The 55,565-nt window shown below is 69.2% G+C and carries 58 protein-coding genes (2 of these 58 only partly in view); 39 read left to right on the top strand and 19 right to left on the bottom strand.

The features are described from left to right. Window positions 1-378, top strand: partial view of a DUF1266 domain-containing protein gene (locus ACFRAQ_RS31745; protein ID WP_357087511.1) — the 3' end only. 447 nt of this gene lie to the left of the window's left edge; the window shows 378 of its 825 coding nt (coding positions 448-825); its start codon lies beyond the left edge, outside the window; the stop codon is at window positions 376-378. Between the two features lie 58 nt (window positions 379-436). Here the strand turns inward: ACFRAQ_RS31745 and ACFRAQ_RS31740 are convergent, their stop codons facing one another. Beyond that, the gene (locus tag ACFRAQ_RS31740; protein ID WP_379106185.1) at window positions 437-1,366 is read right to left on the bottom strand and encodes a hypothetical protein; all 930 of its coding nucleotides are present in this window, start codon (window positions 1,364-1,366) and stop codon (window positions 437-439) included. 304 nt (window positions 1,367-1,670) lie between these two features. On the opposite strand from ACFRAQ_RS31740, the gene ftsH reads away from it, so the two are divergent. From ftsH to ACFRAQ_RS31635, 21 genes are all read left to right on the top strand, one after another. Then, window positions 1,671-4,028, top strand: a complete 2,358-nt coding sequence (gene ftsH, locus ACFRAQ_RS31735; RefSeq protein ID WP_379106183.1) for an ATP-dependent zinc metalloprotease FtsH — start codon at window positions 1,671-1,673, stop codon at window positions 4,026-4,028. Between the two features lie 153 nt (window positions 4,029-4,181). Next, the gene (gene folE / locus ACFRAQ_RS31730; RefSeq protein WP_379106181.1) at window positions 4,182-4,805 is read left to right on the top strand and encodes a GTP cyclohydrolase I FolE; all 624 of its coding nucleotides are present in this window, start codon (window positions 4,182-4,184) and stop codon (window positions 4,803-4,805) included. A 77-nt stretch (window positions 4,806-4,882) separates the two neighbouring features. Continuing rightward, window positions 4,883-5,740 carry a dihydropteroate synthase gene (folP, locus tag ACFRAQ_RS31725; RefSeq protein ID WP_379106269.1) on the top strand — a complete coding sequence of 286 codons (858 nt, stop codon included), beginning with the start codon at window positions 4,883-4,885 and terminating at the stop codon, window positions 5,738-5,740. Further along, on the top strand, window positions 5,737-6,126 hold the full coding sequence (gene folB, locus ACFRAQ_RS31720; protein ID WP_357087499.1) for a dihydroneopterin aldolase: 390 nt from the start codon (window positions 5,737-5,739) through the stop codon (window positions 6,124-6,126). The genes folP and folB overlap by 4 nt, the downstream gene beginning before the upstream one ends. A gap of 2 nt (window positions 6,127-6,128) precedes the next feature. Beyond that, window positions 6,129-6,665 (top strand): 2-amino-4-hydroxy-6-hydroxymethyldihydropteridine diphosphokinase, encoded by a 537-nt coding sequence (gene folK / locus ACFRAQ_RS31715; protein ID WP_379106178.1) that lies wholly within the window; start codon window positions 6,129-6,131, stop codon window positions 6,663-6,665. Next, the gene (locus ACFRAQ_RS31710; RefSeq protein ID WP_379106176.1) at window positions 6,662-7,129 is read left to right on the top strand and encodes a DUF3180 domain-containing protein; all 468 of its coding nucleotides are present in this window, start codon (window positions 6,662-6,664) and stop codon (window positions 7,127-7,129) included. Before folK ends, ACFRAQ_RS31710 begins: the two co-directional genes overlap by 4 nt. Before the next feature lie 69 nt (window positions 7,130-7,198). Continuing rightward, the gene (locus ACFRAQ_RS31705) at window positions 7,199-8,200 is read left to right on the top strand and encodes a DUF6779 domain-containing protein (protein ID WP_379106173.1); all 1,002 of its coding nucleotides are present in this window, start codon (window positions 7,199-7,201) and stop codon (window positions 8,198-8,200) included. A gap of 211 nt (window positions 8,201-8,411) precedes the next feature. Next, complete coding sequence (locus ACFRAQ_RS31700; RefSeq protein WP_379106171.1) at window positions 8,412-9,413, top strand: Rossmann-like and DUF2520 domain-containing protein; 1,002 nt, start codon at window positions 8,412-8,414, stop codon at window positions 9,411-9,413. Then, window positions 9,413-10,339, top strand: a complete 927-nt coding sequence (panC, locus tag ACFRAQ_RS31695; protein ID WP_379106169.1) for a pantoate--beta-alanine ligase — start codon at window positions 9,413-9,415, stop codon at window positions 10,337-10,339. The genes ACFRAQ_RS31700 and panC overlap by 1 nt, the downstream gene beginning before the upstream one ends. A 13-nt stretch (window positions 10,340-10,352) precedes the next feature. Further along, window positions 10,353-10,772 (top strand): aspartate 1-decarboxylase, encoded by a 420-nt coding sequence (panD, locus tag ACFRAQ_RS31690; RefSeq protein ID WP_357087483.1) that lies wholly within the window; start codon window positions 10,353-10,355, stop codon window positions 10,770-10,772. A gap of 14 nt (window positions 10,773-10,786) precedes the next feature. After that, complete coding sequence (locus ACFRAQ_RS31685) at window positions 10,787-11,581, top strand: type III pantothenate kinase (protein WP_379106166.1); 795 nt, start codon at window positions 10,787-10,789, stop codon at window positions 11,579-11,581. Between the two features lie 192 nt (window positions 11,582-11,773). After that, window positions 11,774-12,388 (top strand): cysteine dioxygenase, encoded by a 615-nt coding sequence (locus ACFRAQ_RS31680; protein ID WP_379106164.1) that lies wholly within the window; start codon window positions 11,774-11,776, stop codon window positions 12,386-12,388. A 5-nt stretch (window positions 12,389-12,393) separates the two neighbouring features. Beyond that, entirely contained in the window at window positions 12,394-12,816 is a 423-nt protein-coding gene (locus ACFRAQ_RS31675) for a rhodanese-like domain-containing protein (protein WP_357088712.1), read from the top strand. Between the two features lie 157 nt (window positions 12,817-12,973). Beyond that, the gene (lysS, locus tag ACFRAQ_RS31670) at window positions 12,974-14,440 is read left to right on the top strand and encodes a lysine--tRNA ligase (protein WP_379106267.1); all 1,467 of its coding nucleotides are present in this window, start codon (window positions 12,974-12,976) and stop codon (window positions 14,438-14,440) included. Window positions 14,441-14,556: 116 nt separating this feature from the next. Beyond that, complete coding sequence (locus ACFRAQ_RS31665; protein ID WP_357087475.1) at window positions 14,557-14,919, top strand: Lsr2 family protein; 363 nt, start codon at window positions 14,557-14,559, stop codon at window positions 14,917-14,919. A gap of 187 nt (window positions 14,920-15,106) precedes the next feature. After that, complete coding sequence (locus ACFRAQ_RS31660; protein WP_379106162.1) at window positions 15,107-15,730, top strand: FHA domain-containing protein; 624 nt, start codon at window positions 15,107-15,109, stop codon at window positions 15,728-15,730. Window positions 15,731-15,880: 150 nt separating this feature from the next. Next, window positions 15,881-16,477: a DUF1772 domain-containing protein gene (locus ACFRAQ_RS31655; RefSeq protein ID WP_379106160.1), complete on the top strand. Its 597-nt coding sequence runs from the start codon at window positions 15,881-15,883 to the stop codon at window positions 16,475-16,477. 197 nt (window positions 16,478-16,674) lie between these two features. Beyond that, complete coding sequence (locus ACFRAQ_RS31650) at window positions 16,675-17,622, top strand: esterase/lipase family protein (RefSeq protein ID WP_379106158.1); 948 nt, start codon at window positions 16,675-16,677, stop codon at window positions 17,620-17,622. Between the two features lie 38 nt (window positions 17,623-17,660). Next, on the top strand, window positions 17,661-18,632 hold the full coding sequence (locus ACFRAQ_RS31645; RefSeq protein ID WP_379106155.1) for an esterase/lipase family protein: 972 nt from the start codon (window positions 17,661-17,663) through the stop codon (window positions 18,630-18,632). A 273-nt stretch (window positions 18,633-18,905) separates the two neighbouring features. Next, the gene (locus ACFRAQ_RS31640; protein WP_379106153.1) at window positions 18,906-21,464 is read left to right on the top strand and encodes an ATP-dependent Clp protease ATP-binding subunit; all 2,559 of its coding nucleotides are present in this window, start codon (window positions 18,906-18,908) and stop codon (window positions 21,462-21,464) included. Between the two features lie 115 nt (window positions 21,465-21,579). Next, window positions 21,580-22,365, top strand: a complete 786-nt coding sequence (locus ACFRAQ_RS31635; protein WP_379106150.1) for a phytanoyl-CoA dioxygenase family protein — start codon at window positions 21,580-21,582, stop codon at window positions 22,363-22,365. A gap of 3 nt (window positions 22,366-22,368) precedes the next feature. On the opposite strand, the gene ACFRAQ_RS31630 is transcribed toward ACFRAQ_RS31635, so the two are convergent. Beyond that, on the bottom strand, window positions 22,369-23,163 hold the full coding sequence (locus ACFRAQ_RS31630) for an LLM class flavin-dependent oxidoreductase (RefSeq protein ID WP_379106148.1): 795 nt from the start codon (window positions 23,161-23,163) through the stop codon (window positions 22,369-22,371). Window positions 23,164-23,300: 137 nt separating this feature from the next. Here ACFRAQ_RS31630 and ACFRAQ_RS31625 point away from each other — a divergent pair, with 137 nt between their 5' ends. Next, complete coding sequence (locus ACFRAQ_RS31625) at window positions 23,301-23,813, top strand: hypothetical protein (RefSeq protein WP_379106145.1); 513 nt, start codon at window positions 23,301-23,303, stop codon at window positions 23,811-23,813. On the opposite strand, the gene ACFRAQ_RS31620 is transcribed toward ACFRAQ_RS31625, so the two are convergent. Together ACFRAQ_RS31620 and ACFRAQ_RS31615 are read right to left on the bottom strand one after the other, a co-directional pair. Then, window positions 23,814-24,476: a response regulator gene (locus ACFRAQ_RS31620; protein WP_379106143.1), complete on the bottom strand. Its 663-nt coding sequence runs from the start codon at window positions 24,474-24,476 to the stop codon at window positions 23,814-23,816. A gap of 22 nt (window positions 24,477-24,498) precedes the next feature. Further along, a complete protein-coding gene (locus tag ACFRAQ_RS31615) occupies window positions 24,499-25,725 on the bottom strand; it encodes a sensor histidine kinase (protein WP_379106141.1) in 1,227 nt (408 codons plus the stop codon). 148 nt (window positions 25,726-25,873) lie between these two features. Here ACFRAQ_RS31615 and ACFRAQ_RS31610 point away from each other — a divergent pair, with 148 nt between their 5' ends. Beyond that, the gene (locus ACFRAQ_RS31610; RefSeq protein ID WP_379106139.1) at window positions 25,874-26,770 is read left to right on the top strand and encodes an ABC transporter ATP-binding protein; all 897 of its coding nucleotides are present in this window, start codon (window positions 25,874-25,876) and stop codon (window positions 26,768-26,770) included. Next, on the top strand, window positions 26,767-27,654 hold the full coding sequence (locus tag ACFRAQ_RS31605; RefSeq protein ID WP_379106137.1) for an ABC transporter permease: 888 nt from the start codon (window positions 26,767-26,769) through the stop codon (window positions 27,652-27,654). The genes ACFRAQ_RS31610 and ACFRAQ_RS31605 overlap by 4 nt, the downstream gene beginning before the upstream one ends. Window positions 27,655-27,717: 63 nt before the next feature. On the opposite strand, the gene ACFRAQ_RS31600 is transcribed toward ACFRAQ_RS31605, so the two are convergent. Continuing rightward, a complete protein-coding gene (locus ACFRAQ_RS31600) occupies window positions 27,718-28,323 on the bottom strand; it encodes a TetR/AcrR family transcriptional regulator (RefSeq protein WP_379106135.1) in 606 nt (201 codons plus the stop codon). Window positions 28,324-28,428: 105 nt separating this feature from the next. Here ACFRAQ_RS31600 and ACFRAQ_RS31595 point away from each other — a divergent pair, with 105 nt between their 5' ends. The 5 genes from ACFRAQ_RS31595 (at window position 28,429) to ACFRAQ_RS31575 (ending at window position 31,524) form a co-directional block, all read left to right on the top strand. Further along, complete coding sequence (locus ACFRAQ_RS31595) at window positions 28,429-29,076, top strand: FMN-dependent NADH-azoreductase (protein WP_379106133.1); 648 nt, start codon at window positions 28,429-28,431, stop codon at window positions 29,074-29,076. A gap of 1 nt (window position 29,077) precedes the next feature. Further along, entirely contained in the window at window positions 29,078-29,398 is a 321-nt protein-coding gene (locus tag ACFRAQ_RS31590; protein WP_379106131.1) for a DMT family transporter, read from the top strand. Window positions 29,399-29,428: 30 nt separating this feature from the next. Beyond that, window positions 29,429-29,869, top strand: coding sequence for an SRPBCC domain-containing protein (locus ACFRAQ_RS31585; RefSeq protein ID WP_379106129.1), 441 nt, complete (start codon window positions 29,429-29,431; stop codon window positions 29,867-29,869). 43 nt (window positions 29,870-29,912) lie between these two features. After that, a complete protein-coding gene (locus ACFRAQ_RS31580) occupies window positions 29,913-30,356 on the top strand; it encodes an OsmC family peroxiredoxin (protein ID WP_379106127.1) in 444 nt (147 codons plus the stop codon). A gap of 157 nt (window positions 30,357-30,513) precedes the next feature. Beyond that, complete coding sequence (locus ACFRAQ_RS31575) at window positions 30,514-31,524, top strand: glycerophosphodiester phosphodiesterase family protein (protein ID WP_379106125.1); 1,011 nt, start codon at window positions 30,514-30,516, stop codon at window positions 31,522-31,524. Window positions 31,525-31,538: 14 nt separating this feature from the next. Here the strand turns inward: ACFRAQ_RS31575 and mhuD are convergent, their stop codons facing one another. Further along, window positions 31,539-31,850, bottom strand: coding sequence for a mycobilin-forming heme oxygenase MhuD (gene mhuD, locus ACFRAQ_RS31570; protein ID WP_357087432.1), 312 nt, complete (start codon window positions 31,848-31,850; stop codon window positions 31,539-31,541). Window positions 31,851-31,894: 44 nt separating this feature from the next. On the opposite strand from mhuD, the gene ACFRAQ_RS31565 reads away from it, so the two are divergent. From ACFRAQ_RS31565 to ACFRAQ_RS31555, 3 genes are all read left to right on the top strand, one after another. Further along, window positions 31,895-32,638, top strand: a complete 744-nt coding sequence (locus ACFRAQ_RS31565) for an alpha/beta fold hydrolase (RefSeq protein ID WP_379106121.1) — start codon at window positions 31,895-31,897, stop codon at window positions 32,636-32,638. 77 nt (window positions 32,639-32,715) lie between these two features. Then, a complete protein-coding gene (locus tag ACFRAQ_RS31560; protein WP_379106119.1) occupies window positions 32,716-33,888 on the top strand; it encodes an acyl-CoA dehydrogenase family protein in 1,173 nt (390 codons plus the stop codon). 48 nt (window positions 33,889-33,936) lie between these two features. Continuing rightward, a complete protein-coding gene (locus ACFRAQ_RS31555) occupies window positions 33,937-34,749 on the top strand; it encodes an enoyl-CoA hydratase/isomerase family protein (RefSeq protein ID WP_379106117.1) in 813 nt (270 codons plus the stop codon). 51 nt (window positions 34,750-34,800) lie between these two features. Here ACFRAQ_RS31555 and ACFRAQ_RS31550 read toward each other — a convergent pair whose 3' ends face one another. The 6 genes from ACFRAQ_RS31550 to carD form a co-directional block, all read right to left on the bottom strand. Next, on the bottom strand, window positions 34,801-35,079 hold the full coding sequence (locus ACFRAQ_RS31550; protein WP_357275752.1) for a DUF4190 domain-containing protein: 279 nt from the start codon (window positions 35,077-35,079) through the stop codon (window positions 34,801-34,803). Window positions 35,080-35,236: 157 nt separating this feature from the next. Continuing rightward, window positions 35,237-36,220 carry a 23S rRNA (guanosine(2251)-2'-O)-methyltransferase RlmB gene (rlmB, locus tag ACFRAQ_RS31545; RefSeq protein ID WP_357275754.1) on the bottom strand — a complete coding sequence of 328 codons (984 nt, stop codon included), beginning with the start codon at window positions 36,218-36,220 and terminating at the stop codon, window positions 35,237-35,239. Between the two features lie 373 nt (window positions 36,221-36,593). Beyond that, on the bottom strand, window positions 36,594-37,994 hold the full coding sequence (gene cysS, locus ACFRAQ_RS31540) for a cysteine--tRNA ligase (protein WP_379106114.1): 1,401 nt from the start codon (window positions 37,992-37,994) through the stop codon (window positions 36,594-36,596). 45 nt (window positions 37,995-38,039) lie between these two features. Then, window positions 38,040-38,507, bottom strand: coding sequence for a 2-C-methyl-D-erythritol 2,4-cyclodiphosphate synthase (ispF, locus tag ACFRAQ_RS31535; RefSeq protein WP_379106264.1), 468 nt, complete (start codon window positions 38,505-38,507; stop codon window positions 38,040-38,042). Window positions 38,508-38,521: 14 nt separating this feature from the next. Further along, window positions 38,522-39,268 carry a 2-C-methyl-D-erythritol 4-phosphate cytidylyltransferase gene (ispD, locus tag ACFRAQ_RS31530; RefSeq protein WP_379106112.1) on the bottom strand — a complete coding sequence of 249 codons (747 nt, stop codon included), beginning with the start codon at window positions 39,266-39,268 and terminating at the stop codon, window positions 38,522-38,524. A gap of 2 nt (window positions 39,269-39,270) precedes the next feature. Further along, window positions 39,271-39,759: an RNA polymerase-binding transcription factor CarD gene (gene carD / locus ACFRAQ_RS31525; RefSeq protein WP_019931623.1), complete on the bottom strand. Its 489-nt coding sequence runs from the start codon at window positions 39,757-39,759 to the stop codon at window positions 39,271-39,273. A 476-nt stretch (window positions 39,760-40,235) separates the two neighbouring features. Between carD and ACFRAQ_RS31520 the strand changes: the two genes are divergently transcribed. Then, the gene (locus ACFRAQ_RS31520) at window positions 40,236-40,886 is read left to right on the top strand and encodes a hypothetical protein (RefSeq protein ID WP_379106109.1); all 651 of its coding nucleotides are present in this window, start codon (window positions 40,236-40,238) and stop codon (window positions 40,884-40,886) included. Between the two features lie 127 nt (window positions 40,887-41,013). Then, complete coding sequence (gene radA, locus ACFRAQ_RS31515) at window positions 41,014-42,414, top strand: DNA repair protein RadA (RefSeq protein WP_379106107.1); 1,401 nt, start codon at window positions 41,014-41,016, stop codon at window positions 42,412-42,414. A 134-nt stretch (window positions 42,415-42,548) separates the two neighbouring features. On the opposite strand, the gene ACFRAQ_RS31510 is transcribed toward radA, so the two are convergent. Continuing rightward, window positions 42,549-43,214, bottom strand: coding sequence for a DUF4232 domain-containing protein (locus tag ACFRAQ_RS31510; RefSeq protein ID WP_379106105.1), 666 nt, complete (start codon window positions 43,212-43,214; stop codon window positions 42,549-42,551). A gap of 104 nt (window positions 43,215-43,318) precedes the next feature. After that, window positions 43,319-43,942 (bottom strand): carbonic anhydrase, encoded by a 624-nt coding sequence (locus ACFRAQ_RS31505; RefSeq protein ID WP_379106103.1) that lies wholly within the window; start codon window positions 43,940-43,942, stop codon window positions 43,319-43,321. A gap of 358 nt (window positions 43,943-44,300) precedes the next feature. On the opposite strand from ACFRAQ_RS31505, the gene ACFRAQ_RS31500 reads away from it, so the two are divergent. Continuing rightward, entirely contained in the window at window positions 44,301-45,173 is an 873-nt protein-coding gene (locus ACFRAQ_RS31500; RefSeq protein ID WP_379106101.1) for an A/G-specific adenine glycosylase, read from the top strand. A gap of 123 nt (window positions 45,174-45,296) precedes the next feature. On the opposite strand, the gene ACFRAQ_RS31495 is transcribed toward ACFRAQ_RS31500, so the two are convergent. The 5 genes from ACFRAQ_RS31495 to kstR all read right to left on the bottom strand — a co-directional run bounded on the left by ACFRAQ_RS31495 (window position 45,297) and on the right by kstR (window position 51,961). Then, window positions 45,297-46,172 carry a metal ABC transporter permease gene (locus tag ACFRAQ_RS31495; RefSeq protein ID WP_379106099.1) on the bottom strand — a complete coding sequence of 292 codons (876 nt, stop codon included), beginning with the start codon at window positions 46,170-46,172 and terminating at the stop codon, window positions 45,297-45,299. Beyond that, a complete protein-coding gene (locus ACFRAQ_RS31490; RefSeq protein WP_379106262.1) occupies window positions 46,172-46,993 on the bottom strand; it encodes a metal ABC transporter ATP-binding protein in 822 nt (273 codons plus the stop codon). The genes ACFRAQ_RS31495 and ACFRAQ_RS31490 overlap by 1 nt, the downstream gene beginning before the upstream one ends. 352 nt (window positions 46,994-47,345) lie before the next feature. Then, window positions 47,346-48,293, bottom strand: a complete 948-nt coding sequence (locus tag ACFRAQ_RS31485; RefSeq protein ID WP_379106097.1) for a metal ABC transporter solute-binding protein, Zn/Mn family — start codon at window positions 48,291-48,293, stop codon at window positions 47,346-47,348. 170 nt (window positions 48,294-48,463) lie between these two features. Next, complete coding sequence (gene otsB, locus ACFRAQ_RS31480; RefSeq protein WP_379106095.1) at window positions 48,464-51,040, bottom strand: trehalose-phosphatase; 2,577 nt, start codon at window positions 51,038-51,040, stop codon at window positions 48,464-48,466. Window positions 51,041-51,310: 270 nt separating this feature from the next. Beyond that, the gene (gene kstR / locus ACFRAQ_RS31475) at window positions 51,311-51,961 is read right to left on the bottom strand and encodes a cholesterol catabolism transcriptional regulator KstR (RefSeq protein ID WP_357087396.1); all 651 of its coding nucleotides are present in this window, start codon (window positions 51,959-51,961) and stop codon (window positions 51,311-51,313) included. Between the two features lie 166 nt (window positions 51,962-52,127). Between kstR and ACFRAQ_RS31470 the strand changes: the two genes are divergently transcribed. The 3 genes in view from ACFRAQ_RS31470 to ACFRAQ_RS31460 are tightly spaced (at most 25 nt apart) and all read left to right on the top strand, a layout consistent with a single transcriptional unit that may run on beyond the window. After that, entirely contained in the window at window positions 52,128-54,278 is a 2,151-nt protein-coding gene (locus tag ACFRAQ_RS31470) for an acyl-CoA dehydrogenase (protein WP_379106093.1), read from the top strand. 25 nt (window positions 54,279-54,303) lie between these two features. Next, the gene (locus ACFRAQ_RS31465) at window positions 54,304-55,371 is read left to right on the top strand and encodes an acyl-CoA dehydrogenase family protein (RefSeq protein WP_379106091.1); all 1,068 of its coding nucleotides are present in this window, start codon (window positions 54,304-54,306) and stop codon (window positions 55,369-55,371) included. Then, on the top strand, window positions 55,356-55,565 hold the 5' end (the start) of the coding sequence (locus tag ACFRAQ_RS31460; RefSeq protein ID WP_379106088.1) for an acyl-CoA dehydrogenase family protein. It continues 960 nt past the right edge of the window; the window shows 210 of its 1,170 coding nt (coding positions 1-210); the start codon lies at window positions 55,356-55,358; its stop codon lies off the right edge, out of view. The genes ACFRAQ_RS31465 and ACFRAQ_RS31460 overlap by 16 nt, the downstream gene beginning before the upstream one ends.

Raw genomic sequence — 55,565 nt, 5'->3', positions numbered from 1 at the left:
GTCCGCGATTACGACATCTGGTCGCAGGCCATCAAACTCGGTCTCACCGATCACCTGGTCCGCCCGCTGCCCACCGATATCCAGGCCTGGGATCTGGCCCGCGTGGTGGCCGTCGCCCGCATGGCCTACACCGCCGGCTACCTCGACGCCGACGTCGCCTGGGACTACCTGATGCGGGCCCTGCCCCCGGCTCAGCGCAAATACCGGAACTGGCGGCAATTCGGCGACGCCTACCTGGCGGGGTGGACCTACTGGCAGGCCTGCGAGGACCTCGCAGAACTGAAATCCGGCGGCGTGGACCGGCGGATGGAATTGCTACGCCTGTGGATGCGGCCGACCAGCCCGTGGCGGCGGATCACGCTGCAGCCGGACGAATGACATCCCCGGTTTGGGGGCCATTCGCCCCCAAACCCGTGCCGCGGTCCGGCGGTGCCGATCAGTCCGGCAGGGATCGGAGAATTCCGCGACCGTAACGCTGGAACTGCGCGTCGTCGACCATGCCGAGCGAATGCCGCTCGACCAGCAATTCCCACTCCGAGTACAGCTTGGCCACGCCCGGATCGGCCGGCCCGGCCGCACCGTCGGCGACCTCGCGCTGAATGGCGAAATTCAACGCGCCCGCGACCCGATCGGTATCGGCGCGATCGGTGCCGAGGAAATTCCAGATCAGATTGCCGTCACTGACCTCGAAACCGTATTCACCCGGCGCCGAGTCCGCCGCGTCCTCGTCGTCGGTGGTGCGAGCCCACAGCAGGGTCGCGATCGGCAGCTCGTGGGCGAAACGCTTGCCTATGCCGAGGGCCACGAAGATCAGCCGCGTGGTGGTGACCGCGAGCAGGCCGGTGGCCTTGGGCGCGGGCGCCTGCGCGGTGACCAGGGCGGTCTCCAGCACGTACTCGCCGGGCGTGACGAACCGCTGCAATGCCGCGATCGCGGGCTTGGCGTCCCGCTTGGGAGCCATGCGCCGCACCGCGCGGTCCACGTCGGCGCGGGCGGGTCCGCTGCGGCCCCAGGAGGGCGCGGGCGGGGTCAGATCGGGGGCGGCCACGTCCAGCCGCTGGGTGGCCAGAATCTGGTTGTTGATCCGCTCGACGATGACGGTCGCGGCGGGCACATCGTGTTCGGCGATGAGCACCGGCAGCGGGGTCCGGTCGGCGGGGACTCCGGTCAGGACCGGGGTGGGGTAGCGGAGATAGATCTCGATGACGACGGCGTCATCGGCGCGCCGGTTCAAACGCACCTTCAGCAGGTCGCTCACCGGCACGTCGAGCACGCGCTCGCCGTCCGTTCCAGGCCGCAGCACCGTCAACCGCCCGTTGCCATGACGCACAATCGCCGTGGGTGTCCGTAGCTCGACTATGTCCATACCCCCTGCGCTCTGTTGTGTCGCCACTCACGATGTAACGACCATGCCATGATTGTGACCACGAGGTCCGACACCAGGGGGTGATCGAACCGACGTGTTGCCGCAAGTGGTCGGGGAACCACCCGCGTTCTCCAGCCGTTTACCTGTTGAACTGCACTAGCTGCCGAACTGCGCGATGTAACGACTAGACCGTACGCGGTACCGTGGCATGTCCGCATCCGTTCGCCGGAACGGGCGTGCCCCGAAAGCACAGCAGGCAACCGGATACACCCCCCGGAAAGGACTGGCCTCCGGCCGACGCTCTATGACCCGCAAGAATGTGTTCCGCAACCTGGCCATAGTCGCGGGCTTTCTGCTCGTGATCTGGTTGGTCAGCTATTTCAGCAACGACACGCGCGGCTGGCATAGCGTCGATACTTCGGTGGCGCTGTCCCAGCTGCAGGACAAGCAGAATGTCGAATCGGTTCAGATCGACGACAAAGAACAGCAGCTGCGCATCACGCTGAAGAATCCCACCGACGCGACCAAGGGCGAGACCAAGCTGCTCGCCAAGTATCCGGGCGGCGGTGAGGTGTCCGCCCAGATGTTCAAGGCCGCGCAGGATTCCGGCGCCAAGGTGAACACCTCGGTCAAGCAGGACTCGTGGCTGAGCCAGATCCTGCTCTTCATGCTGCCCATGGTGATCCTGTTGGGCCTGTTCATCTTCGTGATGTCGCGCATGCAGGGCGGCGGCCGGGGCGGCATGATGGGCTTCGGCAAGTCGAAGGCCAAGCTGCTGTCGAAGGACATGCCCAAGACCACGTTCCAGGATGTGGCGGGCGCCGACGAGGCCATCGAAGAGCTCGAGGAGATCAAGGACTTCCTGCAGCAGCCGGCGCGGTACCAGGCGCTGGGCGCGAAGATCCCCAAGGGCGTGCTGCTCTACGGCCCGCCCGGCACCGGAAAGACGTTGCTGGCCAAGGCCGTTGCCGGTGAGGCGGGCGTGCCGTTCTTCACCATCTCCGGTTCGGACTTCGTCGAGATGTTCGTCGGTGTCGGCGCCTCCCGCGTGCGTGACCTGTTCGATCAGGCCAAGCAGAACAGCCCCTGCATCATCTTCGTCGACGAGATCGACGCGGTCGGCCGCCAGCGCGGCGCGGGTCTGGGCGGCGGTCACGACGAGCGCGAACAGACCCTGAACCAGCTGCTGGTCGAGATGGACGGCTTCGGAGAGCGCACCGGCGTCATCATCATGGCGGCCACCAACCGGCCCGACATCCTGGACCCGGCGCTGCTGCGTCCGGGCCGTTTCGACCGGCAGATCCCGGTCGGCAACCCGGACCTCAAGGGCCGCCGCGCGATCCTGGCCGTGCACTCCAAGGGCAAGCCGATCTCGCCGGAAGCCGACCTGGACGGTCTGGCCAAGCGCACCGTCGGCATGTCGGGCGCGGATCTGGCGAACGTCATCAACGAGGCCGCGCTGCTCACCGCGCGAGTGCACGGCACCGTGATCACCGGTGCGGCCCTGGAGGAGTCGGTCGACCGCGTCATCGGCGGCCCCCGCCGCAAGTCGCGGGTGATCAGCGAGCACGAGAAGAAGATCACCGCCTACCACGAGGCCGGTCACACCCTGGCGGCCTGGGCGATGCCCGATATCGAGCCCGTCTACAAGGTCACCATCCTGGCCCGCGGCCGCACCGGCGGCCACGCCATGACCGTGCCCGAGGACGACAAGGGCCTGATGACCCGCTCGGAGATGATCGCCCGCCTGGTGTTCGCCATGGGTGGTCGCGCGGCCGAGGAACTGGTGTTCCACGAGCCGACCACGGGTGCGTCGTCCGATATCGACCAGGCCACCAAGACCGCGAAGGCCATGGTCACCGAGTACGGCATGAGCGCCCGCCTGGGCGCGGTCCGCTACGGCCAGGAGCAGGGCGACCCGTTCCTGGGCCGGTCCATGGGCATGGGTTCGGACTACTCGCACGAGGTGGCCCGCGAGATCGACGAGGAGGTGCGCAACCTCATCGAGGCCGCGCACACCGAGGCCTGGTCGGTGCTCAGCGACTACCGCGACGAGCTGGACTCGCTGGCCACCGCGCTGCTGGAACGCGAGACCCTGCACCGCAAGGACCTCGAGACCATCCTCGCCACCGTCGAGAAGCGGCCGCGCATCACGGCTTTCAACGATTTCGGTGAGCGCAAGCCCTCCGACCGCCCGCCGGTGAAGACGCCGCGCGAGCTGGCCGCCGAGCGCGGTGAGCCGTTCCCGGAGGAGGAGTCGCGTCCGGCGCAGCCCGCCAACGGGTACCCGGATCCGGCCTACGCCGGGGCGCAGCCGCAGTACGGCGTCGGCTATCCGGCCCCCGCGCCGCAGGGCTACCCGGCGGCGCCGCAGGCTCCGGCCTACCCCCGCCACGGCACGCCCACCCACGGTTCGCGTCCGGACTACGGCGCTCCGGCCGGCTGGTCCGCGCCGGGCTGGCCGCCGCAGGAGGACGAGGGTCAGGCCCCGCAGCCGCGCGGCGCGTACGGCGGCTGGGCGCCTGCGGGTAACCAGCGGTATCAGCCGGGCGGTCAGTACCAGCCGGGCTATCAGCAGCCGGAGTCCCCGGCCGCGCCGCCCGCCGCCGGGAATGACGAGGACGAGAAGAACGGTTGGGACGGACCGAACGGTCGTCGCTGACCACGGTCCCGATACGCTCTAGGGGTTCGCGGCCCGGCTCGGGCGAGTTCGTTCGCGGGGCGATTGCCCACGCGAAGGGACTCGCCCGAGTGGCACGGCGACCGCGTCCAGGCCGCGTGTGTATGTGCGGCAAGTCAACACAGGAGGTATCGATTGTCGGCCACCAACAATCGTGTCGTATCCGCCCCGATCGCGCTCGGCACCGGTCGGCAGTTCGATCAGGAGCGTGCCGAGGCCGCTGTCCGCGAACTGCTGATCGCGGTCGGCGAGGACCCGGACCGTCCCGGTCTCGCCGATACCCCGGCCCGGGTGGCCCGGGCCTACCGCGAGATGTTCGCCGGCTTGTTCACCGATCCGTCCGACGTCCTCAACACCACGTTCGAGGAAGGGCACCAGGAACTGGTGCTGGTGCGCGACATCCCCATGTACTCGACCTGTGAACACCATCTGGTGGCGTTCCACGGCGTCGCGCACGTCGGCTACATCCCCGGCCCGCACGGCCGGGTGACCGGTCTGTCCAAGCTGGCCCGTCTGGTCGACCTCTACGCCAAGCGCCCGCAGGTGCAGGAGCGGCTCACCTCCCAGATCGCCGACGCGGTGATGGAGAAGCTGGATCCGCGCGGCGCGATCGTGGTGATCGAGGCCGAGCACCTGTGCATGGCGATGCGCGGCATCCGTAAGCCGGGCGCGTCCACCACCACCTCGGCCGTGCGCGGCATGCTGCAGAGCAATGCCTCCTCGCGCGCCGAGGCCCTGGACCTCATTCTCCGAAAGTGAGCGGGCTGACCATGGCCGAGAGTGGTACGCGGGGGGCCGAATTGGTTGTTCCTCGTGGGGGCCGCTCGTGCGTGGTCATGGGCGTCGTGAACGTCACCAGCGATTCGTTCTCCGACGGCGGCCGCTACCTGGATCCGGGTCTGGCGGTGGCGCACGGGCTCGAGCTGTACGGGATGGGCGCGGACATCGTCGATGTCGGCGGTGAGTCGACGCGGCCGGGCGCTATCCGGATCGATCCGGAAACCGAAGCGGCGCGGGTGGTTCCGGTGATCCGGGAGCTGGCCGCGGCGGGTGTGCCGACCAGCGTGGACACCATGCGGGCCGATGTGGCCGCGGCGGCGATCGCGGCGGGCGTGACCATGGTCAACGACGTGTCCGGCGGTCGCGCCGACGCGAACATGGTGAAAGTGGTCGCGGAGTCCGGGATTCCGTGGATCCTCATGCACTGGCGCGCCGAGGCGGACTACCGGCACTCCGGGCCCGCCGAGCAGTACGACGACGTGGTGTCGAAGGTGTGGGAGGAACTCAACGCCCAGGTCGAGTTCGCGCTCGCCGGCGGCGTCGCCCGGGAGCAGCTGGTGCTGGATCCGGGTCTGGGCTTCGCCAAGAACGCCGACCACAACTGGGAGTTGCTGGGCGGCTTGTTCTATCGCATGACCGAGATGATGGACGCCGGGATCCCGATCCTGATCGGGGCCTCCCGCAAGCGTTTCCTCGGCGCGCTGCTGGCCGAGGGCGAGACCCCGCGTCCGCCCGACGGCCGCGAGGTGGCCACGGCCACGATCTCCGCGCTGGCCGCCGAGCACGGCGCGTGGGGCGTGCGGGTGCACGACGTGCGGTCGTCTCTGGACGCGATTTCGGTGGTGGACGCCACCACCCGGGCCGCGCGGCGGCTGCGGGAGCGGTATCGGCGGGAAGCGGGGCAGCGGCAGTGAGCGGGGACCGGATCGAATTGCGCGGCCTGCGCGTCTTCGGCCACCACGGGGTGTTCGACTTCGAGAAGCGCGACGGCCAGGAGTTCGTCGTGGATCTCACGCTGTGGACCGACTTCTCGGCCGCCGCGAAATCCGACGACATCGCCGACACGATCCATTACGGCGAACTCGCCGAGCAGGTGGTGGCCATCGTGGCGGGCGAGCCGAAGGACCTGATCGAGACGGTGGTCTCGAACATCGCCGACGAGGTGATGGCCGATTCCCGCATCCAGGCGCTGGAAGTGGTGCTGCACAAGCCTTTCGCGCCGATTCCGCATACCTTCGAAGACGTCCGGGTAGTCACGTCCCGCCGGCGCGCAGCAGACCCTGAGGGAGCGGAGGAGTAGCGGTGACCCGCGTAGTCCTGTCCATCGGATCCAATCTCGGCGACCGGCTGGCGCATCTGCGCAGTGTCGTGGAGGCCCTGGGCCCGCGCCTGGTGGCGGTCTCGTCGGTCTACTCGACGCCGCCCTGGGGCGGGGTGCCGCAGCAGGACTACCTGAATGCCGTCCTGGTGGCCGACGATCCGGCGTTGGAGCCCTCGGACTGGCTACGCCTGGGCCAGGAGCTGGAGCAGGCGGCGGGCCGGGTCCGGGAAGTCCGCTGGGGCGCGCGCACTCTCGACGTGGACGTGGTGTCCGCCGAGCAGCGCCGCCGCGACGGCCGGACCGTGGTGCGCAGTCTGGATCCGGTGTTGACGCTGCCGCACCCGCAGGCGCATCACCGCGCGTTCGTGCTGGTGCCGTGGCTCGAGGTGGAGCCGGACGCGGAACTGGAGGCGGCCGGGGCGCAGCGCTCGCTGCGAGAGTGGCTGTCCGCCTTGGACGGCGCCGAGGTGCTGGGCGTGCGCCGCACCGAGTTGACGCTGGGCTGGACGCCGCGGTGAAGCCGACTCGCATTCTCGATCTGTGCGCGAACGTGCTGCTGGCCGCGGTGGTGGCGTGGATCGCCACCAATGTGGCGTACTCCAGCTTCCCGCCGATCTCGGTGTTCTCGGGCGCGTCGCTGCTGCCGGTGGCGCTGCTGGAGGTGGTGCTGGCCTTCGTGATTCGGCAGCGTAAGGACAACCACGGGATCGGTCCCGGTTCGGGGCAGCTGCATCCGATCACGGCGGCCCGCGCGGTGGCGCTGGCCAAGGCGTCGGCGCAGGTGGGCTCGCTGGTGGGCGGGATCTGGCTGGGTTTCCTGGTGTGGCTGGCCATGCATTCGGATCTGCGTGCGGCGACGGCGGATACGCCGGGCGCGGTGGTGGGTCTGGTCAGCGGTATCGCGCTGGTCGGGGCGGCGTTGTGGCTGGAGTATTGCTGTCGCGCGCCCATCGAGCCGCCTGACGAGGCGGCTACTTCATAGCTAACGGAATGACGCTCTTCATCGCCAAGGTCGAGGACGTGCCCGGAAGATCACGCTACGCTGGCGGACATGGTTTCACCCTCCCGTAGCAGTGCTTCCCGTCGCCGCCGGGAGGATGCGGGAAAGTTCTTCACCGGCTTTCTGCTTCTCCTCGGACTGGTTGCCAGCGTTTTCCTGGTCTTCAGCGACAACCTCCACCTGATCCGGGTGGGCCTGGTCGCGGCGCTCTGGGCGGCCGCCATCGGCGCCCTCGCCGCCACCCGTTATCGCAGGGAGGCGGCCGTCGACAAGGCGAAAGTGGGCGACCTCCAGAAGGTCTACCAACTGCAGCTGGAACGCGAGGTTGCTGCCCGCCGCGAATACGAGCTGGGCGTGGAGACCCGGGTCCGCCACGAGGTCGGCGCGGACGCCGCGGAAATGGCCGCGCTGCGCGCCGAACTGACGGTCCTGCGCGAGAGCCTGCAGCGCCTCTTCGACGGCGACCTGCCCTCCGAGCGCCCCGCCCTGCGGGCCGATGCCGTTCGCGTCCAAGAACTTCCGGGTGGCGACACGGTGACGGCTCCGGAAGCGGCGAATGATAACTGGCCGAACGCGGACCCCTGGGACCCGTGGTCGTCGCCCGATCAGGCCGAGGACGAGGACGATCCGCGCGCCCGCATCGCCCCCAAATTCGACCCCTCCCACCCCGAGCCCCCGGCCTTCGCCACTCCCTTCGACGACCCGGTCACCGCCGAAACCTCGATCATCACCGACGCCATGCGCCAGGACTACGAGGCCGAACGCGCCGCCGACCCGGCTTCCGAGCCCCCGGCCGCCGAGCCGGAGGCCCCCGCCGCCACGGCCGCAACTCCGGAGCCCGAACCCGCCACCAACGGCCACGCCACCGAGAACGGCAACGGCGGTGCCGCCACCCCGGTCCCCCGCCTGGCCCCCGAGCCCGCCGCCGCGGTCCCCGTCGGCCGAGCCACCTCCCGCCGCCGTCGTCGCGACGACAGCGGCGACCCCGAAGGCACCCAGCGCCTCTCGGTCGCCGAGATCATGGCGAACCTGAAGTCGGAGAGCAGCAACTAGAGCGGTCCTCCCCTGAGGGGTGTCGGGGCGTGGCCCCCGCGAGTCTCTTGGGGGTTCGGGGGCGAAGCCGGGCCGCGGGGAGGCGGAGGCCCGGGTTGCGAGAGTTGCCTATCCCACACTGGGTAGCTCTGGCGAATCGGCGGCGATATTCTCGCTCTCGTAACGTCCGGTACCCGCATGGCGGGACTGGAACGACTTTCGAGAGGACGAAGTGACCTCGGACAAGGATGTCTGCGGGACCGATCCTGCGCCTGCACGGTTGACGGTGGGAATCGTCTCGGCGGGACGCGTCGGCTCAGCACTGGGCGTGGCACTGGAGCGTGCCGGCCATGTCGTTTTCGGGGTGTCCGCGATTTCGGACGCCTCGGTGCGGCGTGCCACTACGCGCCTGCCGGATTCCCACATCCTGCCGGCCGAGGAGGTGGCGGCCCGCAGTGAACTGCTGGTTCTCGCCGTTCCGGACAGCGAGTTGCCCGGTCTGGTCGCGGGTTTGGCGGCCGCGCGCGCGGTGCGCTCGGGCACGATCGTGGTGCACACCTCGGGTGCGAACGGTGTCGGAGTGCTCGCGCCGTTGACCGAGCTGGGCGCGTTGCCGTTGGCGATTCACCCGGCCATGACGTTCACCGGGCACGACGAGGATGTGGCCCGGCTGGCGAACGCCTGCTTCGGCGTGACCGCCGCGGACGACATCGGCTACGCCATCGCGCAGTCGCTGGTGATCGAGATGGGCGGCGAGCCGGTGCGGGTGGCGGAGGAGAACCGCACCCTCTATCACGCGGCTCTGGCGCATGGCAGCAACCATCTGGTGACCCTGATCGTGGACGCGGTGGAGGCGCTGCGCGCGGCCCTGTCCGGTCCGGGTCTGCTGGGTCAGCAGATCGTGGACGATCAGCCGAACGGCCTGGCCGAGCGTGTGCTCGCCCCGCTGGCCTCGGCGGCTCTCGACAATGCCCTGCGCCGCGGCCCGGCCGCGTTGACCGGTCCTGTCGCCCGCGGTGACGTGGCCGCGGTGGCCGCGCACCTGGAGGCTTTCGAGGCGCTGGATCCGCGCCTGGCCGCCGGCTATCGCGCCCAGTCGCTGCGCGCGGCCGAGCGTGCCCGCACCGATCCCGCTCTCATCGATCTGTTGGAAGGACCCCGGCCGGGCGGTCAGGGCCGGCGGCGGCGAAGCGAAACCACGGAGGCCCCCGACCGGCCGGAGAAAGGACACTGATGGACCCCAAGCTGATCGGAACGTACAAGCGCGGCGAGCTGACCGTGCACCACGATCCGGCCGTCATGACCAAGGTCGTGAAGGCGTTGCGTTCGGTGGGCCGCCGGGTCGCGCTGGTGCCGACCATGGGCGCGCTGCACGAAGGCCATCTGGAGCTGGTGCGGCTGGCGAGGGTCACCAACACCACCGTGATCGTGTCGATCTTCGTGAATCCGCTGCAGTTCGGCGCGAACGAGGATCTCGACAAGTACCCGCGCACCCTGGACGCGGATGTGGAGCTGCTGCGCGGCGAGGGTGTGGAGCTGGTCTTCGCGCCGAGCGCGCAGGACATGTACCCGTTCGGTCCCCGCACCACCGTGCAGGCCGGTCCGTACGGCGACATCCTCGAGGGCGCTACCCGTCCGGGCCATTTCTCCGGCGTGCTGACCGTGGTGTCGAAGCTGCTCAATATCTGTCAGCCGCACGAGGCGTTCTTCGGTGAGAAGGACTACCAGCAGCTGTCCCTGATCCGCCAGATGGTGGTGGATCTGAACATGGACGTGAAGGTGGTGCCCGCGGCCACCATTCGCGAGGCCGACGGTCTCGCGCTGTCCTCGCGCAACCGCTTTCTGAACCCCGAGGAGCGCGAGCTGGCCACCACCCTGTCGGCCGCGCTGCTGGCCGGCCGGCACGCGGCGGGCCGTGGCCCGGAGGCCGTGCTGGAGACCGCGCAGTCGGTGCTGGATACGGCGCCCGATATCGAGGTCGACTACCTGACCCTGCGTGGCTCCGATTTCTCCGAGGCGTGGCCGACCGGCAATGCCCGGCTGCTGGTCGCGGCCCGGATCGGCAGCACCCGCTTGATCGACAACATGCATGTTCCCGTCGGACAGGCGCTCGACGGCCTGCCCACCGTTCCCGACCAGCCTGCCCAGGCGACCCAGTAGGAAGGCGACGACGATGTTGCGCACCATGATGACGTCGAAGATCCACCGCGCCACGGTGACTCACGCCGATCTGCACTATGTGGGTTCGGTGACCGTGGATCAGGACCTGCTCGATGCCGCCGACCTGCTCGAGGGTGAGAAGGTCAGCATTGTCGACATCACCAACGGGGCCCGCCTCGAGACCTATGTGATCGCCGGTGAGCGCGGTTCCGGCGTGATCGGAATCAACGGCGCGGCAGCGCATCTCGTGCACCCGGGCGACCTGGTGATCCTCATCGCCTACGGCATGATGGACGCGAAGGAGCTCGAGAACTACGCTCCGCACGTGGTTTTCGTCGACGAGCGCAATCGCCCGATCGAGCTGGGCACCGATCCGGCGCACGCCCCGGAGGGCTCGGACCTGATCTCGCCGCGTTCGCTCACGATGGCCTGAGCGGCGGGGCGGGCATGCTGCTCTGTATCGACGTCCGCAACACCAGCATCGAGCTGGGCCTGTTCTCCGGCAGCGGGGAGCACGCGACCCTGGCCCGGCACTGGCGGATGCACACCAATCCGCTGTTGACCGCGGACGAGTTCGCGCTGCAGGTGCGCGGCCTGATCGGCGCGGACGCCGATCAGGTGGTGGGTGTCGCGGCGCTGTCCACGGTGCCGCCGGTGCTGCGTGAGCTACGCGAGATGCTCTCGCGCTATTGGGGTCATGTGCCGCATGTGCTCGTGGAACCCGGTGTGCGCACGGGTATTCCGTTGCTGGTCGACAATCCCAAAGAGGTCGGCGCGGACCGGATCGTGAATTGTCTTGCGGCGTATCACCGTTTCCAATCCCCGGCCATCGTGGTGGATTTCGGGACCGCCATCTGTGTGGACCTGGTGTCGGCGAAGGGTGAATTCCTGGGGGGCAGTATCGCGCCGGGTGTGGAGATTTCCACCGAGGCGCTGATCTCCCGCAGCGCGCTGCGGCGCGCGGAGTTGACCCGGCCGCGGTCGGTGGTGGGCAAGAACAGCATGGAGTGTCTGCAGTCGGGCGCCATCTTCGGTTTCGCGGGCCTGGTGGACGGCCTGATCGACCGGATCCGCGATATCGACGCCTTCTCCGGCGACGATGTGGCGGTGGTGGCGACGGGTGCGACGGCGCCGCTGATCGTGCCGGAGTCGGAGACCATCGAGCATCACGAGCCGAACCTGACCCTGGACGGCCTGCGGCTGGTGTACGAGCGCAATCAGGCGCGACGCACCCGCCCCTGAACCGACCGGGCGGAATAAAAGTGACGCAGTCGTCGCCGGGGGGCCTGGTGATTCCCGGCGATCCGCTGTTAAACTCGCCCTCGTGTCTTTCCGTGTGAGCACCCAGGAGTGTTGTCGAGGCTGATTCGCCTCGACGGTCGTCGAGGCTTCGTATAGCCCCCGGCCACTTTCACACTTCTTGGAGATGCGCTCATGCGTTCCTCTGTTCTTTCCTTACCTGTCGATGCGCGTGCCGCCGCCACATCGGGCCTGCTGCCCGAGGTGACCGAGCGCGCCACCGCCTCCGCTCTGCCCACCCGGCTGCGGCCGGCCGACCTGCTGCGCCTGACCGACGAGGGCGCCCAGGACGTGCTGGAGGGCCGCTACGATCACCTGCTGCCCGACGGCGGCCTGTGGCCGACCGAGAACCGCTGGGCCGCAAGGCTTGTCGCGGATGACGAGGTCGACGTCTGGCTGATCAGCTGGGTGGAGGGCAAGTACACCGAACTGCACGACCACGCGGGTTCGCTGGGCGCGCTGACCGTGCTGTCCGGCGCGCTCTCGGAATACCGCTGGAACGGCCGGGACCTGCGCCGCCGCACTCTCACCGCCGGCGACCAGGCCTCCTTCCCGCTCGGCTGGGTGCACGACGTGGTGCGGGCCCCCGAGTCCGAGGCGGGCATCACCGGCCCGCTGAATCCGACCCTGAGCGTGCACGCCTATTCGCCGCCGCTGACAGCCATGTCCTATTACGAGGTCACCGGCCACGGCACCCTGCGGCGCACCCGTTCCGTCCTCACCGACCAGCCCGAAGGCGAACTCGAATGACCCACATGACGATCGACGGCATGCTCGCCCAAGCGCGCCAGCAGCTGCGTCGCCTGCTCCCGATCGAATTGCCGCAGGCCATCGCCCGCGGCGCGATTCTGGTGGATATTCGCCCGCAGGCGCAGCGCCTGCGCGAGGGCACCCTGCCGGGCGCGCTGGTCATCGAGCGGAATGTCCTGGAATGGCGTTTGGATCCGTCCAGTTCCGCGCGTTTGGCAATGGCCGAGCACCACGACGTGGAATGGATCGTCGTTTGCTCGGAGGGCTACACCTCCAGCCTCGCCGCCGCCTCGCTGCAGCAGCTCGGCCTGCGTCGCGCCACCGATCTGGAGGGCGGATATCAGGCGCTCAAGGCCGCCGGCCTGCTGACCGTCGCCGCCTCGGCGCCCCACTTCGAACGCGAGGTCGCCACCCTGGCGTGGCTGTAGCTTTCGAGGGAGGCGGGGGAGTGAAAAAGGTTTCCGCCGCAGGATAGGCTGGGTACCCGTGAGCACCCCTCCCTCCTCTTCTTCTGCAAGCACGACCGTTTCCGCTGGGCAAAAGCGTGCCGCGGCGCCCGCGGTGGAGCATGACGTCCCCGAGCAGATGCGGATTCGCCAGGAGAAGCGGGAACGGTTGCTGGGGGAGGGCCGCGAGGCTTATCCGGTGGTGGTGGACCGCACCCACACGCTCGCCGAAATTCGGGCGGCGTATCCGGAGCTGGCGCCCGATACCCAGACCGGTCAGACGGTCGGGATCGCGGCCCGCGTCATTTTCGTCCGTAATACCGGCAAGTTGTGTTTCGCCACCCTGCAGGAGGGCGACGGCACCAAGCTGCAGGCGATGATCAGCCTGAACGGGGTCGGCGCGGAGTCGCTGGCGGCCTGGAAGGCCGATGTCGACCTCGGTGACTTCGTGTTCGTGCACGGTGAGGTGATCGCCTCGCGCAGCGGCGAATTGAGCGTCATGGCCGACTCCTGGGAGATGGCGGCGAAGTCGCTGCGCCCGCTGCCGGTGGCGCACAAGGAGATGAACGAGGAGTCCCGGGTCCGGCAGCGCTATGTCGACCTGATCGTGCGCCCGGAGGCGCGTGAGATGGCCCGCACCCGCGTCGCCGCGGTGCGCGCGCTGCGAAACGCGTTGGAGCGCAGGGGATTCCTCGAGGTCGAGACCCCGATGCTGCAGACCATCCACGGTGGCGCGGCGGCCCGTCCGTTCGCCACCCACTCCAACGCGCTCGACATGGAGCTGTTCCTGCGCATCGCGCCGGAGCTGTTCCTGAAGCGTTGCGTGGTGGGCGGCATCGAGAAGGTCTTCGAGATCAACCGGAACTTCCGCAACGAGGGCGCGGACTCCACCCATTCGCCCGAGTTCGCAATGCTGGAAACCTACGAGGCGTACGGCACCTACGATGATTCCGCCGTGATGATGCGCGAATTGATCCAGGAAGTCGCGCAGGAGGTCTACGGCACGCAGGTGGTGACGCTGGCCGACGGCACCGAATACGATCTGTCCGGCGAGTGGGCGACCGTCGAGATGTACCCGTCGCTGTCCGAGCAGATCGGTACCGAGGTCACCCCGGAAACTTCCGTGGAGGAATTGCTGGCGCTCGCGGATCGGGTCGGTCTGGAAATTCCGCAGGGTAAGGGCTACGGTCACGGCAAACTGGTCGAGGAACTGTGGGAGCACGTCTACGGCGACAAGCTCTACGCCCCGACTTTCGTGCGCGACTTCCCGGTGGAGACATCGCCGCTGACCCGTCAGCATCGGAGCAAGCCCGGGGTTACCGAGAAGTGGGACCTGTACGTGCGCGGCTTCGAACTGGCCACCGGCTATTCGGAACTGGTGGATCCGGTGATCCAGCGGGAACGTTTCATGGATCAGGCGCGTTTGGCGGCTGCCGGTGACGACGAGGCCATGCGCCTGGACGAGGACTTCCTCGCCGCGATGGAGCACGGTATGCCCCCCACAACGGGAACGGGTATGGGTATCGATCGTTTGCTGATGGCCCTGACTGGCCACGGAATCCGGGAAACGATACTCTTTCCAATTGTGCGGCCGGCCGCCCGTTAGTTCTCCGGATTGCATTTCCGGGCCCTGTTCTGGGACTATCGGAATTAGCGGTATTCTGGCGTCGGGTAATCGGCCTGACTATGTGGGTCGCACGATTTCGAGAGGACGTTCATCTCATGGCAAAGAAGGTCACCGTTAGCTTGATCGACGATGTCGACGGTGAGTCCATCGCGGACGAGACCATCGAGTTCGCTATCGATGGCGTCTCGTACGAGATCGACTTGTCGACGGCGAATGCGGCCAAGCTTCGGGAGGGTCTGGAGACTTGGGTTTCGGCCGCTCGGCGCACGAGCGGACGGCGTCGCACCAAGGTGGCCGGCGCTCCGGCCGCGGGACCGAAGAACCGGGTCTCGATCGACCGTGAACAAAGCGCGGCCATTCGCGAATGGGCTCGCCGGAATGGACACAAGGTGTCCGCCCGTGGTCGTATCTCCGCTGACATCACCGAGGCTTACAACAAGGCCGCCGCTAAGAACTAGTGTCCGCTAGTCGCCGATTCGACTGCCGTCCGGGTGTTCGTGCGACCCGGGCGGCAGTGGTTTATTCATACGCTTTGCGTATAACCAGAGGATCAACTGCGATCTTGCTACTGCCCGGGGTGGCCAGGCACCATTGAAACGTGCAGACGACGTCACTGGCTGGGTGTAGAGAAGAGGTATCGGCACAGTGACCGCTTTCCACGGTTCCTTCCTCCGGGTCAAGGACCAAGAGGGACGCCAGCACGAGTTGATGCTGTCCTCCGACCAGCCCCGGATCACCATCGGCCGCTCCCCGCAGGCCGATCTCTCGCTGTTCTGGGACGCCGAGGTGTCGCGCCTGCACGCGACCGCGGAGTACCTGGGCGCGCACTGGACCATCGTGGACGACGGCCTGTCCCGCAACGGCACCTTCGTCAACGGTGACCGCCTGGTCGGGCGGCATCGATTGCAGCCGGGGGATGTCATCCGGATGGGCACCTCGCGGGTCACCTTCCACGACTTCAGCGGCGCCGCAGGCGATGTCACGCAGACCTCGACGGGCGGGCTGCCCACGCTCCGCTCGCTCACCGAGACCCAGCGGTCGGTACTGATCGCGCTCTGCCGCCCGCTGCGCGGCAACGACGGCTTCGCCTCGCCCGCCTCGAACCAGCAGATCGCGGCCGAACTCTTCCTCAGCGTCGACGCCATCAAGACCCACCTGCGCGCCCTGTTCGCCAAGTTCGGCGTGGAGGATCTGCCGCAGAACCAGAAGCGGGTCCGCCTGGCCAACCTCGCCATGCAGTCGGGCGTCATCTCCGAGCGCGACCTCTGACGGCCGGAATCTGATACCTGCGGGGGATGGTGGACTTCCGCGCATGCGTGCGAGCTTGTGAGCCATGGGTTTCCGTGCCCGCTGACGGTTGACTGAATGTAGTTGATCGCCCGGGACCGACACGGGTGGCAGATCCAGTCAGGAGAGACCATGTTCGCACTTCGCACGGCCGCGCTGGTGGCGGCGACGCTGACCACCGGCCTCACCGCCGGCATCTTCTTCGCCTACGCGACCTCGGTGATGACTGCCTTGGGTCAGTCCGACGACCGCACCTTCGTCGATGTCATGCAGAAGATCAACGTGGTCATCATCAACCCGCCGTTCATGCTCGCCTTCATGGGTTCGGTGGGCTTCACCGTGCTGGCCGCGGCCCTGCACCTGGGCAAGGACACCCGCACCACGCTGATCTGGATCGGCGTCGCGCTGGCGCTCAATGTGATCGCCTTCGCGGTGACCTCCGGCCTCAACGTGCCGCTCAACAACCAGCTGGCCAATGCCGGTGATGTCGGGCAGATCCCGGATCTGGCGGCGGTGCGGTCCCAGTTCGAAAGCTCCTGGGTGGCTTGGAACGTCGTGCGCGCGGTGATCCACACCCTGGCCTTCCTGGTTCTGACAGGTGCCCTGTTCGTGGCGGGCATGCAGCACGCCAAGGCGGACCAGAAGTCGGCGGCGGCTCCGGTTGCGGCCTCGGCTCCGATGTACCCGCAGTACGCCCCGCAGCCCGGATTCCCTTCCGCCCGGCAGTAATTCGGCACGCTCTTCCGGCGCTGGCCGGGACCCGATATGCGGCAACACAAGCCGCCTGCGGGTCCCGGCCATCGCCGTTTTCCTGTAGTGAAACCGGTTTCAGAACTTACTCGTCAGTAATCCATCCTCCGTGCTTGTTTCCTGGCTAGGTTGTCGGAACGCGTTCTAATTTGGGAGGGAACATGCAGAGGATGCCCATGCGTGGAACGCCAGGATCACTGCTGATCATGGCGGTGCTGGCGATATTAGGGATCACCGCGAGCGGTACGGCTCGCGCGGAATATCCGGTCACATTCAGCTTCTTCGCGGGTATCCCGAACGAGCTGCTCAATCCGGGCGGCTCGCTCCCCGGCGCGAATGACTGGTCCTGCAAGCCGACGGCCGCGCACCCCGATCCGGTGGTGCTGATCCACGGGACCGCGGGCGGCGCGCAGACCAACTGGGGCGCCTACGCGCCGCTGCTCGCCAACGAGGGCTACTGCGTGTACGCCCTGACCTACGGCGCCCTCGACGTCCCGTGGCCGTTGAACGCGCTGGGCGGGATGAAGCCGATCCCCGAAAGTGCGGCTCAGCTGGCCGCTTTCGTGAACCGGGTGCTGTCGGCGACCGGCGCCGCGCAGGTCGACTTCGTCGCCCACTCGCAGGGCAACACCGTCGGCAACTACTTCATCAAGCGGCTCGGCGGCGCCGGCAAGGTCAACCACTTCGCGGCCATCGCGCCCCCGTGGCTGGGCATCTTCGGCGACCAGATGAACGTGATCCGGGCCTTCGGCCAGCAGCTCGGCGCGACCGCGGACCAGATCGACAACCTGGCCACCATGGGCGTCATCTGCCAGGCCTGCCCGGAGATGCTCGGCAACTCCTCCTTCATGAACGCCCTGAACGCCGACGGCGTGTTCGACCCGTCGGTCACCTACACCAACCTGGCCTCCAACTTCGACGAGGCGGTGTGGCCGTCGATCGCACTGGTCCCGGGCGCGAACGTCACCAACGACCTGATGCAGGAGGGCTGCGCACTCGACTTCTCCGATCACATGGCCATCGCGGGCAGCCGCCGCGCGGCCATGATGACGCTCAACGCCCTGGATCCGGCGCACCCCCGTCCGGTCCCGTGCGAGTTCGTCCCGCCCTTCACGGGCGCCTGACCGGCCGGTTCACCGTGGGATTCGGGGCATCGGGAGGGATGACAAGGGTGCGGGGAACGACAACGGTGCGGGGAACATCGGGTTCGCTGTTGATCCTGGCGGTATTGGCGATGCTGGGGATCGCCGCGAGCGGCGCCGCTCGCGCGGAGTACCCGGTCAGCTTCAATTTCTTCGCGGGTATTCCGTACGAGCTCGCCGATCCCGGTGGTTCGCTGCCGGGCTCGAACGACTGGAACTGCGAGCCGTCCGCGGCGCATCCGGATCCGGTGGTGCTGGTGCACGGCACCGCCGGCGGGGCGCAAACCAACTGGGGCGCCTACGCGCCGCTGCTGGCCAATGAGGGCTACTGCGTCTTCGCGCTCACCTATGGCGCGCTGGATGTGCCGTGGCCGTTGTCGGCCATGGGCGGTTTCCGGACCATCGAGGACAGCTCCGCGCAGCTGGCCGCCTTCGTCGCCCGGGTTCGGGTCGCGACGGGAGCTCCGAAGGTGGATCTGATCGCCCATTCGCAGGGCAATATCGTCGGCCAGTACTTCATCAAGCGGCTCGGTGGTTCGGGTCAGGTGGACAAGTTCGTGGCCATCGCCGCGCCGTGGCTCGGCACCTACGGCGACAACATGGCCACGGTGCGGGCCTTCGCCGCGCGCTTGGGGGCCGATACCGCGACCGTGGACGCCGCGGTCGGCATGGGCGTGTGCCCGGCCTGCTCGGAGATGCTGGGCGGGGATCCGTTCATGACGGCCTTGAACGCCGACGGCGTCTACGACCCGACCGTGGCGTACACCAACCTGGACACCCGCTACGACGAGCTGATCGTGCCGTACACGATCGGTCTGGTGCCCGGTCCGAACGTCGCGAACTTCTTCATGCAGGACGGTTGCCCGATCGACTACTCCGACCACCTCGCGATCGCGGGAAGTCACCGCGGGGCGATGATCGCGCTCAACGCTCTCGATCCGGAGCATCCGCGGCCGGTCCCGTGTGAGTTCGTCCCGCCGCTCACCGGATAGCCGACGCGCTCGATTTCCCGGACTGACCGGCTTGTTCGCTGTGGGCGTAGCGAGTTCGGAAACGAGCCGCGCAACTGCCCCGTTATGACTGAATGAGTCGTACTGTCGCCGGTTCGCAATAGGGTGGACGGACGACGTGCGTGACCCCCGGCAACTAGAGTGGAGTCGGGGGATGCAACCCCAGGGCTTCATGGCAGGCTGGCGACCAGAAGGGCAGCACAGGGTCTGAAGCGCCGGATGCCAGTGATGGCGGAGCAGGAGAGTGAGGGAGCGATGTTCGAGAGGTTCACCGACCGCGCGCGGCGGGTCGTTGTCCTGGCCCAAGAAGAGGCCCGGATGCTCAACCACAACTACATCGGCACCGAGCACATCCTGCTGGGCCTGATCCACGAGGGCGAGGGCGTCGCGGCGAAGTCGCTGGAGTCCCTTGGCATCTCGCTGGAGGGTGTGCGTTCGCAGGTCGAGGAGATCATCGGGCAGGGCCAGCAGGCGCCGTCCGGTCACATCCCCTTCACCCCGCGTGCCAAGAAGGTGCTCGAGCTGTCGTTGCGTGAGGCGCTGCAGCTCGGTCACAACTACATCGGCACCGAGCACATCCTGCTCGGCCTGATCCGCGAGGGTGAGGGCGTCGCGGCGCAGGTGCTGGTGAAGCTGGGCGCGGATCTCAACCGCGTCCGTCAGCAGGTCATCCAGCTGCTGTCCGGGTACCAGGGCAAGGAGCCGGTCGAGGGTTCCGGTTCGCGCGGCGAGCAGGGCACCCCGTCCACCTCGCTGGTGCTGGACCAGTTCGGCCGGAACCTGACCCAGGCCGCCCTCGAGGGCAAGCTCGACCCGGTCATCGGCCGCTCGAAGGAAATCGAGCGCGTCATGCAGGTGCTGAGCCGCCGTACCAAGAACAACCCGGTCCTGATCGGTGAGCCCGGCGTCGGTAAGACCGCCGTCGTGGAGGGTCTCGCCCAGGCCATCGTCAACGGCGAGGTGCCGGAGACGCTGAAGGACAAGCAGCTGTACACCCTCGACCTGGGTTCCCTGGTCGCGGGCAGCCGCTACCGCGGTGATTTCGAGGAGCGCCTGAAGAAGGTGCTCAAGGAGATCAACACCCGCGGCGACATCATCCTGTTCATCGACGAGCTGCACACCCTGGTGGGTGCGGGCGCGGCCGAGGGCGCGATCGACGCGGCCTCGATCCTGAAGCCCAAGCTGGCTCGCGGTGAGCTGCAGACCATCGGCGCCACCACCCTCGACGAGTACCGCAAGTACATCGAGAAGGACGCCGCCCTGGAGCGCCGGTTCCAGCCGGTCCAGGTGGGCGAGCCGACGGTCGAGCACACCATCAACATCCTCAAGGGTCTGCGGGACCGCTACGAGGCGCACCACCGGGTCTCCATCACCGATGGCGCTCTCGTCGCCGCGGCCACGCTGGCCGACCGCTACATCAACGACCGGTTCCTGCCGGACAAGGCGATCGACCTCATCGACGAGGCGGGCGCGCGCATGCGCATCCGCCGGATGACCGCGCCGCCGGACCTGCGCGAGTTCGACGACAAGATCGCCGAGGCGCGCCGGGAGAAGGAGTCCGCGATCGACGCGCAGGACTTCGAGAAGGCCGCGCGTCTGCGCGACAAGGAGAAGCAGCTCGTCGCCAAGCGGGCCGAGCGCGAAAAGCAGTGGCGCTCCGGTGATCTGGACGTCGTGGCCGAGGTCGACGACGAACAGATCGCTGAAGTCCTGGCCAACTGGACCGGTATTCCGGTGTTCAAGCTCACCGAGGAGGAGACCACCCGTCTGCTCCGCATGGAGGACGAGCTGCACAAGCGGATCATCGGCCAGGAAGACGCGGTCAAGGCCGTGTCCAAGGCCATCCGCCGCACCCGCGCCGGTCTGAAGGACCCGAAGCGTCCGTCGGGCTCGTTCATCTTCGCCGGTCCGTCCGGTGTCGGTAAGACCGAGCTGTCGAAGGCGCTGGCGAACTTCCTGTTCGGCGACGACGACGCGCTCATCCAGATCGACATGGGCGAGTTCCACGACCGCTTCACCGCCTCGCGTCTGTTCGGTGCCCCTCCGGGTTACGTCGGTTACGAGGAGGGCGGCCAGCTCACCGAGAAGGTGCGTCGCAAGCCGTTCTCGGTGGTGCTGTTCGACGAGATCGAGAAGGCGCACCAGGAGATCTACAACACCCTGTTGCAGGTCCTGGAGGACGGTCGCCTGACCGACGGTCAGGGTCGTACGGTCGACTTCAAGAACACCGTGCTGATCTTCACCTCGAACCTCGGTACCTCGGACATCTCCAAGGCGGTGGGCCTGGGCTTCGCCCAGTCCAACGCGGAGGGCTCGAACTACGAGCGGATGAAGCTGAAGGTCAACGACGAGCTGAAGAAGCACTTCCGCCCGGAGTTCCTGAACCGTATCGACGACGTGATCGTGTTCCACCAGCTGACTCAGGACCAGATCATCCAGATGGTCGACCTGATGATCGGCCGCGTCGCCAACCAGCTGAGGAACAAGGACATGGAGATCGAGCTGTCCGAGAAGGCCAAGAGCCTGCTCGCCAAGCGCGGTTTCGACCCGGTCCTGGGCGCCCGCCCGCTGCGTCGCACCATTCAGCGCGAGATCGAGGACCAGCTGTCGGAGAAGATCCTCTTCGGCGAACTGGGCCCCGGCCAGATCGTGTCGGTGGACGTCGAGGGCTGGGACGGCGAGGGTCAGGGCGAGAACGCGAAGTTCACCTTCGCGTCCAAGGCCAAGCTGACCAAGAAGGCCGACTCGGCCGCCGAGGACAAGCCGGTCGCCGCCCTCGCGGGTGAGGCTCCGGCCGCCGCCTCCGGCGAGTAAGTCTCAGCGAGACAACGGAAGCCCCGCTCCTCCTTCGGGAGGGCGGGGCTTCCGCCATGTCCGGGGCCGAAATTCGGTGGCGGCGCGACTCCGGTGTGGTCGATGCTGGGACGCGATGCTCACCGACGCACAGATTGCCTCCTTCATCACCGACGGTTTCGTGAAGATCGACGGAGCCTTCTCGGCCGAGACCGCTGCCGCGGGCCGGTCGATCCTGTGGCGCGAAACCGGTTGCGACCCCGATGATCCCGTGACCTGGACACAGCCCGTCGTTCGGCTCTGGGACCATGCCGAGGAGCCGTTCGCCCGAGCCGTCACCGCCGCGCCCCTGGTCGAGGCGTTCGACCAGTTGGCGGGCGTCGGCCGCTGGATCCCGCGCCGAAGCCTGGGCAGCTGGCCGATTCGCTTTCCCAGCCCGGAGCCGCCGGGTGACGCCGGCTGGCATGTCGATGTCAGCTTTCCCGGCGACGCCGCGCGCGACGACTATCTGAGTTGGCGGGTGAACGTCTTCTCCCGGGGTCGCTGCCTGCTCATGCTGTTCCTTTTCTCCGATATCGGCGTCGAGGACGCACCGACCCGCATCCGCGTGGGCTCGCACCTGCGTCTGGCCCGGGAGCTGGAGTCGTTCGGCGAGGCGGGTACCACGATGTTCGACCTGGCCGACTTCTACACCGCCACGGGGGATCTCCCCGAGGCCTTGGCCACCGGCGCGGCGGGCGATGTCTACCTGTGCCATCCGTTCCTGATCCACGCCGCCCAGCCCAATCGCACCGGACGCCCCCGATTCTTGGCACAGCCCCCGCTGCTGTCCCGCGAGCCTTGCGTTCTGGATCGGCCGGACGGCGCGTATTCCCCGGTGGAACAGGCCATTCGGCTGGGTCTCGGCGAGCCGGTGCGCTGAGGTTCAGCGGCTGCGGTCGATCACCGGTGCGAACGCGTCGGCGAGCTCGCCCGGCACCAGGATTTCGTCGATGCCGAGCTTCTCGCGGCGGTGCTCGAGCAGTTCGGCCGCCGCGCCCGGATCGGCGGGCAGCAGAGCGGCCGCGCCGGCGGCGCGCAACTGATCCACGCTGAGGCCCCGGAACTTGCTCAGATAGGGCGGCAGGATCTCGCCGATGGCGACCAGTTGCAGGCTGAACGGGATCGGACGGTCGGTGCGGTCGCGGACCTGTGCGACGATGTCGGCCAGGTCGTCCTCGGTGGCGGCCGGATCGACGGCGAGGTGGATGCGGTCCGCGATCTCGGCGCAGGCGCCCAGCATGCGTGCACCGGACGCGGCGATGACGACGGGCGGCGCGGGCGAGACCTCCGCGCGGACGGCCCGCACGACGTCCACCAGGTGGTCGCGACGCTGGGCCGCGGAACCGAAGGCGACACCGAGCTTTTCGGCTTCGGCAGCCGCATCGGGTCGTCCGGTCCCGAGCCCGAGCTCGAACCGCCCGTCGGAAAGAAGTTGCAGCGCAGCGGTTTCGCGCACGGTGGCGGCTGCCGACCGCATCGGCGCGGCCAGCACGTTGGGTCGTAGCCGCAGGGTGGTGGTGACGGCCGCCGCGGCGGCCAGTGCTGGGAACGGCGAGGGCGTGTAGAGCGTGTCGGGCAGCAGCACGGTGCCGTAGCCCTGCCGCTCGGCGGCCTGTACCGCGTGGATCCAGGTGGCCCCTGACCGGGGCGCGATGACAATGCCGAAGTTCATGCTCATGCCTTCGAGCATGCGCGGATTCGATTGGCGGGGAATCCGCTTCGAGTCGGCTTCGCGACTACGTCCGGGTACGTATCCGGCGGCGACCTAATCGGCGACCGATTCGGGGAGGTTCGCGTGATTGCTACCCTGCCCCGATGTTCGTGGTTCGTTCCTGTTTTCCGGTGTTGACCGGGCTCGCGCTCCTGGCGTCGACGGCGGCGTGCTCGGGCAGCGATGCCGCGTCACCGGCGACGGCCACGCCGCCGACGGGGACGACGACGGCCGCGGCGACCCCGTCGATTCCCGCCACCTCGGGCGCCCAGCCGCCCGCCGCGGATGCGCAGGGCTGGCGGGATTCCTTCGCGCGCTGCGGTGATGGCGAACGCCCGGTGCTGCTGATCGGCGCCCTGCTCGGGACCACGCAGCGGTTGGCGGTGTGCGAGGAGCCCGGTGGTCCGCGGGTGCTGCGCGCCGATGTCCCGCAGTTGCGTGCGCAGCCGTTCGAGGCCAAGTTCTTCACCTTCACCGCCAACAGTCAGCAGTTCCTCGCCGCGGACGGCATGAAGCTGGACCTGTCGCGTCAGATGGTGACGATCACCGATGATCCGCAGATGAAACGCGGTGTGGTGCAGAGCTTCACGGTGGGGGAGTACTGGAGCACCTTCTGATCACTGCCAGCCGGGCCGGACCAGACCGGATTCGTAGGCCAGGACAACCAGTTGGGTGCGGTCGCGGGCGCCGAGTTTGACCAGGATGCGGCTGACGTGGGTGCGGGCGGTGGCGGGGCTGAGGTAGAGGCGTTCGGCGATCTCGGCGTTGGTGAGGCCCTCGGCGACGAGGGTCATGACTTCGCGTTCGCGGTCGGTGAGTTCGGAGAAGGCGGCGGCGGGGGCGGGTTTGGCGTGGGTGGCGAATTCCTCGACCAGGCGTTTGGTGACGCTGGGGGAGAGCAGGGCGTCGCCGCCCGCGACCACCCGGACGGCCTTGACCAGGTCGGCGGGTTCGGTGTGTTTGACCAGGAAGCCGGTGGCTCCGGCGCGCATCGCCTCGAAGACGTATTCGTCGAGGTCGAAGGTGGTGAGCACGATGACCTTCACCGCTGCGAGGGCTGGGTCGGCGGCGATGGCGCGGGTGGCGGCCAGCCCGTCCAGGACCGGCATGCGGATGTCCATGAGCACGATGTCGGGGACCAGGGTTCGGGCCAGGTCGACGGCCTGGCCGCCGTGGTCGGCCTCGCCCACCACCGCGATGTCGTCTTGGGCGCCGAGCAGCGCGACGAAGCCCGCGCGCACCAGCGCCTGGTCGTCGGCGATCACCACTCGGATCGGCATCGGTCCTCCTCGAATTCCCAGGTTACGCAGCCGGTTCGGGGTGGGCCAGATGGGTGGGCAGGCGCGCCTTGACCCGGAACCCCCCGTCGGCCTTGGGTTCGGCGGAGAGCTGCCCGCCCAGCGCGTGGGCGCGTTCGGTCATGCCGGTGATGCCGTGGCCGCCGGACGGCGACTGGGGCGCGGGCTGACGCGTGGGCCGGGTGTTGTCGATGGTGAGCTGTAGCCGTTCGGCCGCATAGTGCACGGTGACAAGCACGCTCGCGCCGGGCGCGTGCCGCACCACATTGGTGAGCGACTCCTGCACGATGCGGGCGGCGGCCACGTCGACCACGGCGGGCAGCCGGCGCGGTCCACCGGTGACCATGGTGTGCACCTCGAGTCCGGCGGCACGGGCCGGTCCGGTGAGTTTCTCGAGGTCGGTGATGCCGATGGTGGGCGTGGTGGGGGCGGCGACGGTGGCGGTGCCGCCGCGGATGGACCGCAGCAGGGCGTTGACCTCGCCGAGCGCGTCCTTGCTGGCGGTCTTGATGGCGGCCAGCGCGGTGGCGGCCTGTTCGGGCTTGCGCTCGAACAACTCCAGCGCGACCGAGGACTGCACATTGATCAGCGAGAGGCTGTGCGCCAGCACGTCGTGCAGTTCGCGCGCGATGGCCAGGCGCTCCTCGGTGACCCGCTGTTCCCGCTCCGCCGATTCCAGGGCGTGCTGGGCGCGGGCGCGCTGCCGTTCGGCCTGTTCCTCGCGTGCCGCGGCTTCGGCGCGCTGCCGTCGCGCGATCAGGGCGACGCGCCGCTGCCGCAGCCCTTCGGCGGCGGCCGCCAGCAGGAAAAGCCAAGCGAGCAAACCGAATTCCTGCCAGGCGCTGGTCCGGTACCCGCACCACCCGGGGACCGGCCACACCATGAGCAGATACCCGACGGCGACGAACGGGTAGGTGTACCAACGGGATCCGCGTACGGCGGCGGTCAGGAAGGCGACGACGAGCGATACGAAGATCGGCCCGTATCCATAACCGAACAGTAGGTACGCGACGGTGACGGCCATCGTCCCGTAGAACACCCCCAGCGGGTACCGCCGGCGCAGCAGAAGCAGCGCCGGACCTACCGCGAGCAGCACGTATCCGAGCAGGTCGAGGGCGCGCGGCACGTTCTGATGATGATTGGCCAGCGGGCCCGCGCCGAGCTGTACCGCCCCCACCGCCAGAGCCGGGAGCACGTCGCGCCGACCCAGCCTTCCCCCGCGTGTGTCCATAGCTGCACCGTAGCGCCGTCGGCGGGCAGCGGCATCGTGTCGCACCGAAATACGTCCGGATACGGCCCCCGAATACGTCTCGATACGTACACCCGATCACGCGCCGGGACGGATTACTTTCCGTCCCCGGAATCGGATCGTGGAAGCCATGAACGAAGCGATCGCCGTCACCGACCGGCTGACCAAGCGCTACGGCCCCCACACCGCCGTGGACGAGGTCAGCATGAGCGTGCGCCGCGGCGAGATCTACGGGTTCCTGGGCCCCAACGGCGCGGGCAAGACCACCACGCTGCGCATGCTGGCCGGTCTCATTCGCCCGGACTCCGGCGCCGCGACCGTGCTCGGCCGCGCGCCCGGCGACCCGGATGCCTTGCGCCGCATGGGCGTTCTCATCGAGGGCCCCGGCTTCTACCCCTACCTCTCGGGCCGCGACAACCTGCGCGTCCTGGCCCGTTATCGGGGGGTCGGCGACGACGCGGTCGCCGACGCCCTGGCCCGGGTGGACCTCTCCGCCCGCGGCAAGGACAGGTTCCGCACCTACTCGCTCGGCATGAAGCAGCGCCTCGGCGTCGCGGCCGCCCTGCTCGGCCGCCCCGACCTGCTGATCCTCGACGAACCCACCAATGGCCTGGATCCCGCGGGCATGGCCGACATGCGGGAACTCATCACCGGACTCGCCGCCGACGGGCACACCGTCGTGCTGTCCAGTCACCTGCTCAGCGAAGTGCAGGAGATCTGCGATCGCGTCGGCGTCATCTCCGACGGCCGCCTGCTCACCGAATCGACGGTGCGGGACCTGCGCGGCCAGGCGTCCCTGCTCGTCCGCGCCGAGCCCCTGGAGGTGGCGTTCCAGGCCGTGCGCGCCGCGGTGGGGGAGCGATCCGCGCTGCTGACCGCCGCCGGAATCCGTGTCGACGCGGGATCCGCGCAAGCCCCCACGGTGGCGCGCGCGGTCATCGCGGCGGGCGCGGATCTGGTCGAGCTGCGCAGCGACGAAAAGTCCTTGGAAGAAGTGTTTTTCGAGATGACGGAGACAGCGAAATGACCGACTCCCGCGCACCCGGCGACCACGGCGGCGCAGTCACGGATCTGGTGGCAAGCGCCCGAGCCGAACTGCTGCGGCTGCGCAAGTGGCCCGCCTTCTGGATCGTGCTCGGCACCTGGATCCTGCTGAACCTCACCTTCGCCTATCTGTTCAACTACCTGGCCTACACGACCGGCAGCAGCACGCGCATGTCCAATGGTCTGCCCCGCGACGTGCTCCTGCAGCAGATGCTGCCCGCCGCGGTGCCGGAGGTGTTCACGCAGGGCATGGCGCTGTTCGGGGGTGCGCTCATGCTGGTGCTGGGCGCGCTGGCGACGGGCAGCGGGTACGGCTGGGGCAGCTGGAAAACCGCACTCACGCAGGGCCCTTCGCGGGTCGCCGTGATCGGCGCGGTGGTGTCGAGCCTGGCGCTGACGGTGGTCGCGCTGGTGCTGGTCGCCTTCGCGGTCGACACCGGCGTGGCGGCGCTCATCGCGAGCACCCAGGGGCAGTCCCTGGCGCTGCCGTCCCTGGGCCGGATGCTGCTCGGAATCGGTTCGGGCGCGGCGATTCTGGGCATGTGGACGCTGGCGGGCGCACTGATCGGGACCGCGGCCCGAGGTCCCGCGCTGGCGGTCGGTCTCGGCCTGGTGTGGGTGCTGGTGGTGGAGAATCTGCTGCGCGGCGTGGGCGCGATCTTCTCGCCGATCGAGGGGGTCACCGATCACCTGCCGGGTACGGCCGCCGGTTCACTCGCGGGCGCGATGCGCACGGTGAGCGGCCCGGCCACGCCGGGGGTGCTGAGCATCCTCTCGCGCGGCGAGTCCCTGATCGTGCTGGCCGTCTACGTGCTGCTGTTCGCGGGTGGCACGATCTGGCTGGTGCGCCGCAGCGACATGGTGTGAGGCACAAGCGAATACCGTGTGCCGCGACCGTCCACCCGACCCGTGGACGGTCGCGGCGCCGTGTCACGGCCGGGGTGAGTCCAGCACGCCGTGCGCGAGCCTCGCGAGTCCGGCGGCGATCTGCCCGGTGCCGAGGCCGCGGTCGCGCTGCTGCCGGTACACCTCGGCGGCGAGCGGGGCGAGGAGGGCGTCCACCAGTGCATCCGGTTCGGCCACACCGGCTTCGGTGAGCAGTGTCCGTACGTGTAGCGCCCAGAATCGGTAGGCGCCGGTGCGGAAGCGCGCGCCCCCGGTCTCCGCGCCGAGCACCAAATGGGCGTGGGTGTCGAGCAATTCGAGCATCGCGGCGTAGAACGCGGTGAGCCGTTCTGCGGGCGGCGCGCCCGGCCCGAGCGGCGGTTCCCCGCGCAACAGCTGTTCCTGCAGCGCCTTCTCGTGTTCGTCGAGCAGGGCCACCGCGATCGAGCCCACGTCCGGGTAGCGCCGGTACAGCGTCCCGCGGCCGACCCCGGCGGCCTTGGCGATGTCGTCCATGGTGACCGTGCGCGGGTCGCGGTCGGCGAACAGTCGCGCGGCGGCGGCCAGCACCTTGGCCCGGTTGCGAGCCGCGTCGGCGCGTTCGACGGGCGCGGCCTGGTCGTCGATGAGCGGTAGGCCGGGGGTGTTCATGCAGCTCACTGTAGCCGCCGGGAAATAAGTGGACAACGTGTCCGGTTCAGGTCTACCGTCGGAGAAGTAACCGGACAGCATGTCCACTTGATGGGAGACCCGCTCATGACCACCCTGCTGCACCTCGACGCCAGCGCCCGCCGCAACTCCGTCAGCCGCCTGCTCGGCGCGACCTTCGCCGACGCCTGGCGGGCCGAACACCCCGACGGCGCCTACGTCCACCGCGACCTGGCCGCCGACCCCATCCCGTTCATCGGCGAGGGCTGGACCGAACTGTGCGACCGTGTCCTCGCGCACGGCAGCACCGACCTGGACCGCCTGGCCGACCTGGTGGACTCACCCGCGCAGCAGCGGGCCTGGGAAATCGTCGAACCCCTGCTCGACGAGGTCCGCGCCGCCGATGTCGTGCTGATCGGCACGCCGATGTACAACTACTCGATCCCGGCGAGCCTCAAGGCCTGGCTGGACCAGATCACCTTCCCGCGAATGTCGCTGGCCCCCACCAGATTCGTCGTGGTGACCGCCCGCGGCGGCGCGTACTCCCCGGGCGCGCCCAAGGCGATCTACGACTACCAGGAGCGCTACCTGCGCGACTTCTTCGCCGGCCACTTCGCCGTCGAGGACACGGTTTTCGTCAACGCCGAACTGGTGAACGCCCGTCATGATCCGGCGCTGGCCCACCTGCGCGACAAGCACGACGCCTCCTACGCGGCCGCCCTCGACGCGGTCCGCGCGCTCGGTAAGGAGTACTGACATGAACTGGCTCGTCCTGGGTGTGGCCGGCCTGGTGGAGATCGCCTGGTCGCAGTCGATCAAACCGACCCAGAATTTCACCAAGCCGGTCCCGACCCTGTTGTGCTTCCTGCTCGCGGCGGTCGCGGTGTACCTGCTGTCCTACGCCATGCAGTCGCTGCCGGTGGGCACCGCGTACGCGATCTTCACCGGCATCGGGGCGGTCGGGGCGATCGTGCTGGGCGTGCTGGTGCAGAAGGACCCGCTCAGCGTGGGCCGGATGCTGGCGCTGTCCATGATCATCGGCGGTATCGTGCTCGCCCGGGTCACCAATCCGGGGTGAGCGCGGTTCGGGGCGGTATCGTCGCCGCCCATGAACGCTGCGCCCCCGCGGCCACCCGACCTCGCCGCACGACCGTTCTCGCTGGTCGCCGAACGCATCATGGCCGCCTCCCCGGCCGAGCTCTACCGCATGGCCACCAGACAGTTCGGGACCTGGTTCGCGGACCCGGGTTCGGTGCGCATGCGGCCCGAGGTGAACGAGCCGTTCTACTTCACGGCGGGCGGCGGCCGCCCGCACTACGGGCGTTTCCTCCGCCTGGTCCCGGACAACCTGGTGGAACTCACCTGGATCACCGACGGCACGGCGGGCGCGGAAACCGTGCTCACGGTGGAACTCTCGGCGCACGGCGCGGGCACCGCCCTGCTGCTCACCCACGCCGGGTTCCCCGACGAGCCCGCCCGGGACCGGCACCGGCAGTCCTGGCCGCGCATCCTCGAACAGTGGGACCACAGGGCCGCCGCCACCGGGTAGGTTCGAGCGGAAGTCGAGTTCCCCCATACGAAAGGACGTAACGATGCCTACACGTTCCGCGCGTACCAGCTGGTCCGGTGGTCTGCAGGACGGTTCCGGTCAGGTCGAGCTGGTCAGCTCGGGCGTCGGCAAGTACGACATCTCGTTCCCCAAGCGCGCCGCCGACGCGGCCGACGGCACCACCAGCCCCGAAGAGCTCATCGCGGCCGCGCACTCCTCCTGCTACGCCATGGCCCTGTCCGGCGAGATCGGCAAGGCGGGCGGCACCGTGCAGAGCCTCGACATCACCGCCGACGTGACCCTGGGTCCGGACCCGGCCGGCGGCTTCCGCATCTCCAAGATCAAGCTGACCCTGGTCGGCAAGGCCTCCGGCATCGACGAGGCCGGGTTCCTGGCCGCCGCCGCGGCCGCCAAGGCGGGCTGCCCGGTGTCCAAGGCGCTGACCGGTGTCGACACCATCGAGCTGGACGCCAGCTTCGAGGCGTAAGGCGTACCGCAACTCGTGAGATCCCGGCCGGCGCCGACGTCGGCCGGGATCGATCGCCAGTGAATCCCGCTCGGTGAGAACGTGTTCGAGATCGCCGTGCGAACCGCACCCGGTCGTGCTGAGGTGTAGCGCGTTGCCGCTCTACGAAAGGGATTCGGTGCACACGAGAACCTGGCTGCTGCTGACCGCTGCCGTCAGCGCCTGCGCGGCCCTGCTCCCGGCGACAGCCGGCGCCGCCCCCGCCTCGAACTTCGACTCGCAAGCCCATCGTGGTGGCCGCGGACTGGTGGTGGAGAACACGCTTCCCGCCTTCGCGCACGCCCTCGAAATCGGTGTGACCACACTCGAAATGGATATCGCGATCACCGAGGACGGTCGCGAGGTCATCACCCACGACAGCCGCGTCGACGGCGCGAAATGCGCTGACACCGCTCCGGTTTCCGCCGGTGACCCGCAATATCCGTATGTGGGCAAGCTGATCAAGGAACTCACCTTCGACCAGGTGCGCACCCTGGACTGCGGCTCCGCGGCGCAGGCCGACTTCCCCGGGCAGCGCACCGCCCCGGGCGCGAAGATGCCCACCCTGGCAGAGGTTTTCGACCTGGCCCGGCAGCGCGGGGCCGCGGGGATCTCCTTCAGCATCGAGCTCAAGACCAACCCGGCGGGCTCCGATACCCGCCCGGCCGCCGATTTCGTGAGCCGCGCCCTCGGCGAGATCGCCGGTTCCGGCTTCGCCTCCAACGTCAAGATCCAGAGTTTCGATTGGGGCGCTCTGCAACTCGTGCACCGCGCCGACCCGGCGATCCCGCTCTACGCCCTCACCGACCCGACCAAGGTGTACCCCTTCTCGCCGTGGCTCGGCGGGCTGCATCCCCTCGCCTACGGCGGCAGCCTGGTCCGCACCGCGAAATCGTTCGGCGCGGCGGCCATCTCACCCATGGAATCCCTGCCGCCGGACGGCTCCGTGCAGATTCCCCTGGTCGGCGCGAGCATGGTCCAGGAAGCCCACGCCAATGGCATGCTCGTCGTGCCGTGGACGCCGAACGACGCCGCCACCATGCGGGCTCTGATCGACAAGGGCGTCGACGGCATCATCACCGACTACCCGGACCGGCTACGCGACGTCCTCCGCGAACGCGGCATGCCGCTGCCGCCCGTGTACGCGTAGCCGGTGGCCGGTGATCAGGCGTTCTTGCCCGCCACATCCAGGACGACCTCGAACTCCAGCAGCGACGCGCCGGTCGAGACGGGCTTGCGCGCCTCGCCCGCGTGCGCCTCGCGCGCCGGGCCGTCCCGCCATGCCGCGAAGGACTCCTCCGAATCCCACTGCGTGACAACGAAGTAGCGGTTGTCGCCGGCGACCGGGCGGAGCAGCTGGAAGCCCAGGAATCCGGGCGAGTTCTCGACCGCGTGCGCGCGGTGCGCGAAACGCTTCTCCAGTTCGGGGCCGGCGCCCTCGGGGACCTCGATTGCGTTGATCTTGACGACTGCCATGCCTGCGAATGTACTCCGGCACTCCGGACGTATCGTTCGGGGCGATGTTGTATGACGAAGGCGGCACCGGGACTCCGATCCTGCTGCTGCATGGGCTGATGGGCAGTGCCCGGACCTGGCGGGCGCAGCTGCCCTGGGTGCGGGAATTCGGGCACGTGTACACGTTCGACGCGGCCGGGCACGGGCGGCCCGCGCCGCCGCGGCTCACCACCGAGGCCTTCGTGGCCGATCTCGCGGCCGCGACCGCGCACATCGACGAGCCGATGGTGGTGATCGGGCACTCCATGGGCGGCCTGCACGGCTGGATGTTCACCGCCGCCCATCCGGACCGGGTCCGGGCGCTGGTGGTCGAGGACATGGCCCCCGACTTCCAGGGCCGGACCGCGGCGGACTGGGCGGCCATGGTCGAGGCGTGGCCGGTCCCGTTCGAGACCGAGGCGGCCGTGCTGGAGTTCTTCGGGCCGGTGGCCGGACGGTACTTCCTGGACTCGTTCCGGCGCGAGCCCGACGGCTACCACCTGCACGGCGAGGTGCCGACCTTCCGGGACATCTCCGAGGAGTGGGGCACCCGCGACTTCTGGACGCAATGGAAGTCGGTGACCGTGCCCGCGCTGCTGATCGAGGGCGAGTACACCATCACGCCGCCGGGGCAGATGCGGGAGATGGCCGCGCTGCATCCGGACGCCCGGCACGTGGTCATCGCGGACGCCGGGCACCTGGTGCACGACGATCAACCGGCCCTCTACCGGGCCGAAGTCGAGGATTTCCTGCGTCGCGTCCTCGTTTGAGGGCGGGTGCCTTCAGTCGGGTGGGGTGGCCGTCGTATGCTCGGCTCGACCGCGACTCCTGACGGATGGTGACCACGATGATCGACTTCTCGATTCCCGCCGACCTCGCTGCCGAACGCGACCGCGTCCGCCAGTTCGTCATCGACAAGATCGTGCCCTTCGAACGCGACCCGCGCCTGACCGCGCACGGCCCCAACGACGAACTGCGCCAGGAAATGGTGGAGCTGGCCCGCGCCGAGAAGCTGCTCACCATCCAGGCCCCCGTCGAGCTGGGCGGGCGCGGCCTGACCCACGTCGAACAGGCCGTGCTGTACGAGGCCGCCGGCTGGTCCACCCTCGGCCCGGTCGCCATGAACTGCGCCGCCCCCGACGAGGGCAACATGTTCATGCTGTCCAAGATCGCGAATCCGGAACAGACGCAACGCTTCCTGCGGCCGGTGATCGACGGCCACCAGCGCTCGGTCTTCGCCATGACCGAGCCGGGCGGCGCGGGCTCCGACCCCAACCAGCTCGCCACCGAGGCCGTCTTCGACGGCGAGAACTTCACCATCAACGGCCGCAAATGGCTGATCACCGGCGCCGACGGCGCCAAGACCTGGATCATCATGGCGCGCCTGGCCGCCAACCCGCACCTGCCCGAGGGCCCCACCCTGTTCCTCTGCGACGGCGACACCGAGGGCATCGTCATCGAGCGGATCATGAACACCATGGACCGCAACTACGTCGGCGGCCACGCGGTGGTGAACTTCGAAAACCTGGTGCTGCCCAAGGAATCCGTGCTCGGCGAGACGGGCCAGGCGCTGCGCTACGCCCAGCTGCGGCTGGCCCCCGCCCGCCTCACCCACTGCATGCGCTGGCTCGGCGCGGCCGAACGCGCCCAGGCCATCGCGGTCGACTACGCCAAGACCCGCACCGCCTTCGGCAAGCCGATCGGCGAGCACCAGGGCGTGTCGTTCATGCTGGCGGACAACGAGATCGCGCTGCACCAGTGCCGCCTCACCATCTGGCACGCCTGCTGGCTGATGGATCAGGGCCACAAGGCCCGCCACGAGTCCTCGATCGCCAAGTCCTCCGTCTCCGAGGAACTGTTCAAGGTCACCGACCGCTGCGTCCAGGTGCTCGGCGGCATCGGCATCTCCGACGAGACCGTGGTCGAGATGATCTTCCGCGACATGCGCGCCTTCCGCCTCTACGACGGCCCCACCGAGGTGCACAAGTACGCCATCGGCCGGCAGATCCTCCGCGCCTGAACTGTAGGAACCCGCCCCGAGTCGGGCACAGGGCCTAATATGCACCGCATGAGTTCGGAATTGCTTGTGGACGTCTCCGGGGGCGTCGCGGTCCTGACGCTCAACCGGCCCGCCCAGCAGAACGCGCTGACTCCGGCCATGGCGTCGGAACTCGGTGCGTCCCTGCGCCGCTGCGACAACGATGACGCCATCGGCGCGGTCGTCATCACCGGCACCGCGCCCGCGTTCTGCGCGGGCGCGGACTTGTCGCTCAAGGTCGGCGAGGTCAACGGCCTCATCGACCCGGCGCCGTTCCGGATCCGGAAACCGGTCATCGCCGCCGTCAACGGGCACGCTGTCGGCATCGGCCTGGAGATCGCGCTGCAGTGCGACCTGCGCTACATGGCCCGCGACGCCGTGTACGCCCTCAATCAGGTCCGCCGCGGCGCGCTGGCCGACGGCTTCGCGCATTGGACCCTGCCCCGCCTGATCGGCAGCGCCCGCGCCGCCGACCTGCTGCTCACCGGCCGCACCTTCGACGGCGACGAGGCGTACGCGCTCGGCATCGCCAACTCCTGCCTGCACGCCGCCGAGGTCCTGCCCACCGCCCTCGAGGTGGCCCACGACATCGCCCACGGCTCGGCCCCGCTCCCGGTGGCGCTGTCCAAGCGCCTGCTCTGGGAGGCCCCCACCATGGACCCGGACACCGTGGGCCGCTTGGAAACCGAGCTCAACGACTACGTCGCCAAGAGCACCGACGGCGGCGAAGGCGTCGCGGCGTTGAAGGACCGCCGCCCGCCGAAGTGGACCGGCAGCGTCGCGGGGGAATGGCCCGCCTGGGACGGCATCACCGGCGGCGAGCAGCGCCCGGGCCTGGACTGACTCCGGGCGAGCCGGGTTCGGAGGTTCGGGGGCCGAGCCCCCGGGAGTCGCTCACGCGCGTCCGCTGATCACCATCATCAGGAAGATGCTGCCGAACACGACCATCATGAACGTTCCGATGATGCCGAGGACGTAGCCGACCAGGACTTGCACCCGGCCGCCGAAGCGCCCCCCGCCCTCCTCGATGTCGTTGAGTGCGCGGCGGCCGAGGGCCCACGCGATCGGTCCCAGCGCACCGCAGCAGAACACGCTGAGCGCGCCCAGTAGCAGGACGGCGGTTGCGTGCTCGTGCTCGACGGGGGACCCGAGGGGCGGCTGATCGAAGACCACCGCCAAAGTTTACGGGCGGAAGGCACCGCGCGGCAGGTGGACGCGCGGTGTTCGCTTGGGCCACTTGATTATCGAGGCCGGATGGACCGCGGCCGGTGATGGTCGAGCGACCGATTTGGAACCGGCGCCGTCGGATTCGGCACCGGCTCCACCGGCCTCAGGAGCGGCGCTGCCGCGCGACTTCGGCCAGCACGACGCCCGCTGCCACCGACGCGTTGAGCGACTCCACCGGCCCTGCCATCGGAATGCTCAGGATCGAGTCGCAGTTCTCGCGCACCAGCCGGGAGAGCCCCTTGCCCTCGGAGCCGACCACGATGACCGTCGGTGCGCTGCCGTCGAATTCGTCGAGGGTGGTGTCGCCGCCCGCGTCGAGCCCGACGATCTGATAGCCCTTGTTCGCCCAATCCTTCAGCGTGCGAGTCAGATTCGTGGCGCGCGCGACCGGAAGCCGCGCCGCCGCACCGGCACTCGTGCGCCACGCCACCGCGGTGACACTGGCGCTGCGCCGCTGCGGGATGAGCACACCCTGCCCGCCGAACGCCGCCACCGACCGGATGACCGCGCCCAGGTTGCGCGGGTCGGTGATGTTGTCCAGCGCCACGATCAGCGCGGGCTCGCCGGAGTTGTGCACCCGGTCCACCAGATCGTCGGGGTGCGCGTACTTGTACGGCGGCACCTGCAGCGCCATGCCCTGGTGCATGCCGTTGTGGCTCATCTTGTCCAGGTCGGTGCGCGGCACCTCCAGGATCGAGATCCCGATCTCGGCCGCCGTCTTCACCGCCTCGGAGAGCCGGTCGTCGTTCTCGGTGCCATTGGCGACGTACAGGGCGGTGGCGGGCACACCCGCGCGCAGGCACTCCACGACCGGGTTGCGGCCGAGCACCAGCTCGGGACCCTCGTTGTCCTTGCGGCCCGCGATGGGGCGGCTCGCATTGCGTGACCGGGTGGTGGCGGCGGTCGCCTCGGCCTTGGCCTTCGCCTTCGCGCGCTTGGCGGCGACGTGATAGACGCGGTCCTCGGCCTTGGGGGTCGCCCCCTTGCCCTCGAGCCCCCGCCGGCGCTGCCCGCCGGACCCGACGGTCTGCCCCTTCTTGCTGCCGGTCTTGCGGGTCGCCCCGCGTCGCTGGGAATTGCCTGCCATCACTTCGCCTTCCGTGTCTGATTGCCCTCCGCTTCGCTCCGGGCGGGTTCGCGGCCCCCGAGGTCTCGATTCTTCCCTTCTCCGCTCCTCCGCTTCGCTCCCCCGCTCCATCAGTCCAGAATCGAGACGGGCCGCGAACTGTCCGCGGGGCGAACGTGGTGAGCGGTCTCGGTTGGGCCGTAGGGGAGACCTGCTGGTGGTCGGCTTGGCATGATCTTGCGCTGCCGAGGCAGTAACCCCGGCTATGCCGCGCAGGGGACGTAAGAATTGTGCCCTACGCTGGGCCGCCACCCCGAATTCGGTGCGCTCCGCCACACCGCGCGAGCTGTCCGGCGCGGTGCGGCGGCGAGTCCGGTTCCGCCGGGGCGGACCGCTACTTCTTCCCCTTGGCCAAGGCCCACTCCGCGCCCTGCGGCGTGTCGGTGACCTCGACGCCCGCGGTCTGCAGCCGGTCGCGGACCGCGTCGGCGGTGGCCCAATCCTTGTCGGCGCGCGCCTGCTGCCGCCGGTCCAGTTCCGCGCCGATCAGCACGTCCAGCGCGGCGATGGCGTTCGAGTTGTCGGCGGGCGCGGCCCAGTGCGCGTCCAGCGGATCCACGCCGAGAATGCCCAGCATGGCCCGGACCTGACCGGCGAGCATGCGCGCGCCCGAGAGGTCACCGGCATCGAGCGCCTTGTTGCCCTCGCTCACCACGCCGTGAATCGCGGCCAGCGCCTGCGGAACGCCGAGATCGTCGTCGAGTGCCTCGGCGAAGGCCGGGGTCCAGGCGCCGACCGGCACGTCGCCGGTGCGCTCGGCGACCCGCAGCACGAACGCCTCCAGGCGCTGGTATCCGGCGGCGGCCTCGGTCAGCGCCTGATCGGAGTATTCGATCATCGACCGGTAGCCCACGCTGCCGAGGTAGTAGCGCAATTCGACCGCGCGCACCCCGACCCGTTCCAGCACATTCGGAATGGACAGCACATTGCCCAGCGACTTGGACATCTTCTCGCCGCCCATGGTCACCCAGCCGTTGTGCAGCCAGTAGCGCGCGAATCCGTCCCCGGCCGCGCGCGACTGCGCGATCTCGTTCTCGTGGTGCGGGAAAACCAGATCCATTCCACCGCAATGAATATCGAATTCCGCACCGAGATAGAACTCGGCCATGGCGGAGCATTCCAAATGCCAGCCCGGCCGGCCGGGTCCCCACGGCGACGGCCAATTCGGTTCACCGGGTTTCGCGGCCTTCCACAGCGTGAAATCGCGCGGATCCTTCTTACCGGTGCCCGCGCTCTCACCCTGATGCACGTCATCGAGCTTGTGCCCGGACAACTTTCCGTAATCGGGGAAGCTCAGCACATCGAAATAGACATTGCCCTCGGAGGCATAGGCGTGGCCGCGCTCGATGAGCCGTTCCATCATCCCGACCATCTGGGTGATGTGCCCGGTGGCGCGCGGCTCCGCGGACGGCGGCAGCACGCCGAGCGTCTCGTAGGCGCGGTCGAAGGCGCGCTCGTGCGTGGCCGCCCACTCCCACCAGGGGCGTCCGTGCTCGGCGGCCTTGGTCAGGATCTTGTCGTCGATATCGGTGACATTGCGGATGAAGGCGACGTCGAAACCGTTGGCGGCCAGCCACCGTCGCAGCACGTCGAAGGCGACGCCGCTGCGCACGTGCCCGATGTGGGGTTCCCCCTGAACGGTCGCGCCGCACAGGTACACCGAGGCTTTGCCGGGGACCAGCGGCGTGAAATCACGCAGGGTCCGCGTCTCGGTGTCGAAAAGGCGCAGAGTCACGACAGAGCATCCTAGCTGTTGGGAAATGGGCGGATTACGGGTGCGTCAGGCGCGGCAACACAGCAGGGCGGTGGCCACCGCGGCCACGCCCTCGCCGCGGCCGGTGAGGCCCAGACCGTCGGTCGTGGTGCCCGACACCGAGATCGGCGCACCCAGGATCTCACCCAGCACCTGTTGCGCCTCGGCCCGCCGGGGACCGATTTTGGGCCGATTCCCGATGACCTGTACAGCCGCATTGACAATCGAGAATCCGGCCTCGTCGAGCAGTCGCCGGACTTCTTTCAGCATGGCCGCGCCGGACACGCCCTCCCATTCGGGACGGCCGGTGCCGAAGACCGCGCCGACATCGCCGAGTCCGGCGGCCGAGAGCAGGGCGTCGCAGAGCGCGTGGGCGGCGACATCGCCGTCGGAGTGGCCCTCGCAGCCGCTGTCGCCCTCGAACAGCAGGCCCGCCATCCAGCAGGGGCGGCCGGGTTCGATGGGGTGGACATCGCTGCCGATGCCGGTGCGCAGGCTCATCGGATCCATCACGGGGCGATCACCGCCGCGCGTGTCGTGTCCAGCCCGCCTGCGATGTCGGGCGAATCACGGCGGGCGGCCAGGGTATTGGCCAGGACCAGGTCCAAGGGCGAAGTGATCTTGAAAGCGAGGGCGTCGCCGAGCACCGTCTCGACGGTCGCACCCAGCATCTCCACCAACCCCGCGTCATCGGTCGCCTGTGTACCCACAGCGTAGGCGGAGCGCAGCAGCTCGGCGTCGAAGCCCTGCGGAGTCTGGACGGCGCGCAGCTCGGAGCGGTCCGGCGTGCCGGTCACCGCACCCGAGGCATCCACGGATTTGATGGTGTCGGCCACCGGCAGGGCGGGCACCACGGCCCGCGCACCCGCGCGCAGCGCGTCCACGACCCGGGTGATCAGGGCCGGGGGAGTCAGGGCCCGGGCGGCGTCGTGCACCAGCACCAGGGTGGCGTCGGGGGCGGCCGCGAGGCCGGCCCGCACCGAATCGGTGCGCTCGGCGCCGCCGGCGACCACGTGCACGGGGACGTCGGAGTCGGGCAGCAGGGCGCGGGTCTGGGCGACGAGTTCGGCGGGCACCATAACCACAACATCGTCGACCGACCCGGAATCGATCAGCCCCTGGACCGCGAGAGTGAGCATGGGACTGCCGCCGACGTGGACGAAGGCCTTCGGCTTGTTCTCACCGAGACGCACGCCCATGCCGGCGGCAGGAACCAGAGCGACGACACGAACGCCGTCGCCGGGTGTTGTTTTCACGGTCAGGAGGCCGCTGCGAGAACCTCGTCGAGCAGGGTCTCGGCCTTGACGTCGTCGGTGCCCTCGGCGAGCGCGAGCTCACCGACGAGGATCTGCCGGGCCTTGGCCAGCATGCGCTTCTCACCGGCGGACAGGCCGCGGTCCTGCTCTCGACGCCACAGGTCGCGGACGACCTCGGCCACCTTGTTCACATCGCCGGAGGCGAGCTTCTCGAGGTTGGCCTTGTAGCGACGGGACCAGTTGGTCGGCTCCTCGGTGTGCGGAGCCCGCAACACCTGGAAGACCCGGTCCAGGCCCTCCTGCCCGACGACATCGCGGACGCCGACATACTCGGCATTCTCCGCGGGAACCCGAACGGTCAGGTCGCCCTGTGCGACCTTCAGGACCAGATACTCCTTTTGTACACCCTTGATGGTGCGGGTTTCGATAGCTTCGATCAGCGCCGCTCCGTGGTGGGGGTAAACGACGGTGTCTCCGACCTTAAAAATCATGTGTCCCGTGCCCCTTTCGATGTTCACAGTTTAACATGCGACTCGGTAACGGCGCGATCAACGGCGCAGGTCAGGGCCACAACGGAGCGGCGGCGGGGGTTGACAGATGACGAATCGTGTGCATCCCGTTGTGGCATAAGGGGATAGCGCATCGCGCTGTTCGCGCGCATATGCGAGTGCGTAGTTCGCATACGCGACCGGGCACCCTCGCATAAACGGCAATGCATCTCTCGAGAACTCGTCTCGGAATCTCTGTCAGGTCCCCTGACACATCCCACCCGGTCGCTCCGTGTGATCTGTGACGCGCCCGGCCGAGAGCGCAGGGCACCGATACCGGATATCGCACGACGCTCGCAACCGATACCGCGTGACGCGCGCACGACACCGCCCGCGTGTAGCACGGGGGAAGCGACGCACTACTCTCATTGACTACTACTCTCCATAGTGGAGTGAGCCCGGTCGACATGGAGGACACCGTGACTGCCCTGAAAGCCACCACTGCGTCGAAGTCGCGGCGGCGTGCCGTGACAGTTGCTGCACTCGCTGCGGGTGCGGTGCTCGCGCTGTCGGGTTGCGGCGCCGGTCAGATCTCGCAGACCGCCACCCAGGTCGCCGCCGTCAACGGCAGCACCGCCAATGTCGGGTCCATCGCGCTGCGTGACGTGCGGTTCCTGCTGCCGCAGGGCGAGGAATCCGGCAACACCAAGGGTGGCAAGGCCGTGCTGGCCTTCACCGCCGTGAACATGAGCGACAGCAAGACCGACGAGCTGGTCAGCATCACCGCCGAGGGCCTGGGCACGGTCAAGCTCGACGGCAAGATCGAGATCAAGCCGTCCAGCGCCGTCGTCGCCGACAAGCCGACCGCCAAGGACGCGGCTCAGGCCTCCGCCGTGCACGAGCAGAACGCCGGCCAGCCCGCCTCCGACAAGGTCGCGGACCCGAGTGCCAAGCCGATCCTGATCGAGGTCACCGGTCTCGCCAAGGACGTGAACCCGGGCCTGACCTACCCGCTCACCTTCAACTTCAAGGAGGGTGGCACCGTCGTCGTCAACACCCCGGTCGACGCCGGTCCGAACAACCCGCGCCCCGAGCCCGCCAAGGCGGAGAAGAAGGGCGGCGAGCACTGAGCTCGCGCTGAACCTCCGACGGTGCCCGTCCCGGATTCCGGGGCGGGCACCGTCGTATCCAGGCCCGGCCGGGGGCTTCGGCGCGTGGTTGCCGGAGTGTGTCGGGGGCCCTGGCTAGGCTGCCCGCGTGGCCAAGGTGAAATCGGTGTATCGGTGTGCGGAGTGCACGTGCGAGGTCGCCAAATGGGTTGGGCGCTGCCCGGATTGCGGGGCGTGGGGCAGCATCGAGGAGGTGGCCGCGTCCTCGGGCGCGATGGCGGTGGGGCGGCGGGCCATGCTGCCGAGCACCGCGGCCACGCCGATCTCGAGCATCGACTCCAAGAAGACGCAGTCGCGGTCGACGGGCGTGTCCGAGTTGGACCGCGTGCTGGGCGGCGGGATCATCCCCGGTTCGGTGGTGCTGTTGTCGGGGGAGCCGGGCGTCGGCAAGTCGACGCTGCTGCTCGAGGTGGCGCACCGGTGGGCGCGGGCGCGTGACGAGATCGCGCTGTACGTGACCGCCGAGGAGTCGGCGGGCCAGGTGCGGCTGCGGGCGGACCGGACCGACGCGGTGCACGAAAAGGTGTACCTGGCCGCGGAATCCGATCTGGCGACCATCCTGGGCCACGTGGAGCAGGTGAAACCCAGTCTGCTGGTGGTGGACTCGGTGCAGACCATGCTGGCCGCGGACGCGGACGGGGTGATCGGCGGGGTCACCCAGGTGCGGTCGGTGACGGCGGCGCTCACCTCGCTGGCCAAGGCGACGGGGATCGCGGTGCTGCTGGTCGGGCACGTCACCAAGGACGGCGCGGTGGCCGGTCCGCGCACGCTGGAGCACCTGGTGGACGTGGTGCTGCAGTTCGAGGGGGACAAGCATTCGTCGCTGCGCATGGTGCGCGGCATCAAGAACCGTTTCGGCAGCACCGACGAGGTCGGCTGCTTCGAGATGGTGGAGGCGGGAATCCGTTGCGTGGACGACCCGTCCGGGCTGTTCCTGCATCACCGCACCGACGCGGTGCCCGGGACCGCGGTCACGGTCGCCATGGACGGCAAGCGCCCCATGCTGGGTGAGGTGCAGGGCCTCACCGTGGACACCCAGGCGCCCGCCCCGCGGCGCGCGGTGAGCGGGCTGGACTACAACCGCGTTTCCATGGTCCTGGCGGTCCTGCAGAGCCGTGGGGGCGTGTACGTGGGCAAGCAGGACGTCTACGCGGCCACCGTGGGCGGTATGCGGCTCACCGAGCCCGCGGCGGATCTGGCTGTCGCGCTTGCCATCGCGAGCGCCAGCCAGGATCTGGCGCTGCCGACCGGCATGGTGGTGCTGGGTGAGGTCGGGCTGGCGGGCGAGGTGCGCCAGGTGACCGGGCTGACCCGCCGGTTGGCGGAGGCGGAGCGGCTGGGCTTCACCGAGGCGCTGGTCCCGCCGGGCGTGGACCGCACCGGCCGCACCATGACATTGCGGGAGGTGGCCGATATCCGTGCGGCACTGTCGGTTACCGGGCTGCGTCGGCGTCGGCGCGATCAGGAGTCGATGGAAATGGCGGAGTGAACGCCGGAATCGAATAGCGGGAGCGCGTATTCGAAATAGGGGCGGAATTCGATGCGCGAATACCGGAATTCTCCGGAAACGACGAAGGCCGGGATCCGTGCGATCGGATCCCGGCCTTCGGTGTGCTGGGGGCGTCAGGCGATATTGAACGGTTCCGGCTGGCTGCGGACCGAACCGAGCTGGGCCACAACGGTGTACGGCCCGGCCGGGACCTGCAGGCGCTCGCCCGCGCAGCCCGGCTGCGAGCTGGCGCCCGACCAGGTGACCGTGAAGGCGGCCTGCTGGCCGGGGGCCAGGGTGCGGATCTCGGGGGTGCCGTCCGGGTAGCAGTCGGTGCTGGACCACAGCTTGCGCTGGCCGTCGAGGGACTGCACCTGGACCAGCTGCAACCCGGAACCCATGTCGCGTGCGCAGGCGCCGCTGGAGATATTGGTGATGACGATGCCGAATTGCGGCTGCTCGCCGACCTTGTAGGTGGCCTGCCCGACGGTGACCTTCACGGCCAGCGACTGATCGGGGCACTGGGCCTGTGCCACCGGGGCCGCGCCGCTCGACGACGCGGCGGACGGCTTGGCCGAGCTCGGGTCCGCGGTGCCCGTGGCGCTGCCCGAGGGCTTACCGCTGGTCGCCGCACTGGAGCTCGCGGCGGCCTTGGTGTCGGACTTGTGGTCGCCGCCGCCCTTCAGCAGCGCGAAGCCCACCCAGAGCACCAGGGCGAGCCCGATCACCATCGCGCCGATCGCGACCGCGCGTCGACGCCAGTAGATTTCCGGTGGGAGTGGTCCGTTCGGTTCCAGCACGGTGACAACGGTAAGCGCACCGTCCGGGTCACCCCGAGCAGGGTCTCGGCGTGTCGGTCGCGAAAGCGGCTACGGGGCCGGTAAATTCCGGCCCCCGCGGCGGGTCAGACCACTTCGCCGATATTGCCGATGACGCGGTGCAGCTTGATCTGGCCTTCGCCGAGGTTGTAGGTGACGCAGGCGATGGCGCACTCGCCGGTGGCGACCCGCTGGGAGATGATCATCGACCGCTGCATGAGCAGGCGGGCGGTCTCCTCGACATGGCGGGCCTCGAGTTCGTCGACGCCCTCCAGCCCCTCGCGGCGGCCGATCAGGATGGACGGGGTGACGCGTTCGACGACCGAGCGGATGAAGCCGCCGGGCACATTGCCGTGGTCGAGGGCGTCGATGGTGGCCCGGACCGCGCCGCAGCTGTCGTGGCCGAGGACCACGATGAGCGGCACGTTCAGGACCTGCACGCCGTATTCGATGGAGCCCAGCACCGAGGCGTCGACGACGTGCCCGGCGGTGCGCACCACGAACATGTCGCCGAGGCCCTGATCGAAGATGATCTCGGCGGCCACGCGGGAGTCGCCGCAGCCGAACAACACCGCGCCGGGCTGCTGTCCGTCGACGAGCTTGGCCCGGTCGATCGAGCCTTGGCCAGGGTGCCGCAACTGGCCGTTGACGAAGCGTTCATTGCCTTCGCGCAGGGCTTTCCACGCACTGATCGGGTTGTTATGCGGCATGTGACCTATTTTCCATAGCCCCTCGGTTACCGGCGAGTCCATGGCGTTACGGCCTGGCAAAGACGGGCCGACCATGTCGGGGCGCGCACGGTGAGCTGCCAGACACGCCGGGAGAGGGCCATGTGAGGCACGCCGGGGTGGGAAATCCGGCCTCTCCGATATGGATACCATCGCCCATGGCGGTCTGCAGGATTTCCTGTGCCCCAACCTCCTCGCAGGCGTATCCCACATGGTTCGCGGCCGTCTCGATTCTGGACTGCGCTCCGCCTCCCCGCGCTCGGAACGGGGGAGCGAAGCGGAGGAGGGAAGAATCGAGACCTCGGGGCCGCGAACCCGCCCGGAGCGCAGCGGAGGGCACATGGACATGGACAGCGACGTGCTGATCGACTGGTACCAGGAGACTGCTCGGGATCTGCCGTGGCGGCGGCCCGGAGTGACCGCGTGGCAGATTCTGATGAGCGAGATCATGCTGCAGCAGACGCCCGTGGTTCGGGTGGAGCCGATCTGGCGGGAGTGGGTGGCGCGCTGGCCGGTGCCGTCGGCGATGGCGGCCGCGCCGCAGGGTGAGGTGCTGCGCGCCTGGGGCAAGCTCGGGTATCCGCGGCGGGCGCTGCGGCTGCACGAGTGCGCGCGGGTACTGGCCGCCGAGCACGGCGACGAGGTGCCCGCCGATGTGGATGTGCTGCTGGGCTTGCCGGGCATCGGGGCGTATACCGCTCGCGCGGTCGCGTGTTTCGCGTACGGGCAGCGAGTTCCGGTGGTGGACACCAATGTTCGCCGGGTGGTGGCGCGGGCCGTGCACGGTCGCGCCGAGGCCGGCAATCCGGCGGCCCGCGATCTGGCCGAGACCGAGGAGCTGTTGCCCGTGCGGGTCGATCGGGCCGCGGTCATGTCCGCGGCGCTGATGGAGCTGGGCGCGCTGGTCTGCACCGCCCGGACCCCGGACTGCGAGCGCTGCCCGCTGCCCGCGTGCGCGTGGGTGTCGGCGGGCCGTCCGGCCTCGGAGGTGGTGCGCAAGGTGCAGAAATACGAGGGCACCGACCGTCAGGCGCGCGGACGACTGCTCGATGTGCTGCGGGATTCGTCGGGGCCGGTGGAGCGGGTTCGCCTGGACCTGGCCTGGACTCGCGATCCGGGTCAGCGGGACCGGGCCCTGGATTCGCTGCTGGTCGACGGTCTCATCGAGCAGACCCCCGACGGCTTGTTCGCGCTGGCGGGCGAGGGGAGCTGATCCCGCGCCGCCCGTCCCGGGCCGATGCGTGACGGCCCGGGACGGGCGGGTGGGCACGATCTGCCGCCCCTCATGCGGCAGATCGGGTGGGGTGTGGCCGGTTTCGCGGGATCGCCGTGAAACTCAGGCGGCGACCAGGGCGGTGCGCCGATTGCGGGTGCGGGACCCGACCACGCGGCAGATCAGGTAGATGGTGAACGAGATGGTGGTGACGAAGGTCGAGATCGGGACGCCGGGGGCCAGCGACAGCAGAATGCCGCCGACCGCGGCGATCTCGGCGAAGACGATCGACAGCACCGCCACCCGGGCCGGGCTCGCGGTGAGCTGCGCGGCCGCCGCGGCGGGCGTGATGAGCAGCGACAGCACCAGCAGCGCGCCCACGATCTGCACGCCGAAGGCGGCCGTCACGCCGAGCAGCACCGCGAACACGATCGACAGCGCCCGCACCGGAACCCCGCGCGCGACAGCGACTTCCGGGTCCGCGCTGGCGAACAGCAGCGGCCGGTAGACGGCGGCCAGCACCACCAGCACCGCGGCCGTGCAGGTGGCCAGCAGCCCGAGGCCGGAATTGCCGACGCTCACCACCTGGCCGGTGAGCAGCGAGAACTTGGAGCCCGCGCGTTCCGGGCCGAGCCACAGGAACAGCACCGACAGGCCCAGGCCGAAGGACAGCACCACCGCGATCACCGAATCGCGTTCGCGGGCCCGGGAACCGAGCACGCCGAACAGCACGGCGGCCACGACCGACCCGATGATGGCGCCGACGCCGACCCCGATCCCGGCGAGCAGCGCGGCGGCCGCGCCGGTGAGTGACAGCTCGCTGGTGCCGTGCACGGCGAACGACATCTGGCGGCTGATGATGAGCGGTCCGATGGCCCCGGCCAGCAGGCCCAGCAGCGCGGCGGCGAGCACGGCCTGCTGCACGAAGTCGTAGGCCAGCAGGTGCGTGGTGGTGGACACGTCGAACAGCTGCGAGAACAGCTTGGACAGTTTCTCCATCAGGCCCGCACCTCCGGCCGGCAGTGGGCCGCGCCGGATTCACCGAGCGCGTCCATGGCGTCGCCGGTGCCGACCACGACGAGGCGGCCGCGCACCCGCAGCACGTCGACCTCGGTGCCGTAGAGCTCGGAGAGCGTCTCGGAGGTCATCACCTCGTCGGGCGTCCCGATCCGGAACTTCCCGTCCACCAGGTACAGCACCCGATCCACCAGCGGCAGAATGGGATTGATCTCGTGGGTCACGAACAGCACGGCCGTCTCGTGGCTGCGCCGCCGCCGATCGATGAGCTCCGACACCAGCCGTTGATTCGCCAGATCCAGGGACAGCAGCGGCTCGTCGCACAGCAGCACCCGGGGATCGCCCGCCAGCGCCTGCGCGACCCGCAGCCGCTGCTGCTCGCCGCCGGACAGCGCGTCGAGCGGCGCGTACGCGAACTTTTCGGCGCCTACCGCCGAGATCGCCTCCGCGACTTTTCGTTTCCGCTCCCTACGCCCTCGGAACCCGATGCCCCAACGATGCCCGTCCACACCGAGGCCCACGAGGTCGACCCCGCGCAGCTGTGCCCCGCCCTCGATCGTCTTCTGCTGCGGCACGTACCCGATCGCAGGATTCCCGAGCCGCGCAGGCGATCCCGCCACCTCGGCAGTTCCGGCGCTCAACGCCACCTGCCCCAGCAGCATTCGCAGCATCGAGGTCTTCCCGGACCCGTTGGGCCCCAGCACCGCGATGAACTCCCCGGCTCCGACCTCGAGGTCCAGCCCCTCCCACAAGGTCCGTTCCCCGAACGACAACCGCGCACCCGATAGTCGCACCGCCGGCACGGTGCGGCGCTCCGCGCGACGATCGTCCACGCCCGCCGCATCGGCGCGTGGTTCGGCCGTGCCGGGGGCCGCGCCGGCATCGCGTAGGGCCGCCTGGGGGTTGTCGGTGCAGGTGGCGCGGCCGGAAGGGGTGCGGGGCCGCGCGCCGGTGAGGGCACAACCGGGTTTCGGGGTGGTGACGCCGGGGGTGGCGGGGGCGTCGGGCTTCGCGGACATGCTGGTGCTCCCGGTTGGGGCGGAACGGGTTTCGGAGACGTCGCGGTCGCCGGGCGTGGTGCGTGCGCTCGGCGGTCGCGGGGTGGTCCGGTCGTTCAGCGGGGTTCCTGGGTGGGTGGGTCGGGTGCGGCGGCGGTCAGGCCAGGGCCTTGGCCAGCGACTGGGCGTTCTCGGTCATCCAGGTGACGTAGTCCTTGCCTTCCGGGAGGGTTTCGGTGACCTCGACGACGGCGACGCCGGACTTGTCGGCGGCGGCGCGGAGGTCCTTGGTGAGTTTGTCCTCGGTCTGGATGTTGTAGACGAGGGCGCGAACCTGCTTGGCGTTCACCAGGTCCCGGACGGCGGCCACGTCGGCGGGGGACGGGTCGGTGCCCTGCTCGATGGCCTCCTGGAAGGCGCGCGGGGTCTTGTCGTCGGCCTTGGCGGCGGTGAGCAGGTACGCGGCCAGCGGCTCGGTCTGCAGGACCGGCTGGTTCGGGTGCTCGGCGGCGATCTTGGCGGTGACGGCCTCGATGGGCGCGAGTTTCGCGGTGAACGCGGCGGCGCGGTCGGTGTAGTCCTGCTTGTGGGCGGGGTCGACGGCGCCGAGGGCTTCGGCGATGTGCTCGGCGACATGGCCGACCTGGTGCACGTCGTACCAGACGTGCTCGTTGGCCTCGTGGTCGTGACCGGCGGCCTCGGTCTTGGCGGATGTCGGTGCGGCGGTGGCGCTCTCGTGGCCGTGGCCGCTCTCGGTGGCGATGTCGAAGGCGTTGACGGTCTTCTTGTCCCGGCCCGCGATGGCCTTGTCGATGAATTCGTCGTAGTGGCCGCCGTTGTAGACGACGAGCGCGGCGTCGGTGATCCGGGCGGCGTCGGCGGGGGTGACCTCGAAGGAGTGCGGGTCCACCGTGGGGTCGTCGATGATCGATTCGACCTTCACATCGGGTCCGGCGACGGCCCGGGTGATGTCGCCCCAGACATTGGTGGAGGCGACGACGGTGAGCTGGTCCGAGGCCTTGGTGCTGCCGCAGGCGGTCAGGGTGGCGACGGTCGCGAGTCCTGCGGCGAACACGGCGAATCCTCGGGCAGAACTTCTGGTCACGCGGGGCACTCCTGGCACTACGGCTTATCAATAACGAAAACGATTGCCATTTGAATGTAGCGCACGTCCCGGGCGAGTCCCTAGCCCCGATTCGCGGATGTGGTCCGCGACACGAAAGGCCCGGAGAGCAACCTGCTCTCCGGGCCTTTCAGAACTATCGAATACTCAGGTCAGCGGCTGGTGAAGGCCGCGACCGGCTGGCTCAGCAACTGCGCGCAGCGCAGCAGGCCGAGGTGGCTGTAGGCCTGCGGGTGGTTGCCGAGCGAGCGTTCGGCGACCGGGTCGTACTCCTCGGAGAGCAGACCGGTCGGTCCCGCCACATCCACCAGTTGCGCGAACAACGCCTCCGCGTCCTCCCGCTTGCCGATCAGCAGGTACGCCTCGACCAGCCACGCGGCGCACAGGTGGAACCCGCCCTCGCCGCCGGGCAGCCCGTCGTCGTGGTGGTACCGGTACACGGTCGACCCGCTGCGCAGTTCCGCCTCGGTGGCCACCACGGTCGCCGCGAAGCGCGGGTCGGAGGGCTCGATCAACCCGCTCAACCCGATGTGCAGGGTGGCGGCGTCCAAGTCGGTGCCGTCGTAAGCCGCTGTGTAGGACTGGACTTCGTCGTTCCAGCCCTCGGCCTTGACCTCGTCGGCGATGTTGTCGCGCAGCGGCGCCCACTCCGGGTCGGCCGGGCGGCCGAACTGCTTGGCCAGGGTGAGCGCCCGGTCCACCGTCAGCCAGCCCATCACCTTCGAGTACACGTGGTGGCGCGGATTGCCGCGGATCTCCCAGATGCCGTGGTCGGCTTCGCGCCAGCGCCGCTGCACCGCGGACACCATGGCGTGCACCAGTTCCCAGTCCGCGTCCGGCAGCGCCTTGGCGGGATCGTTGATGCCCTGGCGTTCCCGGGTGTGCGCGAGCTGCGAGATGAGGTCCACGATGGGCCCGAACACGTCCAGCTGGACCTGCATGTTCGCCGCGTTGCCGACGCGCACCGGCCGTGAGCCGGCGTAGCCGGGCAGCTGGTCGATGACGGCCTCGGGCGGCAGGGTCTCGCCGTAGAGGGTGTACAGCGGGTGCAGCCGCTCGGGTCCGGGCAGCGTCTCGAGCACCCGGTGCACCCAGGCCAGCAGGTCCTCGGCCTCGCCGGTGGAGCCCAGCGAGACCAGCGCGGACGCGGTCAGCGAGGCGTCGCGCAGCCAGCAGTAGCGGTAGTCCCAGTTGCGCACGCCGCCAATGTCCTCGGGCAGCGAGGTGGTGGCCGCGGCCAGGATGGAGCCGGACGGCGCGTGCACCAGTCCGCGCAGGGTGAGCGCGGAGCGCTTCATCAGGTCGGGCTTGAGCGGCGGCAGTTCCAGGGTGCCGACCCATTCCGCCCAGTGGCGTTCGGCTTCGCGGCGGCGGTCCGCCTCGGGCCGCATGGCGGGCGCGAGATCGGAGGTGCCGCAGCGCAGTTCGAGCACGACCGGACCCTGAGACGGGTCCACGACGGCGCGGGCGGTGTGGTGGTTGCCGTCGTCGATGACCTCCCATTCGACGCCCGGGGAGCGCAGCACCATCGGATCGTTGGTGCCCTCGATCTTGAGCCCGCCGGTGGCGTGCATCAGCCGCACCGGCACCTGCCCGAATTCGGGCCGGGGCGCGAAGGTGATGACCGCCTTGGCGTCACCGGTGATGACCCGGGTGAGGTCGGTGCGCTCGGGGACCACGTCGTGCGGCAGGTAGTCCACGACCTGCAAACTGGACCAACGGGTTTCGACGGTCATGGTGCCGTCGACGTAGCGCTGCGACAGGGGCAGCCCCGCGCGTTCGGGCTGAATGGTGAAGTGCCCCGCGCCCGGTCCGCCCAGCAGATGGGCGAAGACGGCGGCGGAGTCGGGTTCGGGATGGCACAGCCAGGTGATGGTGCCGTCCGGTGTGACAAGGGCTTTGGAGCGAGGGCTGGCCAGCATGGTCAGCCGCTCGATTCGAGGGGCCGAGGCACCTGCCAACCATGTGCGGCGCTCCTCGAGTAGGAACGCCAGCGCCTTCGACACCTCCTCGGTGCTGGCCACATGGTATTTCGCGAGGGATTCACCGTCGCCGACCTTGATGCCGACGTCGGGTCCGGAGAGGCGCTTGAACGCCTTCTCGTCGGTCACGTCGTCGCCGATGAACAGCGCCGCGGAAGCGCCCTGCTGATGCCGGACGATGTCGAGGGCCGCGCCCTTGTCGGTCTCGACGACCGCGAGCTCGATGACTTCCTTGCCCTCGGTGGTCTGCACGCCGACCCAGCTGGCCGGACCCTGACGCACCTGAACCAGTGCGCGACGGCCGATTTCGGGGCTGGCATTGCGGACGTGGAGGGCCACGCTGGCGGGTTTGATCTCGACCGAGGCGCCCGGGTTGTCCTGAGCGATCTGCGTCAGGGTCGTAGTGACCTCTTGCAGTAGCTGTTTCGCGTCGTTGTCGATGGCGTGCACGAAGCCGACATCGAATTCCGAACCGTGACTACCGATCAGCTGAACCTCGACCGGAAGTCGCGACAGCGCCGCGAGATCTCGCAGGGCGCGGCCCGAGATGACGGCAGCCGTGGTGCCGCTGAGGCCGGCGAGAGCGCGTAAGGCGTTCACCGACTCTCGATGGGGATAGGCCTTGGCCGGGTCGGAGACGATGGGCGCGATGGTCCCGTCGTAGTCCGAAGCGACCAGCAGCCGTGGCACGCGGGCGATAGCCGACAGGGCACGGCGCAGTTCGAGTGACAAATCCTGTGCGCTCACGCATCCAACCTAGTGATCGGAGGAGATTTTTCAGGGCGCGAGTGATGCTACTGGGTCTTGATTGCCCGCTCGTGTGTGCGGTGATACATAGCGTTTACAAGACACTTTCGCGTCCTTCGCGCCTTGTGTGAGACACACCCGGGTTGCTCGCTGTTCACCCCGGCTGACCAGCGCTGTTCCAGCAAACTCGGACCCCGGAAATGCCAACGGGCTGCCCGGCTCTCCGGACCGGGCAGCCCGTCTCGCTTCGCGAACGCAGTAGTGCGTTCGCTACTCCTTGTCGCCGCCGATGAGCAGATCGACGGTCAGCTCCAGGCGCTCGGTGACGTCCGTGGCGGACGCGCGACGGGTCAGCCAGGCGACCAGATTCGACAGCCACACATCGGAGATGACGCGGGCGATGGCGAGCTGGCGGTCGCTGGGGATCTCGTCGGACAGGGCGCGGGCGAAGAACCGGTCCATCACCTTGCCGACCCGATCGACCTCGGCGGCCGCGGACGCGTCGGCGAACATGAAGGCGCGGGTCATGGCCTCGGTGAGCAGCGGGTCGCGCTGCATGGCCCGGGTGACCTGGGTGAGCAGCAGGTGCATGCGCTCCTGCGGGGTGGCCCCGGCCAGCGGCTTGCGGCGGCCCTCGAAGGACTCGAACTCCCGGGCCAGGGCGGACACCAGCAGGTGCACCTTGGACGGGAAGTACCGGTAGAGCGTGCCGACGGCGACGTCCGCGCGTTCGGCGACGGCCCGCATCTGGACCGCGTCGTAGCCGCCCTTGGAGGCGAGTGCGAGGGTCGCGTCGAGGATGCGTTTACGCCGGTCGCGCTGGGCCGCCGAGCTCAGATCCTCCTCGCTGAGGGTGGTGACGGGCGCGGTGCGTCCACCGGGCGCCCCGTCGGCGGCCTGCGATCGGGAGGGACTGGCCATCGGTTGAAAGTCCTTTCGCACGAATCGTTCGGTTCATCTCACCCGGCAGACACGCGCCGGGCACGAGTTCGTACCGCGTCGTCGGGACGGCGCTTGACTTCCGCCCGGCTCGAACATTAGAACATGTTCTAGGAGTGGAAGTCACGCCGGGAAGAAGGTAGGGGTTGTGACCATAGCCACCACTGACGAGCATAAAGCCGTCCAGGAGTCGATGCGCGGATGGGCGTCGGCAGTGCGACCAATTGCAACAATGCGTTCCGGCGCACCAGATTTCTGGCACGAATACTGGCCGCGCCTGGCCGATCTCGGGGTTTTCCGGGTCGCGGTTCCGGAAGAGGCCGGGGGCGCGGGCGGTACCGTCGGGGACCTGGCCGTCCTGATCGAACAGGCGGCGCACGACCTCGTCGGCGGACCGGTTCTCGCGACGGCGCTGGCAGGTCTCGTCGTCGGCGAGGCGCTCGACGAGACTACGCCATGCGGCGTCGCGCTCGAGGGCGAAATCGCGATCTCGGCGAGCGCTTCGGGCGCCGTGGTCTCCGGCGCGTGGGACTCGGTTCCTGGCGCCGCGCCGGGAACCGCCGTGCTGGTTCCGGTGCGTGACGGCGACCGCCACCTGTGGGCGCTGATCGACGCCGACGCCGCCGGACTGACCGTCGAGCCGCTGGATGCGATCGACCAGAGCGTGCCGCTGTCCCGCGTGGTCGTCGCCGATGTCACCGTGGCCGCGGACCGGCTGTTCGAGCCCGGCTTCTCGGTGCTGGACCTGGCCGCCACCCTGGTCGCCGCCGAGCTGGCGGGCATCGCGGGCTGGGCTTTGGAGACCGCCACCGAATACGCGAAGGTGCGTGAGCAGTTCGGCCGCCGGATCGGCGAGTTCCAGGCCGTCAAGCACATCTGCGCCTGGATGCTGTGCCGGGTCGAGCAGATTCGCGCGGTGGCCGCCGATGCCGCCGCCGCCGCGGACGCCGGGAGCGCCGAGCTCCCGCTGGCCGCCGCGGTCGCGCTGTCGATGTCCCTTGACGCCGCGGTCGAGAACGCCAAGGACTGCATCCAGGTCCTGGGTGGCATCGGCTTCACCTGGGAGCACGACGCCCACCTGTACCTGCGCCGCGCCACCGCGCTGCGGCAGCTGCTGGGCGGCACCGCGCGCTGGCGGGCCCGGGTCGCCGAGCTCACCCTGGCGGGCGTGCGCCGCACCGTCGGCATCGACCTGGGCGGCGAGGCCGAATCGGAGTGGGAGACGGGCGGTTTGGACGCCGCCGAGGCGGCCGTGCTGGAGGCCGACCTGGCCAAGATCGCGGCCCTGCCCGAGGCCGAACAGCGGCCGGCGCTGGCCGAGGCCGGACTGATCGCCGCGCACTGGCCCGCGCCCTACGGTCGCGGCGCCGGCCCGCTGCTGCGCACCCGCCTCGACGATCAGGTCCGCAAGGCCGGGATCACGCTGCCGGACATCGCGATCGCCAACTGGGCGATCCCGACCCTGCTGCAGTGGGGCACTCCCGAGCAGATCGAGCGCTACGCCCTGCCCACGCTGACCGGCGAGGTCATCTGGTGCCAGCTCTTCTCCGAGCCGGGCGCCGGTTCGGACCTGGCGGCGCTGCGCACGGTGGCCGAGCGGGTCGAGGGCGGCTGGAAGCTGCGCGGTCAGAAGGTGTGGACCTCGCTGGCCGATCGCGCCACCTGGGGTATCTGCCTGGCCCGCACCGACGCGTCCGCGCCGAAGCACAAGGGCATCAGCTACTTCCTGGTCGACATGAAGAGCGCCGGGCTGGACATCCGGCCGCTGGTGGAGATCACCGGCGAGGCGCGCTTCAACGAGGTGTTCCTCGACGACGTCTTCGTGCCGGACGACTGCCTGGTCGGCGAGCTCGGCAATGGCTGGAAGATCGCGCGCTCGACGCTGTCGGCGGAGCGGGTGGCCATGGGCGGCAAGGGAATCGGCGACGAGCTGGAGGCGTTGATCGCCGCCGCGCCGGTCTCGGGCCCGGGCGCCGAACTGGTCGCGGATCGGCTCGGCGGTCTCGTCGCGGAGTCGGTTGCGGGAACATTGTTGGAGGCCCGTGCGGCCCGGAAGCTGCTGACCGGCGGGGACCCCGCCGCGGAGAGCAGTGTGCGCAAACTGGTCGGTGTCAGGCACCGGCAGGCGGTGGCCGAGTTCGCCGTCGAATTGTCCGGTGTCGCGGGCGCTCTGGAAACCCCTGTGGTGAAGGAATTCCTGCTCACACGCTGTTTGTCGATTGCTGGCGGTACCGAACAGATTCTGTTGACCGTCGCCGGTGAACGGATTCTCGGGCTGCCTCGCGAGTCGAGCAGCTAGCCCACACTCAACCGGGAGCTTTGAATTGGACTTCACCAGGGACGAGAGCCAGGACGCTGTCGCCGAGGTTGTCGTAAGTTTGCTGGAGCGTGAAAGCGCACGCGATGCCGCGCTCTGGCCCATCATCGCGGAGAGCGGTCTGCTGGCCGTGCCGCTGCCCGAGCGCTTCGGCGGCGACGATATGGGTCTGCTCGAGGTCTCGGCCATGCTCACCGAGCTGGCCACCGACGCCGCGCAGGTGCCCGCCCTGGCCACCCTCGCGTTCGGGGTGCTGCCGCTGAAGGCGATCGGCCTGCCGGATGCCTTGGCGGAGAAGGTGTTCCCGGCCGTGGCCGAGGGCGCGGTGCTGACCGCGGCCCTGCACGAGACCGGCGCGCCGTTCACGGTGAAGCCCGAGACCACCGCGGTGAGCGACGGCGCGACCGTGCGCGTCACCGGCGCCAAGGTGGCGGTGCCCTACGCGGACACCGCGCGCTGGATCCTGGTGCCCACCGACAGCGGCCTGGCGGTGGTCGACGGTGACGCCGCCGGCATCACCCGCACCGCGAGCCCGACGTCCGATGGCGTGCCGGAGTTCTCGGTCCGCTTCGACGGCGTCGCGATTCCGGCCGAGCAGCTGCTGCCGGGCGGCCTGACCGAGCTGCACCGGTACGCGCTGGCGGGCCTGGGCTCGGTGGCCGACGGCCTGCTCGGGGGCGTCGTCCGGCTGACCGCCGAGCACGTGCGCACTCGTCAGCAGTTCGGCCGCGCGCTGGCCGAATTCCAGGCGGTCGCGCAGCAGATCGCCGATGTGTACGTGGTCTCGCGGACCCTGCACGCGGTCGCGCTGTCGGCGGCCTGGGCGCTCGCCCAGGAAGACCCCAGCGCGGAGCACCTGGAGCGGATCGACGACGATCTCGACGTGCTGGCGTACACGGTGGCCTCGGAACTGCCCGCGGCCATGCAGCAGTGTCACCACCTGCACGGCGGCCTGGGCGTCGACATCACCCACCCGCTGCACCGCTACTACTCACAGGCCAAGGACATCGCCCGCTGGCTCGGCGGCGAATCGTTCCGGCTGGACCGTTTGGGAGCCAGATGTTCATCGAACTGACCGCGGAACAGCGGCAACTGCGCGACGAATTGCGCTCGTACTTCACCGGTCTCGTGACTCCCGAAGAGGAGGCCGAGATGCTGGTGAACCGGCACGGCGACGCCTACCGCGCGGTGGTCAAGCGCATGGGCCGCGACGGCAAGCTCGGCGTCGGCTGGCCCAAGGAGTACGGCGGCCAGGGCTTCGGTCCGCTG

The sequence above is a fragment of the Nocardia sp. NPDC056611 genome, from assembly GCF_042792755.1.
GTDB lineage: Bacteria > Actinomycetota > Actinomycetes > Mycobacteriales > Mycobacteriaceae > Nocardia.
This window is presented reverse-complemented; position numbering and strand designations above follow the sequence as displayed.

Bases quoted from the DNA above. Each gene is read 5' to 3' on its own strand.
- ACFRAQ_RS31645 (WP_379106155.1), top strand. From the start codon at position 17,661: ATGACAAGGGTGCGGGGAACGACAACGGTGCGGGGAACATCGGGTTCG.
- ACFRAQ_RS31685 (WP_379106166.1), top strand. From the start codon at position 10,787: ATGCTGCTCTGTATCGACGTCCGCAACACCAGCATCGAGCTGGGCCTG.
- ftsH (WP_379106183.1), top strand. From the start codon at position 1,671: ATGACCCGCAAGAATGTGTTCCGCAACCTGGCCATAGTCGCGGGCTTT.
- ACFRAQ_RS31565 (WP_379106121.1), top strand. From the start codon at position 31,895: ATGTTGTATGACGAAGGCGGCACCGGGACTCCGATCCTGCTGCTGCAT.
- carD (WP_019931623.1), bottom strand. From the start codon at position 39,759: ATGATTTTTAAGGTCGGAGACACCGTCGTTTACCCCCACCACGGAGCG.
- ACFRAQ_RS31635 (WP_379106150.1), top strand. From the start codon at position 21,580: ATGCTCACCGACGCACAGATTGCCTCCTTCATCACCGACGGTTTCGTG.
- ACFRAQ_RS31605 (WP_379106137.1), top strand. From the start codon at position 26,767: ATGACCGACTCCCGCGCACCCGGCGACCACGGCGGCGCAGTCACGGAT.
- mhuD (WP_357087432.1), bottom strand. From the start codon at position 31,850: ATGGCAGTCGTCAAGATCAACGCAATCGAGGTCCCCGAGGGCGCCGGC.
- ACFRAQ_RS31655 (WP_379106160.1), top strand. From the start codon at position 15,881: ATGTTCGCACTTCGCACGGCCGCGCTGGTGGCGGCGACGCTGACCACC.
- ACFRAQ_RS31740 (WP_379106185.1), bottom strand. From the start codon at position 1,366: ATGGACATAGTCGAGCTACGGACACCCACGGCGATTGTGCGTCATGGC.
- rlmB (WP_357275754.1), bottom strand. From the start codon at position 36,220: ATGGCAGGCAATTCCCAGCGACGCGGGGCGACCCGCAAGACCGGCAGC.
- ACFRAQ_RS31620 (WP_379106143.1), bottom strand. From the start codon at position 24,476: ATGCCGATCCGAGTGGTGATCGCCGACGACCAGGCGCTGGTGCGCGCG.
- ACFRAQ_RS31590 (WP_379106131.1), top strand. From the start codon at position 29,078: ATGAACTGGCTCGTCCTGGGTGTGGCCGGCCTGGTGGAGATCGCCTGG.
- ACFRAQ_RS31705 (WP_379106173.1), top strand. From the start codon at position 7,199: ATGGTTTCACCCTCCCGTAGCAGTGCTTCCCGTCGCCGCCGGGAGGAT.
- ACFRAQ_RS31665 (WP_357087475.1), top strand. From the start codon at position 14,557: ATGGCAAAGAAGGTCACCGTTAGCTTGATCGACGATGTCGACGGTGAG.
- panC (WP_379106169.1), top strand. From the start codon at position 9,413: ATGGACCCCAAGCTGATCGGAACGTACAAGCGCGGCGAGCTGACCGTG.
- ACFRAQ_RS31625 (WP_379106145.1), top strand. From the start codon at position 23,301: ATGTTCGTGGTTCGTTCCTGTTTTCCGGTGTTGACCGGGCTCGCGCTC.
- ACFRAQ_RS31640 (WP_379106153.1), top strand. From the start codon at position 18,906: ATGTTCGAGAGGTTCACCGACCGCGCGCGGCGGGTCGTTGTCCTGGCC.
- ACFRAQ_RS31610 (WP_379106139.1), top strand. From the start codon at position 25,874: ATGAACGAAGCGATCGCCGTCACCGACCGGCTGACCAAGCGCTACGGC.
- ACFRAQ_RS31560 (WP_379106119.1), top strand. From the start codon at position 32,716: ATGATCGACTTCTCGATTCCCGCCGACCTCGCTGCCGAACGCGACCGC.
- ACFRAQ_RS31650 (WP_379106158.1), top strand. From the start codon at position 16,675: ATGCGTGGAACGCCAGGATCACTGCTGATCATGGCGGTGCTGGCGATA.
- folP (WP_379106269.1), top strand. From the start codon at position 4,883: ATGGGCGTCGTGAACGTCACCAGCGATTCGTTCTCCGACGGCGGCCGC.
- ACFRAQ_RS31555 (WP_379106117.1), top strand. From the start codon at position 33,937: ATGAGTTCGGAATTGCTTGTGGACGTCTCCGGGGGCGTCGCGGTCCTG.
- ACFRAQ_RS31680 (WP_379106164.1), top strand. From the start codon at position 11,774: ATGCGTTCCTCTGTTCTTTCCTTACCTGTCGATGCGCGTGCCGCCGCC.
- kstR (WP_357087396.1), bottom strand. From the start codon at position 51,961: ATGGCCAGTCCCTCCCGATCGCAGGCCGCCGACGGGGCGCCCGGTGGA.
- ACFRAQ_RS31495 (WP_379106099.1), bottom strand. From the start codon at position 46,172: ATGGAGAAACTGTCCAAGCTGTTCTCGCAGCTGTTCGACGTGTCCACC.
- panD (WP_357087483.1), top strand. From the start codon at position 10,353: ATGTTGCGCACCATGATGACGTCGAAGATCCACCGCGCCACGGTGACT.
- ACFRAQ_RS31630 (WP_379106148.1), bottom strand. From the start codon at position 23,163: ATGAGCATGAACTTCGGCATTGTCATCGCGCCCCGGTCAGGGGCCACC.
- ACFRAQ_RS31595 (WP_379106133.1), top strand. From the start codon at position 28,429: ATGACCACCCTGCTGCACCTCGACGCCAGCGCCCGCCGCAACTCCGTC.
- ACFRAQ_RS31600 (WP_379106135.1), bottom strand. From the start codon at position 28,323: ATGAACACCCCCGGCCTACCGCTCATCGACGACCAGGCCGCGCCCGTC.
- lysS (WP_379106267.1), top strand. From the start codon at position 12,974: ATGCGGATTCGCCAGGAGAAGCGGGAACGGTTGCTGGGGGAGGGCCGC.
- ACFRAQ_RS31675 (WP_357088712.1), top strand. From the start codon at position 12,394: ATGACGATCGACGGCATGCTCGCCCAAGCGCGCCAGCAGCTGCGTCGC.
- ACFRAQ_RS31585 (WP_379106129.1), top strand. From the start codon at position 29,429: ATGAACGCTGCGCCCCCGCGGCCACCCGACCTCGCCGCACGACCGTTC.
- ACFRAQ_RS31615 (WP_379106141.1), bottom strand. From the start codon at position 25,725: ATGGACACACGCGGGGGAAGGCTGGGTCGGCGCGACGTGCTCCCGGCT.
- ACFRAQ_RS31580 (WP_379106127.1), top strand. From the start codon at position 29,913: ATGCCTACACGTTCCGCGCGTACCAGCTGGTCCGGTGGTCTGCAGGAC.
- ACFRAQ_RS31500 (WP_379106101.1), top strand. From the start codon at position 44,301: ATGGACATGGACAGCGACGTGCTGATCGACTGGTACCAGGAGACTGCT.
- ACFRAQ_RS31505 (WP_379106103.1), bottom strand. From the start codon at position 43,942: ATGCCGCATAACAACCCGATCAGTGCGTGGAAAGCCCTGCGCGAAGGC.